The 57,671-nt window shown below is 52.8% G+C and carries 49 protein-coding genes, 1 tRNA gene and 1 pseudogene (2 of these 51 running past the window's edge); 38 read left to right on the forward strand and 13 right to left on the reverse strand.

Annotation, left to right across the window (positions count from 1 at the left end; all coding sequences use genetic code 11):
- Positions 1–1,560: the 5' portion of a DEAD/DEAH box helicase gene (locus H6G07_RS10720; RefSeq protein ID WP_073608292.1), read on the reverse strand. It extends 30 nt beyond the left edge of the window; only the first 1,560 of its 1,590 coding nucleotides appear in the window; its start codon is at positions 1,558–1,560; its stop codon lies beyond the left edge, outside the window.
- Between the two features lie 422 nt (positions 1,561–1,982).
- On the opposite strand from H6G07_RS10720, the gene H6G07_RS10725 reads away from it, so the two are divergent.
- From H6G07_RS10725 to H6G07_RS10780, 12 genes are all read left to right on the forward strand, one after another.
- Positions 1,983–2,750: an aldo/keto reductase gene (locus tag H6G07_RS10725; protein WP_338420690.1), complete on the forward strand. Its 768-nt coding sequence runs from the start codon at positions 1,983–1,985 to the stop codon at positions 2,748–2,750.
- Between the two features lie 192 nt (positions 2,751–2,942).
- Positions 2,943–3,230: a YkvA family protein gene (locus H6G07_RS10730; RefSeq protein WP_073608291.1), complete on the forward strand. Its 288-nt coding sequence runs from the start codon at positions 2,943–2,945 to the stop codon at positions 3,228–3,230.
- Positions 3,230–4,057, forward strand: coding sequence for a metal ABC transporter permease (locus H6G07_RS10735; RefSeq protein ID WP_073608290.1), 828 nt, complete (start codon positions 3,230–3,232; stop codon positions 4,055–4,057). The genes H6G07_RS10730 and H6G07_RS10735 overlap by 1 nt, the downstream gene beginning before the upstream one ends.
- A 369-nt stretch (positions 4,058–4,426) precedes the next feature.
- Positions 4,427–5,245 carry an ABC transporter permease gene (locus H6G07_RS10740; protein WP_073608289.1) on the forward strand — a complete coding sequence of 273 codons (819 nt, stop codon included), beginning with the start codon at positions 4,427–4,429 and terminating at the stop codon, positions 5,243–5,245.
- Positions 5,235–6,626 (forward strand): ABC transporter ATP-binding protein, encoded by a 1,392-nt coding sequence (locus H6G07_RS10745; RefSeq protein ID WP_073608288.1) that lies wholly within the window; start codon positions 5,235–5,237, stop codon positions 6,624–6,626. Before H6G07_RS10740 ends, H6G07_RS10745 begins: the two co-directional genes overlap by 11 nt.
- Positions 6,619–7,665 carry a class I SAM-dependent methyltransferase gene (locus H6G07_RS10750; RefSeq protein ID WP_171972999.1) on the forward strand — a complete coding sequence of 349 codons (1,047 nt, stop codon included), beginning with the start codon at positions 6,619–6,621 and terminating at the stop codon, positions 7,663–7,665. Before H6G07_RS10745 ends, H6G07_RS10750 begins: the two co-directional genes overlap by 8 nt.
- A 187-nt stretch (positions 7,666–7,852) precedes the next feature.
- On the forward strand, positions 7,853–9,241 hold the full coding sequence (locus tag H6G07_RS10755; protein ID WP_171972998.1) for a glycosyltransferase family 4 protein: 1,389 nt from the start codon (positions 7,853–7,855) through the stop codon (positions 9,239–9,241).
- Positions 9,238–10,155: a glycosyltransferase family 2 protein gene (locus tag H6G07_RS10760; protein WP_073608285.1), complete on the forward strand. Its 918-nt coding sequence runs from the start codon at positions 9,238–9,240 to the stop codon at positions 10,153–10,155. The genes H6G07_RS10755 and H6G07_RS10760 overlap by 4 nt, the downstream gene beginning before the upstream one ends.
- Positions 10,156–10,167: 12 nt before the next feature.
- A complete protein-coding gene (locus H6G07_RS10765; RefSeq protein ID WP_073608284.1) occupies positions 10,168–11,346 on the forward strand; it encodes a glycosyltransferase family 4 protein in 1,179 nt (392 codons plus the stop codon).
- Between the two features lie 173 nt (positions 11,347–11,519).
- A complete protein-coding gene (locus H6G07_RS10770; RefSeq protein ID WP_073608283.1) occupies positions 11,520–12,668 on the forward strand; it encodes a glycosyltransferase family 4 protein in 1,149 nt (382 codons plus the stop codon).
- 37 nt (positions 12,669–12,705) lie between these two features.
- Complete coding sequence (locus H6G07_RS10775; RefSeq protein WP_073608282.1) at positions 12,706–13,668, forward strand: GDP-mannose 4,6-dehydratase; 963 nt, start codon at positions 12,706–12,708, stop codon at positions 13,666–13,668.
- 51 nt (positions 13,669–13,719) lie between these two features.
- Positions 13,720–14,793, forward strand: coding sequence for a glycosyltransferase family 4 protein (locus tag H6G07_RS10780; RefSeq protein ID WP_073608281.1), 1,074 nt, complete (start codon positions 13,720–13,722; stop codon positions 14,791–14,793).
- Between the two features lie 60 nt (positions 14,794–14,853).
- Here H6G07_RS10780 and H6G07_RS10785 read toward each other — a convergent pair whose 3' ends face one another.
- The 3 genes from H6G07_RS10785 to H6G07_RS10795 all read right to left on the reverse strand — a co-directional run bounded on the left by H6G07_RS10785 (position 14,854) and on the right by H6G07_RS10795 (position 19,565).
- Positions 14,854–15,303 (reverse strand): phosphate-starvation-inducible PsiE family protein, encoded by a 450-nt coding sequence (locus tag H6G07_RS10785; protein WP_073608280.1) that lies wholly within the window; start codon positions 15,301–15,303, stop codon positions 14,854–14,856.
- Between the two features lie 13 nt (positions 15,304–15,316).
- Positions 15,317–17,551 (reverse strand): molybdopterin oxidoreductase family protein, encoded by a 2,235-nt coding sequence (locus H6G07_RS10790; RefSeq protein ID WP_073608279.1) that lies wholly within the window; start codon positions 17,549–17,551, stop codon positions 15,317–15,319.
- 418 nt (positions 17,552–17,969) lie between these two features.
- A complete protein-coding gene (locus tag H6G07_RS10795) occupies positions 17,970–19,565 on the reverse strand; it encodes a ferredoxin--nitrite reductase (RefSeq protein WP_073608278.1) in 1,596 nt (531 codons plus the stop codon).
- 316 nt (positions 19,566–19,881) lie between these two features.
- On the opposite strand from H6G07_RS10795, the gene H6G07_RS10800 reads away from it, so the two are divergent.
- From H6G07_RS10800 to H6G07_RS10885, 18 genes are all read left to right on the forward strand, one after another.
- Positions 19,882–20,988, forward strand: a complete 1,107-nt coding sequence (locus H6G07_RS10800; RefSeq protein ID WP_139297015.1) for a HEAT repeat domain-containing protein — start codon at positions 19,882–19,884, stop codon at positions 20,986–20,988.
- 383 nt (positions 20,989–21,371) lie between these two features.
- Positions 21,372–22,298 carry a LysR family transcriptional regulator gene (locus H6G07_RS10805; RefSeq protein WP_073608276.1) on the forward strand — a complete coding sequence of 309 codons (927 nt, stop codon included), beginning with the start codon at positions 21,372–21,374 and terminating at the stop codon, positions 22,296–22,298.
- Positions 22,299–22,345: 47 nt separating this feature from the next.
- Positions 22,346–23,428 carry an anthranilate phosphoribosyltransferase family protein gene (locus H6G07_RS10810; protein WP_073608275.1) on the forward strand — a complete coding sequence of 361 codons (1,083 nt, stop codon included), beginning with the start codon at positions 22,346–22,348 and terminating at the stop codon, positions 23,426–23,428.
- A gap of 278 nt (positions 23,429–23,706) precedes the next feature.
- On the forward strand, positions 23,707–24,495 hold the full coding sequence (gene xth / locus H6G07_RS10815) for an exodeoxyribonuclease III (protein WP_073608274.1): 789 nt from the start codon (positions 23,707–23,709) through the stop codon (positions 24,493–24,495).
- A gap of 221 nt (positions 24,496–24,716) precedes the next feature.
- Entirely contained in the window at positions 24,717–28,010 is a 3,294-nt protein-coding gene (locus H6G07_RS10820; protein WP_073608273.1) for a sll1366 family intein-prone helicase, read from the forward strand.
- A gap of 220 nt (positions 28,011–28,230) precedes the next feature.
- Complete coding sequence (locus H6G07_RS10825) at positions 28,231–28,806, forward strand: DUF2808 domain-containing protein (RefSeq protein ID WP_171972997.1); 576 nt, start codon at positions 28,231–28,233, stop codon at positions 28,804–28,806.
- Positions 28,807–28,869: 63 nt separating this feature from the next.
- Positions 28,870–29,007 carry a 50S ribosomal protein L34 gene (gene rpmH, locus H6G07_RS10830; protein ID WP_073608271.1) on the forward strand — a complete coding sequence of 46 codons (138 nt, stop codon included), beginning with the start codon at positions 28,870–28,872 and terminating at the stop codon, positions 29,005–29,007.
- Between the two features lie 100 nt (positions 29,008–29,107).
- A complete protein-coding gene (gene rnpA, locus H6G07_RS10835; RefSeq protein WP_073608270.1) occupies positions 29,108–29,485 on the forward strand; it encodes a ribonuclease P protein component in 378 nt (125 codons plus the stop codon).
- Complete coding sequence (locus H6G07_RS10840) at positions 29,472–29,867, forward strand: PH domain-containing protein (protein WP_073608269.1); 396 nt, start codon at positions 29,472–29,474, stop codon at positions 29,865–29,867. Before rnpA ends, H6G07_RS10840 begins: the two co-directional genes overlap by 14 nt.
- A 107-nt stretch (positions 29,868–29,974) precedes the next feature.
- Positions 29,975–31,120, forward strand: coding sequence for a membrane protein insertase YidC (yidC, locus tag H6G07_RS10845; protein ID WP_073608268.1), 1,146 nt, complete (start codon positions 29,975–29,977; stop codon positions 31,118–31,120).
- Positions 31,121–31,126: 6 nt separating this feature from the next.
- Positions 31,127–31,642: a Jag family protein gene (locus H6G07_RS10850; protein WP_073608267.1), complete on the forward strand. Its 516-nt coding sequence runs from the start codon at positions 31,127–31,129 to the stop codon at positions 31,640–31,642.
- A 39-nt stretch (positions 31,643–31,681) separates the two neighbouring features.
- Positions 31,682–32,194 (forward strand): YceD family protein, encoded by a 513-nt coding sequence (locus H6G07_RS10855; protein ID WP_073608266.1) that lies wholly within the window; start codon positions 31,682–31,684, stop codon positions 32,192–32,194.
- A 55-nt stretch (positions 32,195–32,249) separates the two neighbouring features.
- A complete protein-coding gene (locus H6G07_RS10860) occupies positions 32,250–32,522 on the forward strand; it encodes a ssr2422 family thylakoid membrane protein (RefSeq protein WP_073608265.1) in 273 nt (90 codons plus the stop codon).
- Positions 32,523–32,532: 10 nt separating this feature from the next.
- Positions 32,533–34,053, forward strand: coding sequence for a Ycf46 family AAA ATPase (locus tag H6G07_RS10865; RefSeq protein ID WP_073608264.1), 1,521 nt, complete (start codon positions 32,533–32,535; stop codon positions 34,051–34,053).
- A gap of 73 nt (positions 34,054–34,126) precedes the next feature.
- Positions 34,127–34,597: an SH3 domain-containing protein gene (locus H6G07_RS10870; protein ID WP_073608263.1), complete on the forward strand. Its 471-nt coding sequence runs from the start codon at positions 34,127–34,129 to the stop codon at positions 34,595–34,597.
- Positions 34,598–34,825: 228 nt separating this feature from the next.
- Positions 34,826–34,990 (forward strand): hypothetical protein, encoded by a 165-nt coding sequence (locus tag H6G07_RS10875; RefSeq protein WP_171972996.1) that lies wholly within the window; start codon positions 34,826–34,828, stop codon positions 34,988–34,990.
- 539 nt (positions 34,991–35,529) lie between these two features.
- Positions 35,530–36,312 (forward strand): hypothetical protein, encoded by a 783-nt coding sequence (locus H6G07_RS10880; RefSeq protein ID WP_073608421.1) that lies wholly within the window; start codon positions 35,530–35,532, stop codon positions 36,310–36,312.
- Positions 36,313–36,392: 80 nt separating this feature from the next.
- A complete protein-coding gene (locus H6G07_RS10885) occupies positions 36,393–37,277 on the forward strand; it encodes a DUF1350 family protein (protein ID WP_084173080.1) in 885 nt (294 codons plus the stop codon).
- A gap of 72 nt (positions 37,278–37,349) precedes the next feature.
- Here H6G07_RS10885 and H6G07_RS10890 read toward each other — a convergent pair whose 3' ends face one another.
- Positions 37,350–38,000: a TraX family protein gene (locus H6G07_RS10890; RefSeq protein WP_073608261.1), complete on the reverse strand. Its 651-nt coding sequence runs from the start codon at positions 37,998–38,000 to the stop codon at positions 37,350–37,352.
- 110 nt (positions 38,001–38,110) lie between these two features.
- Here H6G07_RS10890 and H6G07_RS10895 point away from each other — a divergent pair, with 110 nt between their 5' ends.
- Positions 38,111–38,782, forward strand: a complete 672-nt coding sequence (locus H6G07_RS10895) for a MarC family protein (RefSeq protein WP_139297014.1) — start codon at positions 38,111–38,113, stop codon at positions 38,780–38,782.
- 60 nt (positions 38,783–38,842) lie between these two features.
- Here the strand turns inward: H6G07_RS10895 and H6G07_RS10900 are convergent, their stop codons facing one another.
- Both H6G07_RS10900 and H6G07_RS10905 read right to left on the reverse strand, forming a co-directional pair.
- Positions 38,843–39,958: an S-layer homology domain-containing protein gene (locus tag H6G07_RS10900; RefSeq protein ID WP_073608260.1), complete on the reverse strand. Its 1,116-nt coding sequence runs from the start codon at positions 39,956–39,958 to the stop codon at positions 38,843–38,845.
- A 330-nt stretch (positions 39,959–40,288) separates the two neighbouring features.
- Positions 40,289–40,444, reverse strand: a complete 156-nt coding sequence (locus tag H6G07_RS10905) for a hypothetical protein (RefSeq protein ID WP_171972995.1) — start codon at positions 40,442–40,444, stop codon at positions 40,289–40,291.
- A gap of 347 nt (positions 40,445–40,791) precedes the next feature.
- On the opposite strand from H6G07_RS10905, the gene H6G07_RS10910 reads away from it, so the two are divergent.
- Positions 40,792–41,073: a Precorrin-3B methylase gene (locus H6G07_RS10910; protein ID WP_073608259.1), complete on the forward strand. Its 282-nt coding sequence runs from the start codon at positions 40,792–40,794 to the stop codon at positions 41,071–41,073.
- A gap of 32 nt (positions 41,074–41,105) precedes the next feature.
- Positions 41,106–41,178 (forward strand) — tRNA-Ala (locus tag H6G07_RS10915).
- Between the two features lie 1,080 nt (positions 41,179–42,258).
- Here the strand turns inward: H6G07_RS10915 and cas12k are convergent.
- The 3 genes from cas12k to H6G07_RS10930 all read right to left on the reverse strand — a co-directional run bounded on the left by cas12k (position 42,259) and on the right by H6G07_RS10930 (position 45,988).
- Positions 42,259–44,238 carry a type V CRISPR-associated protein Cas12k gene (gene cas12k / locus H6G07_RS10920; protein ID WP_073608258.1) on the reverse strand — a complete coding sequence of 660 codons (1,980 nt, stop codon included), beginning with the start codon at positions 44,236–44,238 and terminating at the stop codon, positions 42,259–42,261.
- Between the two features lie 947 nt (positions 44,239–45,185).
- On the reverse strand, positions 45,186–45,575 hold the full coding sequence (locus tag H6G07_RS10925) for a hypothetical protein (protein WP_073608257.1): 390 nt from the start codon (positions 45,573–45,575) through the stop codon (positions 45,186–45,188).
- Positions 45,576–45,661: 86 nt separating this feature from the next.
- Positions 45,662–45,988 (reverse strand): hypothetical protein, encoded by a 327-nt coding sequence (locus tag H6G07_RS10930; RefSeq protein ID WP_073608256.1) that lies wholly within the window; start codon positions 45,986–45,988, stop codon positions 45,662–45,664.
- A 1,248-nt stretch (positions 45,989–47,236) separates the two neighbouring features.
- Here H6G07_RS10930 and H6G07_RS10935 point away from each other — a divergent pair.
- From H6G07_RS10935 to H6G07_RS10955, 5 genes and pseudogenes are all read left to right on the forward strand, one after another.
- Positions 47,237–47,491 (forward strand): hypothetical protein, encoded by a 255-nt coding sequence (locus tag H6G07_RS10935; RefSeq protein ID WP_139297013.1) that lies wholly within the window; start codon positions 47,237–47,239, stop codon positions 47,489–47,491.
- A 220-nt stretch (positions 47,492–47,711) separates the two neighbouring features.
- Positions 47,712–50,720 (forward strand): NACHT domain-containing protein, encoded by a 3,009-nt coding sequence (locus tag H6G07_RS10940; protein ID WP_073608253.1) that lies wholly within the window; start codon positions 47,712–47,714, stop codon positions 50,718–50,720.
- Positions 50,721–51,193: 473 nt separating this feature from the next.
- Entirely contained in the window at positions 51,194–51,880 is a 687-nt protein-coding gene (locus tag H6G07_RS10945; RefSeq protein ID WP_171972994.1) for a hypothetical protein, read from the forward strand.
- A 474-nt stretch (positions 51,881–52,354) separates the two neighbouring features.
- Positions 52,355–53,281: an IS5 family transposase gene (locus tag H6G07_RS10950; protein WP_073608250.1), complete on the forward strand. Its 927-nt coding sequence runs from the start codon at positions 52,355–52,357 to the stop codon at positions 53,279–53,281.
- Positions 53,282–53,851: 570 nt separating this feature from the next.
- A pseudogene (locus tag H6G07_RS10955) lies at positions 53,852–54,644 on the forward strand (IS5 family transposase).
- A gap of 136 nt (positions 54,645–54,780) precedes the next feature.
- Here the strand turns inward: H6G07_RS10955 and H6G07_RS10960 are convergent.
- The 3 genes in view from H6G07_RS10960 to H6G07_RS10970 are tightly spaced (at most 13 nt apart) and all read right to left on the reverse strand, a layout consistent with a single transcriptional unit that may run on beyond the window.
- A complete protein-coding gene (locus H6G07_RS10960; RefSeq protein WP_073608249.1) occupies positions 54,781–55,884 on the reverse strand; it encodes a serine/threonine-protein kinase in 1,104 nt (367 codons plus the stop codon).
- Entirely contained in the window at positions 55,881–56,963 is a 1,083-nt protein-coding gene (locus H6G07_RS10965; protein ID WP_073608248.1) for a serine/threonine-protein kinase, read from the reverse strand. Before H6G07_RS10965 ends, H6G07_RS10960 begins: the two co-directional genes overlap by 4 nt.
- A 13-nt stretch (positions 56,964–56,976) precedes the next feature.
- Positions 56,977–57,671, reverse strand: partial view of a PP2C family protein-serine/threonine phosphatase gene (locus tag H6G07_RS10970; protein WP_073608247.1) — the 3' portion only. The gene runs 496 nt beyond the window's last position; 695 of the gene's 1,191 nt are visible here — the last part of the coding sequence; the start codon falls outside the window, past its right edge — the gene reads right to left on this strand; it ends in the stop codon at positions 56,977–56,979.

The following is a 57,671-nucleotide window of genomic DNA, read 5'->3' on the forward strand; positions in this document are numbered from 1 at the left end:
CTGATAACTGCCAGGGCCACACTCTTTTTCAAACTCGTTGACAATCCAGTCTTCCTTCTTATTGAGACGGCTTGCACTTTTTTGAAGATATTTAAAATACTCCAGCATTTGTTCCATAGTTGGATGCTTTCCAAACAGAGAACCTAAGTACCATTTCTCTTGAGGCCAGCGACCGCAATGTTCCCAGAATGATCGCTCAGCCCAGGTAGGTGCATTCCAATCCTTTCTATTCCTTCGACTATACATTCGGCGGCGATGGCCATGAAATAGATCCGTTAGTGTAGGTATGTCGTTGATCTGGTGGGCCTGTTCAGCGGAGTAAATCTCTACCATGTCCTCCAGGTTGAGAGGACGATCGGTGATCCACTGGTGGCCGCAGTCGGGGCATTTGGCAATAAACGACAGCACAATCCGGCCACACTGAGGACATGGTTTCGTTGGTGGAGGCCCTCCCCCTTCGCTATCTTCTTGCTTTTGTTGCGGCAGGTAGTAGTCCTTAATGTCTTCGGGAAAGCCCAGCCGCTCCAGATTCCCCGCCTGGTCGAGAATGATGCCGTACTGCTTGCCCGTCTGGGGCGAGATCCGCATCACTCGGCCAATCTGTTGCAGGTGCAGGGCGCTCGACTGGGTGGGTCGCAGCATCAGCCCCACCTCCACGCTGGGCTCGTCAAAGCCGATGCTGATCACATTGCAGGAGGTCAGCACCAGGATGTTTTCGTCTCGCAGGTCGCTGTACATGCGCTTGCGGTCTTTAATCGGAGTGCCGCCTTCTACCGTGTCAGCGGTAATGCCAGCGGCGTTAAAGGCATCGGCGACGTGGCGAGCGTGCTCGATATCCACACAGAAGGCGATCGTGCGCTTGCCGGGGCAGAGGCGCTGCCACTCGCGGACGATTTTTTCGATCAATTCGGGGCGATCGCAGGCATTCTTCAGCCCGACCTCGTCGTAGTCGCCCCGCACAGTCTTGACTTCCTTCAGGTTGACGACCCCGTCGGGGGGCATGCTGTAGTACTTCATGGGGGCCAAAAAGCCCCGCTGCTGTAGGTCGCTGGGCACGGGCGAGGCCACAAGAGTATCCATGACATCGCCTAGTTGCTCTTTACCCAGGCGCTTGGGGGTCGCAGTCATCACCAGGTGCACAGCATCGGGAAAGGTTTTGAGCACCTTCTTGCCCACCTGGCTAAACAGGGTAATGTGGCCCTCGTCGTAGAACACCACATCGGGTACCCACTGCTTCCACCACTGCCGCTTTGACATAGTTTGAATGCTGGCGATCTGAATGGGGGCGTCGCGGTTCTCTTCCCAACCCGCTTTAATAAAGCCGCAGTGCAGGCCAAAAGATTTCATCTTTTCGTAGGTCTGCCCCACCAACACATCAAGATGCACCAAAAACATTAGCCGCTTCCCTGCCCGCTCGGCATGAGCGCAGATCTGTCCGCTGATCACGGTTTTGCCTGCTCCAGTACCGGCGACGATCGCCACCCGCTTGTGCCCCTCGTTGAGCTTGCGGTAGAGATCGTTGATGAGGTCAATCTGGTAAGGGCGCAGTTGGGGGGGCATGGCGGAGTGGGCAGGTGAATAGATAGATGGGTAGATGGGTAGCGGATGGTGGTTCAAGGTGTACGGTTTACGGTGTAAGGCAGAGCCGTTCACTCTCTTCCCCTAACTCCCGATACCCAATACCTTATAGATAATAAACGGGTACTACCCTTTGTCCCCGCGATCAAGAGAGCCAGGGGCAATGGCGCTATCATGCAGGTAGCTAAATCCAGGGACGGGCGCTTGAGCATAGAAACTCGCAGGTTGGGCAACACCGATATTGAGATCACGCCGCTGATTTTTGGCACTTGGCAGGCGGGCAAGAGCGGCTGGGTCGGCATAGAAGACCAGGCTGTGATTGACGCGATGCAGGCCGCGCTGGATGCGGGGATAACCCCTTCGACACAGCGAAGGTCTACGGCAACGGCTATTCTGAGGAGCTGGTGGGCAAGGCGCTGGCAGATCGGCGCGACCAGGTTGTGTTGGCCACCAAGGTCTTCGCCAACCACCTCAAGGCCGACCAGGTGATCGAGGCCTGTGAGAAGTCTCTCCAGCGCATGCAAACCGATGTGATCGATCTTTATCAGATCCACTGGCCGTCGGGGGCGTTTAAGAGCGAGGTCGTGCCCATTAGCGAAACCATGGGAGCGCTGAACCAGTTGAAGGAACAGGGCAAAATTCGCGCGATCGGGGTGTCAAACTTTTCTAAGGCCCAGATCGAAGAGGCCACGCAGTTTGGCTGCATCGATAGCCTCCAACCGCCCTATTCCCTCTTTTGGCGCGGGGTAGAAACCGAGCTATTGCCCTACTGCGTGGAGCATAACCTGACCATCCTCTCCTACTCATCTCTGGCTCAGGGATTGCTCACCGGCAAGTTTGGCCCCGACCATCACTTTCCCAAAGAAGACATTCGCAGCAAAAACAAGCTATTTCAGCCGCCGATTTACGACAAAGCCCAGGCGGCCCTAGAGAAGCTGCGCCCCATTGCCGATCGCTACAACACCACTCTGGGAAATTTGGCCTTGGCCTGGCTGATTGCGCAGCCTCAGACTACAGCGATCGTGGGGGCGCGTAACACCGAGCAGGCCGTGGAGAATGCTAAGGCAGCGGCGATTTCGCTCTCTGCAGACGACCTAGCGGCGATCGACGGCATCAGCCGCACCGTAACCGATCACCTGTCCACCGACCCGGTGATATGGGCCTTTGGGTAAAATACTTCCTTTACATTGGTGCTCCCTGTGCCTATTATCCTTTGTCTTTCTTCAATAGCTGGCTATTCTTCTCCGGGTCAACTTTTTGGTTTCCCATGGCCAGCTTGCCCTCAGAAAACGCCGAGGCGATCGCCCAAGAGATTGTATTACAGTAGTCGGTGACGAGTCCTGAATCTTCTCTTCGTCTCCCCCATGAAAATTCCGTTCTTTAGTCGTCTCTACAGCGGCCTGCTAAAGCGTCCCCGCTACCGCTGGGTCGTCATGGGTGCCTCGCTCATCTACCTAGTGAGCCCTATCGACGTTTCCCCCGACTTTATTCCCGTAGCGGGCTGGATTGACGATGGTGTAGTCGCAACTCTGCTGGCCACCGGCATTACCCAGGTCTTGCTCGATCGCCGCCAGACCATGAAAGACCAGAAAACCCTGGCCAACCATACTACCGGCGTGATATCTCTACCTACCGACCCCAAAAAACCCTAATGAACTGGCTGCTCGACCCGCTTAGCTACGACTTTATGCGCCAGGCGCTGCTGGCCAGCCTGCTGGTGGGCATTCTTTGCCCAGTCGTCGGCACCTATCTGATCGTGCAGCGCATGGCCATGCTGGGGGATGTGGTAGCTCACGGAGTGCTGCCGGGATTGGCGATCGCCAGCTTTTTCAACCTCCCCATTTTGCTGGGGGCCTTTACCATGGGCCTGTTCAGCACCGCCGTCATCGCCTGGATTCGCAGTCAGTCGCGCATCAAGGTTGATACAGCGATGGCCATTACCTTTTCTACCTTCTTCTCCCTCGGCATTACCCTGCTAACGGTGTTTCGTAGTCGCGTCTCCCTAGAGCAGCTCTTGTTTGGCGACATTCTCAGCATTAATGCCAGCGATGTCTGGCAAATCGCCCTAATCGCTGGACTGGTGCTCACAGGAGTAGCCCTATTTTACAAAGAACTCCTGTTCCTCACCTTCGACCCGCTTGGTGCTGAAGCCCTAGGCCTACCCGTCAATGCCATCAACCTTGGCCTGATGGCTGGGATAACTCTAGCTATTATCGCCGGTATGAAAACCGTAGGCGTAATTTTGGTCGTGGCCCTCATGGTCGGCCCCGCCGCCACGGCCTACCTACTGGTCAAAGAACTCCACTGGATGATGATCCTAGGCGCGGCCCTGGGAGTACTCTTTGGGATCGTGGGCATGTACAGCAGCTACTATTTAGATATTCCGTCGGGGCCTGCGATCGGCCTTACGGTGTTTGTGGGGTTCTTGCTGGCTCTGCTGTTTAGCCCTCGTCAAGGCATTCTCACCCGGCGTTTTTAGAGAGAGTGGAGCCAGTAGGCCTCCTCTTCCCGTTCATGGTCAGCTACAATTACCATCTACCTTGTATTTTCTCATTTAGATGTAAACTCCCATAGCTGAACGCGGCGTCAAGTCCGTCAACTGAAACCCATGAGGGAAGGTATTTCGTTGATGCCAGAGTGCCATGCGATTAAGTCGGTCAACCAAAACCCTTGCTAAAGTCTGGTTGGTATTTATGCCCTACAGACACAGATCCACCAGCGAATGATTTGACCAAAGCGAGGGATGAGAGCGTGATTCAGTTCCTTCAGTTGATAACAAAAACCTCATCCAGGAAAATAAGGTTTTTGTTATATCACCCAAGTTCTTTAGAATGTTTGGTTTTGTTTGATGCAGCAGTTTAGCGCTACCCCCAATGAACTAATAGCAAGCTTTTGGCGTCACCGTGAACTCATTAGCTCCCTTGTTCAGCGCGATATCGTGGGTCGGTATCGTGGATCCGCATTGGGTATAATTTGGTCTTTTATCCACCCAATGTTTATGCTGGCTGTTTACACCTTTGTATTTAGTGTTGTCTTTCAGGCCAGATGGGGAAATGGTAGCGATTCTAAAGCTGAGTTTGCACTAGTTCTTTTTGCTGGTTTGATTGTCTTTAATCTGTTTGCTGAATGTGTGAATAGAGCATCTGGATTAATCACTTCTAATGTTAACTATGTAAAACGGGTTGTCTTTCCGTTGGAGATACTTCCCTGGGTAGCTTTAGGCTCAGCTCTTTTTCATGCTCTAATGAGCATCATTGTATGGTTAGTTTTCTATGTAGTGCTGTTCGGCTTACCAAATATTAGTATCATCTTACTGCCAGCGATAATTTTACCGCTCATCTTCTTGACTATGGGGCTGACTTGGTTTTTTGCCGCTCTGGGAGTCTATCTTCGCGATATCTCACAGGTAACTACAATTATGACCACAGTACTCATGTTTCTATCCCCTATTTTCTACCCTGCCTCAGCTCTGCCACAAAATTTCCAACCCATACTCCTTCTAAACCCACTTGCCCCTGCCCTTGAGCAATTTAGAGGAGTATTGATGTGGGGTGAAGTACCTAAGTTTCATATTTGGGGGTTGTACTTATCACTAACAGCCGCTGTAGCCTGGTTGGGCTTTGCTTGGTTTCAAAAAGTACGCAGAGGATTTTCGGATGTCCTCTGATGTAGCGATTAGCGTCAACAACCTCAGCAAATGCTATCAGATCTATGAGAAACCTCAAGATCGTTTATTTCAGATGCTTAGTAGAGGCAAAAAACAGTATTTCAAAGAGTTTTGGGCGCTCAAAGACATATCGTTTGAAATCCAAAAAGGTGAAACATTCGGCATAATTGGCCGCAACGGCAGCGGCAAAAGTACTCTTCTTCAGATACTCGCTGGAACCTTAGCTCAGACAAGTGGAGCTGTAACTGTAAACGGGCGAATTGCGGCTTTGTTAGAATTGGGTAGCGGCTTCAATCCTGATTTTACGGGTCGGGAGAATGTTTTTTTGAATGGCAGCATATTAGGTCTGACAAAGCAAGAAATAACTGATCGCTACGATAGAATTGTGGATTTTGCTGATATAGGAGAGTTCATTGATCAACCCGTCAAAACCTACTCCAGCGGTATGTTTGTTCGGCTTGCTTTTGCTGTCCAAGCTCATATTGATGCCAGCATTGTCATCATTGATGAAGCCCTAGCGGTGGGAGATGTATTTTTTAGGCAAAAGTGCTATGGTCGCTTAGAGGAATTGCGATCTTCTGGGGCCGCAATTCTCTTAGTTTCACACTCTATGCCAGACATTGAACAATATTGCAAACGAGCTATTCTGCTAGATAATGGGCATCAAAAGTTTATTGGAGAAGCACCAGAAGCAAGCAAACATTATTATTTATTACATCAAGAGAAGTATAAGTTAAATTCATCTTATTCAGAGAGTCTACCGCCGAGTGCTCCATTAAAGAAAAATAATAAAGATGTTCTTAATAGACCACCAATTGAAGCCTATATTGACCTAGCGAATAAATCACAGATTAGCAACGGACAAGCTCGATGTTCAGGGGTTGCTTTAACCAACACAAGTGGTGAAACTTGCAATAGCTTCCGGCAAGGCGAAACTCTTGTTCTACATTATGATTTCTTGCTAAAATCCTTTATCGAAGTTCCCATATGCGGTGCTGTTATTTCTAATGACAAGGGGATAATTGTCCACGGTAAAAATAACTGGGAAGCTGATGTAATGCTTGAAACGCCTCTATATCCAGGCGATACGTTTTCTTGTAAGCAGGAAATCGTCTTAGATATAGCTCCCGGAGATTATGTAATTGAAGTTGGCTTTGCCTCAATTTCTATGACTGACTTTGAGAAATTTTCTACCCTTTCAAACGAAGAGTTTAATGCCAGAGAAAATCGCATCTGCCATGTTCCTAAAGCCGCTCAATTCTCAGTAGGACTTGCAAGCAGAGGAAATACATACTTCTTAAAGCATCATGGGATTGCTGATTTGCCAAGTCAGCTCAAATTATCTGCTCTATCACATAACTCACAAACAAAAAATGGCTGATCCAGTAGTTTGTTGGTGTGGGAATGCTGATCTTTCACCATTCTCTTCTGAATACAGTGAATGCAAAAGTTGTGAAACACTCGTTTCTTTAACCCCATTGACTACCGCTCAATTAGCTGTCAATGATGATGATACAGATTTTTACGGAAAACAGTATTGGCTAAATCATCAAAGACAAGATTTAGGTTTTCCTGATATACGCTCTCGATCACGCAATGATTTGACGGAGCGTAACCTTCATTGGCTCAAAGTGCTACTGAAGTATTGCTTGCCTGCCGCGGATGTCCTAGAGATTGGGTGTGGCCATGGTAGCTTTGTAGCGCTTATGCAGCAAACAGGGTACAGGGCTTCTGGAGTTGAAATGAGCCCATGGGTAGTGTCTTTCGGTCATGAGGCTTTTCAGGTGCCTATCCATTTAGGTCCAGTAGAAAATCTTGACATTCCACTTAATAGTCTGGACGCAATAGTTTTAATGGACGTATTAGAGCATTTGCCTGATCCAGTATCAACTCTCCGCTGCTGTGCTGATTTTCTAAAACCAGAAGGCTTCTTACTCATTCAGACTCCAGAATTTCAAGAGAACATGAGCTATCAGCTTTTGAAGGAATCTCAGAGTCCATTCTTAAAGATGCTTCAAGCCGACGAGCACTTGCACCTGTTTAGCCAAAAGTCTGTGACTAAATGCTTAGAGCAAGTTAGTCTTAACCATATCTATTTTGAGCCTGCTATTTTTTCAGCATATGACATGTTTTTCATAGCTAGCAAGACGCACTTAAATGCATACAGCACTGACCAAATAGAGTCTACTTTGCTGGCTCATCCTCACAGTCGGTTAACGCTAGCTATGCTTGACTTGAGGGAGCGTGAGCTGGCTTTGGCTGAAGCATTGCAAGAATCGGAAAAGGATCGTGCTGAACGATTAAACCAAATCATTCTTTTGACACAGCAACTAAAGGAATCCGAAATCGATCGGGAAGCAAGACTGAATCAAATTAATACTCTAACTAAATGGCTCGAGGAGGAGCGTGGTGAGAGCTAGTCTAAGTATCTTTAAAGTTGTTTAACGGGAAAATCGTATTTCTTATGCCACCAAGGTATACCTGATACTTTAAAGGAAAGCGTTTTAGATGTGAACATATGCACCCCATCACAGCGGGGAGACTGTAACAGGCTGAACAACATTAACGGTATTAATAGTATTACTATATATGATCAAACCCTCTGTCATGAAAGTTGCTGTTGACTTAACACCTCTTCGCCCAGGCGGTGAAAATGGTGGAGCCAAAACTTTAGTATTAACTCTTCTGAAGGAATTTTCCTCAATTCAGTCGAGTCATTTTGAATATCTTTTAATTACTGAATCTTGGAATCATCAAGAGCTACTAGAGTTTCAAACAAGCAACATTACCTGCCTTCTAAAGTCAGATATCTTTTCTGCGCTCACAACAGAGCCTGCTCAGTCAAAGAAAAATCATAAAATCAATCTAATCCTTATCAAGTTATCATCATTCAAATCTAATTTGAAAAAGATTTTAAAGATACTATTAGATGGTTCTATTGTTGTTGGGAAACGTACCATAGGGATCCTTCCATTTGGGCTTTCAAGGTTTAGTTTTTCTCTTAAGCAACACCTGAGAAAGTTTCGAAATAGTCTGCCTAATCAAGAAGTAGTTGCTCCGCTATTTAAGCCAACAATTCTTCAAAATAATTATAATATTGATTTACTATTCTGTCCTTTCTCTGACCCAACGTTTGCCGAACCTGGATTGCCTCTTGTTGCGATCGCTTATGATTTTCAGCATTTAGATTTGCCCTTTCTTTTTAGTGATGATGAGCGATCTCATCGGACTCGGTTTCTCAAAGATCTTCTGCGCAAAGCCAGTCAGATTATTTGCATTTCTGAGTTTACTCGCCAGTCTTTCTTAACTCATTTGGATGGGGATCCTGAGAGACTAACGTCAATTCCCATCTGTATTCATGAGCGGCTAACCAAGATTTCAAATGATTTGGTTGAACCTACTCTCGACAAACTAGGTTTAGGAAGCCGACAATACTTATTTTTTCCTGCTAACTTCTGGCTTCATAAGAATCATCGTATGCTCCTAGCTGCATACTCTATTTACAAAAAGAGGTTTCCAAAGTCAACCGTGAATTTAGTATTTACCGGAGCATTGGAGGAACCTCAAAAAGAAGTTAAGAACCTAGTGTTTAGGCTAGGTTATGAGGATTGTGTTCATTTTCTGGGCTTTCTAAGTCAAGCAGAATTGATTGCCGTATGGCAGGGCTGTAAGGGTTTAATATTTCCCTCGCTTTATGAGGGGTTTGGCATTCCGATCCTAGAGGCTATGTGGTTTGATAAACCAATTGCCTGTAGTTCGATTGGAAGTTTGCCTGAAGTTGGTGGAGATGCCACTGTCTATTTTGATCCGCGTAAACCAGAAAGTATTGCTGATGCGATCGCAGCAGTCGCTCACAATGATGAGTTGACTACTCAGCTAAGACGCCGTGCTCGGCAGCAACTGCAGACATTTAGTCAACGCTCCATGACTGAACAATATTTAGATGTGTTTAGAGCTGCTGTGTCACATTCATCACCGCTCCGGAGATTGGAATGACTCTTACCTTTAGTGTAATTACCCCATCCTATAATCAGGGGCAGTTTATTGAACGGACAATTCAGAGTATTTTGTCTCAAACTGCTGTTGAATTTGACTATATGGTTTGTGACGGGGGTAGTAAAGATGAGACGATAAAAGTTTTAAAGAAATATCAAGCACATTTGCGTTGGGTTAGCGAGCCCGACGGTGGTCAAGCAGATGCTGTCAATAGAGGTATTCGCTCCACCCAAGGAGACATTATTGCTTGGATTAATTCTGATGATATTTATTATCCTGGCGCTTTTAAGAAAGTACAAAACGTATTTCTAAGTCATCCTGAGGTTAGCGTAGTTTATGGTAATGCTAACCACATTGATAGGGAAGATGGTTATATAGAACCTTACCCTACCGAGCCTTGGAACTATAATCGCTTAAAAGAAATATGCTTTCTATGTCAGCCTGCTGTTTTCTTCCGACGCCAGATGGTGAATGATTATGGCGATCTAGATGCCAGCCTTAAATTTTGTATGGATTATGAACTCTGGCTTCGGTATGGCAAACAGGGCAGTTTCTTTTATCTTCCAGACTTACTGGCTGGCTCACGATTTTATCAAGACACTAAAACTTTAGGCCAAAGGGTTGCTGTTCACTACGAAATCAATGAAATGCTAAAAGCTAAGTTACTTAGATCGCCAGAACGGTGGGTTTTAGCCTATGCTTCGGTTTTAGCAGAAGAAGAAGAGAAATCTCAAGGGCGCGACTCAAACAATCTATGGGTTCAAGTGCAGCGCGTTAACACATTTTTCTTTGAGGCTTTTCGTGGCTATCGTCGGTGGCGAAACTTTGCAGTTTCACCATCGACGGCTTGGCAAATATTACGCTGGACAGTAGCTGCTTATTATCGTTTTTTAAAAAGCAAAGTTCTTTTATAGTCTGGGCTCGTTATGAAAATAGGGTTTGACATCAGCCAAACTGGCAGTACAAGAACTGGCTGTGGTTTTTATGCTGATGCTTTGATCAGAGAAATGATAAGCCGACATCAAGAGGACACCTTCTATCTTTATAAAACCTTTGGCACTACCTATTGGGATCCTGAGTATCGAGAAAACATTTCTTCCTTAGATCTTAAAAATTGTATTTATCCGCTAAACTTTAAGCGGAAAGAGGATTCTTTTCGCTTCTGGGGCACTTCTCACGGAATTGACGAGGGTCAAGCTGGCTCACCTGAAATTATTCATGCCAATAATTTTTCGAGTCCCTGCCTGCAGCGAGCACGGTTAGTTTACACTGTTTATGATTTAAGTTTTATTGATTTGCCTGAATGTACTACTGAAGAAAATCGCCATATTTGTTTTAATGGAATGCTGGAAGCATCACTTTCAGCAGACATGGTGATTGCTATTTCTCGCTATAGTAAGAAAAGATTTTTGGAAAATTTTCCACATTTTCCTGAAGAGCGAGTAGTAGTGACTCATTTGGGCAACCGCTTATCGGTAGATGGCCTTGAAGAACGTCCGTCACAGCTCGGTACCAAAACAAATTTTTTCCTTTCTGTGGGAACTTTAGAACCCAGAAAAAATCTGCGGCGATTGCTTGCGGCCTATAAGCGCTATGCCAACCATTCGTCCCAGCCAAAACCGCTAGTTTTGGCTGGGACGAATGGTTGGCTAGAAGACGATTTGAATGATTACATTGCCAATCTTAAGTTACAAAACCAGGTATATGTCTTAGGTTATGTCAGCGATGCTGTTCTTCGATGGCTCTATCGGCGCTGCTGGGCATTTGTCTATCCCTCTCTTTATGAGGGCTTTGGCTTACCTGTATTAGAAGCCATGGGATTTGGCGCAGCGGTGATCACGTCAAATACGAGTAGCCTGCCTGAAGTTGGTGGAGATGCTGTTCTTTATGTCGATCCATCTAATGAAGATAGTATTGTGGCGGCACTCAAGCAAGTTGATGAGCCTATTTGCCGCAATGCTTGTCGAGATAAAAGCCTTCAGCAGGCCCAACTTTTCTCTTGGGAAAAGTCTGCGGCTGCTGTCTATGCTGCTTATGAGCAAGTATTAAAAATGCCGCGCTATAGTCGCCCTGCCGCAGACGGCGAGACAGATTGCTCACGGTAGCGTATGCCCTCAAGTGTATTTTAAGTGCCTGGGCAGAGGCAACTAGGAAAGACTGCTTACGACAAAGTTTTTTGGCGGAAGTAGAATTTGATAGCGTAGAGCTAAGCGGAGGGAGAAGTCGGTTATTTTTAGGCTTTAAAGTTAATCGTAATAGTTAAAGTTTTGACCTACATATGTTTAGGGTTGTTGTAGACGCTACTCCAGTTTTGCCCAAGCCCAGCGGGGTAGGGTTGTACGTACTGAACCTGCTGGGGTCGATGCGATCGCTGCAAGCATCTGAAAACTTTAGCCTCGGCGTCGCCTACCAACCCAGCCTGAAAAACTGGTTGCGCGGGAATTTAGCTCTGCCTGAGGCGCTGACAACCTACGACAACGTGACCGTCTTACCCTTGCCGGTACGCCTGCTCAACCTGCTGGCCCAGTTGCCTAAAAATCCAGTTTTGGGGCAGCTAGAGCATCGGTTTGGTCAGCCCGACATCTACCACGGCACTAACTATGCAGTCTATCCCTGTCGCCATAGCCAGCGAGTGATGACGATTTATGATCTGTCATTCCTGCGCTACCCCGAGTATGTGACTGCCGTGGTGCGCACCTATAGTCAGCGGGTGCAGCAGTGTTTAAGCTGGACCGATCTGGTGGTGACTATTTCTGAAAGCTCTAAGCGCGACATCGTGGAGTATATGGGGGTTTCGCCAGAGCGGATATGGGTAACGCCTTTGGCTAGCCGCTACGCCGATGACACCCAGGCGGTGAGTCGTGCCGTGAAAGCAGTTGATTTGGGCGATCGCCCCTATATTCTCTTTGTTAGCACCCTAGAACCTCGCAAGAATATAGTGCGCCTGATTCGGGCCTTTGACCAGCTTAAAAATAAGCATCGAATTGATCATCAACTGGTGCTGGTGGGCCAAAAGGGATGGCAGTTTGAGCCGATCTTTGAGGCGATCGCTGCCTCTCCCTGGCAGCATCACATTCGCCATCTCGACTATCTCTCTGATGCTGAAGTAGCTTACTGCTACAAAAATGCCGATGTGTTTGCCTACCCCTCTCTCTACGAGGGTTTTGGTCTGCCGGTGCTGGAGGCCATGACCCTAGGCTGTCCGGTGGTTACTGCCAATACGTCGTCTTTACCGGAGGTGGCTGGTGATGCGGCGCTGTTGGTAGACCCCACTAGCGTGGAAGACTTGGCTGAAGCGCTATGGCAGGTGATTGGCGATCGCCCTCTACGCCAGGCCTTGATTGCCAAAGGCTATCATCAGGCCGCTCAGTTTTCCTGGACTCGTACGGCTAAATTAACGCTGGCGGCCTATCGTTCACTACTATAGATAAGCCCAGCCCTAGGGATCTTAGCGAGCAGTTTCAATGGCAAAGAAAGCGTTGATTACGGGCCTCACCGGCCAAGACGGATCGTACCTGGCTGAGCTTTTGCTGTCGCAGGGGTATGAGGTCTGTGGCATGGTCAGGCGCTCTAGTTCCAGCAGTTTTGAGCGCATCAGCCATTTTTCAAATCAGATTGAAGTCATATCTGGCGATCTGCTAGACCAGTTCTCTCTAATTGACGCCATCGAGCAGACGCAGCCCGATGAGATTTACAACTTGGCCTCTCAGAGCTATGTGCCTTTGTCTTGGACACAGCCTGCCCTAACCGCTGAGTACACAGCCCTTGGGGTATCTCGCCTGCTAGAGGCGATTCGGCGCTGCAAGCGCAGCACTCGCTTTTACCAGGCATCGAGCAGTGAGGTGTTTGGCCAGCCCGATGAGTCTCCCCAGACCGAACGCACCGCCTTTCGACCCCGCAATCCTTACGGGGTGGCCAAAGCTTACGCCCACTGGATGACAGTCAATTATCGCCAAAAGTACGATCTGTACGCCTGCTGCGGCATTACCTACACCCATGAGTCGCCGCGGCGGGGGGCTGAATTTGTCTTTCGTAAAATTACGCGGGGGGCGGTGCAGATTAAACTCGGCCTGGCTAAGGAACTGCGGCTGGGAAATTTAGATGCTCGACGAGACTGGTGCCATGCTCAGGATGTGGTGACGGCGATGTGGCTGATGCTGCAGCAGGAGAGCCCCGATGACTATATCATCGCTAGCGGTGAGACCCATTCTGTACGTGAGCTGGTGGATTGTGCATTTAGCTACCTGGGTCTGGACTACCAGCAGTATGTCAGCGTCGATCCGGCATTTTATCGCCCCGATGAGGATGTGCAACTGGTAGGGGCGATCGACAAGATTCAAACTCAGCTCAATTGGCAACCCCAGTATTCGTTTCAGCGCTTAGTTGAATCGATGGTTGACCACGATTTGAAAACGCTGAATGGGTAAGCACTGGCTAGCCGACCGCAGGGACGAAATACACAACCGAACGACTCTGGCATGACTGAGGCTGCCCTGCTGATTAACCTGGCGTTTATTCCTACCAAACCAACGGGGCTTGGGGTCTATGCGCTCAATCTGATTCGGCATCTTCCCAAGGAAGATAGCTGCATACTAAGCGATCGCGCGATCGCCGAATATCGCCATCTCCCCTCCCCTCCAGGGGCGACCACGGATTCAGGCAAGCAGGGCCATGCTCGACGGCTGTGGTGGACACAGTTTCAGGTGCCGAAGCTGTATCGGCAGCTTGGGGCAAAACTGCTATTTTCGCCCATTCCCGAAACACCGCTCTGGTCATCGTGCCGAACGGTGGTGACAGTGCACGACCTAATTCCCCTGCACTTTCCCCAAAAGGGGTCGCCGCTGACGCTGTATTTTCGACACTATCTGCCCCAGGTGATTCGCCAGGCTGAGCACATCATTTGCGACTCTGAGTCAACCCTGCGCGATATTCACCGCTTTTTTGGTTCACCGCCGGGGGCCACGACAGTCATTCCGCTGGCCTACGATGCTGATCATTATCGCTGGCTAGATTTGCCGCGCCAGCCCTATTTTCTCTATGTGGGTAGCCACTACACCTACAAGAACTTGGGCCGTCTGATTGAGGCTTTTGCACAAACCAGGTTACCCGACTTTAAGCTGTTGATTGCTGGAGTGCCTGACCCCCGCTATACGCCAGCGCTGCAAGCTCAGGTGGAGGCGATGGGGCTGGGCAATCGCGTCCAGTTTTTGGCCTATGTGCCCTACGATGAGCTGCCTCGGTTGATCAACCAGGCGATCGCGCTGGTGTTTCCCAGTCTGTGGGAAGGGTTTGGCCTGCCCGTTCTAGAGGCGATGGCCTGCGGTACCCCTGTCATTACGTCTAACGTTTCTTCGCTGCCTGAAGTGGCTGGGGATGCGGCACTGTCAATCGACCCCTACAACGTCGGTGAGCTAGCCGAGGCGATGACCGCTGTGGCCAGTGACCCCACACTTTGGGCGACGCTTCACCAAGCGGGGCTGGCGCGAGTCAAGGCCTTTAGCTGGGAGCAGACTGGACGACGGACTAGCGAAATTCTTCAGCGCTATTTGTGAGTAAGTTTTGAGTATTTAATTTTGAATGATTAGAACTCAAAACTCAACATTAAAAACTAATTAACGGTGGCTGCTGCGCACGATCCAGTAGCTGATGGCGAGGGCAAAGACGGCGATCGCCAGCCCGATCAGCGTCGTACCCGACACCTTGTCCAGATCAAGAATAATGAACTTTCGGCCCACCGCCGTCAGGGCCGTGGCGATCACCAGCTCGACCTGCACTACGTGCTTTTGGATGTAGGCGGTGATATTTTCTAAAATTTCCAGGGCGATCAGCACCGTTAAAAAGAGACCGAAAATATCGATCACGGTCTGGCCCAAAAACTCGCCAGGAGCAGTGGTGAAAATGGCATGGATGAGCACCACGACCAGGTCAAATACGATCGCCAAAATAACGACGACCATACCCAGGGAAAGCACCTTCGAGATGCTGCCTTCAAACTGGTGCAGGCGGCCTAAAAAAACGTCGTTTTCGAGTTGCTTGATCAGCCGTTTGGCCCAGTTTGCCATCGATGCTAACTGCTCAGGAGGTGGGTGCTGCTGAGAGAATAGACGATTCTGTAGTCTCGGGTAAAGCTTCTGCGGCGACGGTTGCCGCCTCGGGGGGCTTCAGCGGCACGACTTGCACCGCACAGGCTTTGAGTTCGGGCTGGCCTGAGGTCGGGCAGGCGACCGGGTGGGTGAGGGCATTGCACTCGGCATTGTCGGCCCACAGACTGCCCCAGTGCATGGGCACAAACAGGGTGCCCCGGCGAATGTTTTGGGTCACCAGCAGGGGCAGGCGAACAGTGCCTCGGGGCGATCGCACCTCCACCCATTCCCCCCCCTGCACCTGGAGCTGCTGGGCATCGCGGGGGTTGATCTCGAGGAACGGAGCCGGGTGCATTTTCTGAATTTTTTCGATGCGCCCGGTGCGGGTTTGGGTGTGCCAGTGACCGTAAAGCCGCCCAGTGGTCAGCACAAAGGGAAACTGGTCGTCGGGGGGCTCGGCCAGGCCATTGGAGTGAAAGGCGGCGAAGCGAGCCCGGCGATCGGCAGTGTTAAACATACCTCGGGTGTAGAGGCGCTTGTCGTGGCGGGTGGCAGCGGTGGCGGTGGTTTCAGGGTCGGGACAGGGCCACTGAATGGGGCCAAGCGCTCGCAGGCGATCGTGGCTGAGGCCGGTGATGTCGCAGGGCTGCCCTCGGGTGATCTGGGCAAACTCGCGGTAGACCTCGGCGCTGGTGACAAACTCAAACTGGTGGGCAAAGCCCAAGCGACGGCCCACCTCGGCAAAAATTTCCCAGTCGGGGCGGGCCTCGCCGGGGGGCGAGCGAAAGGCAGGACAGAGAGTGACTACCCGCTCCGAGTTAGTCATAGTGCCGGTTTTTTCGCCCCACTGGGCAGCGGGCAGCAGCAGGTGGGCAAACTCGGCGGTCTCAGTAGGATAGTAGGCGTCTTGGTAGACGGTGAAGGGCGACTGGCGCAGCGCGGCCTTGGTGCGGTTGAGGTCGGGCAGGCTGACCGCTGGGTTGGTGGCGGCGATCCACAGCAGGCCCACCTGTTGGTGCTCTAGGGCCAGCATCATTTCGCCCACGGCTAGGCCCGGTGTTGCAGAAATCTGCCCGGCGGGCAATCCCCAGAACTGTTCCACCTGGTGGCGGTGGTCGGCGTTTTTCACCAGACGATAGCCCGGCAGAATGTGGGATAGCCCCCCGGCCTCGCGCCCGCCCATGGCGTTAGGCTGGCCGGTGAGGGAAAACGGCCCCGCCCCCGGTCGGCCAATGTTGCCGGTCATTAGGTGAAGGTTGATCAGCGACCTGACCTTTGCCGTTCCCTCCGACGACTGGTTGAGCCCCATCGACCACAGCGACAGCACCGCCTTGGCCTCGGCCCAGGCGCGGGCGGCAGTTTCTAGATCGGCGACGGTAATGCCGCAGCGATCGGCCACAATGGTCGGCTCGTAGTGGCGTAGCACCTCGGTGTAGGCGGCAAAGCCCTGGGTGCAGCCGTCAATAAACTCGGGATCAAGGCTGCCCCAGCGCAGCAGCAGGTGGCCAATGCCGTTGAGCAGGGTTATGTCGCTGCCGGGGCGAATCGCCAGGTGCAGGTCGGCGGCCTTAGCGGTGTCGGTGCGGCGAGGGTCAACCACGATTAGTTTGACGTGGCCGTGGCGCTTGTGGTGCTTGCGCAGGCGATTAAAGACAATGGGGTGGCACTCGGCGGCGTTGGTGCCGATTAGAAAGGCGCAGTCGGTGGCCTCTAGATCGGCGTAGCAGCAGGGCGGGCCGTCGCTGCCAAAGCTCTGGATGTAGCCCGCCACCGCCGACGACATGCACAGCCGCGAGTTGGCGTCGAAGTTGTTAGTACCCAGACAGCCCTTCACCAGCTTCTGGGCCACGTAGTAGTCTTCGGTTTGAAACTGGCCCGAGCCGTAGACGCAGATGCCGTCTGGCCCCATTTCCTGGCGCACGGTTTGAATGCGGTTGACGATCGCATCGAGCGCCACCTCCCACGACACCCGCTGGAAAGGCTCGTCAAGGGAGGCCCGCATCATTGGGTACTTGAGCCGATCGCGATCGAGGGACTCGGCCACGGTGGCCCCCTTGACGCACACCATACCCTGGCTGGAGGGATGGGCGCGATCGCCCCGCGTTTGCCACAGTGGATTTCCCTGGGCGTCGCGGATAGTGGGCTTGTTGGGCTGAGCCGGAGGTAGGACTTCCAGGCCGCAACCCACGCCGCAGTAGGGACACAAGGTTTTAGCCGGATCGGTCATAAGCTCAACGGGTAAACAGCAATAGAAATGGCTCAGAGGAATGGTAAAGGCGTGGTTGGAAATCCCCTATGCCCCTTTGAAAAGCCGGGTGGTTGAGAGCTGATCCCTAGAAGCCTGAGGTACTGAGATAGCTAATGATGGATTTATCAATGGAGTTATCTCACTCTCCTGAAGAACGCTGTAGAGCTTTCAAAGAAGCGCATTTCACTCTTTTAAGGGAGCTAACGAGGGCATCTCCTACCGCAAATATCTGGAGGGATCAATTCAAATCTCAAGCACACCTCACACCAAAAACCTTTCAAAAACACAAAGTTGTGAAAACCTAATATTCGCTATCGCCACCGGGCGATGGACTGTGCTACGTTTGCCTCAAATGCAAACTGTGTGTCCTGGGGCCGTTGGCCCACAGGACATTTTTTTAGTCCGCCGTCACCATTAGACCGTTGTGGGTTTCAGCAGCATTTTTGGGCTGGGCACCGAAGTTGTCGATCAGCAGCGATCGCAGCACTCCGTGCAGCTCATCACAGGGAATGCCCTGCTGCACCTTTTCACCCAGGTGAGCTTCCTTACCCACCTTGCCGCCCATAAAAATGTCCACCCCTTCCACGGTTTTGCCGTCCTTGCGCACCTTGGTGCCCATTAGACCAATGTCGGCCACCTGGGGCTGACCGCAGGAGTTGGGGCAGCCCGTCCAGTGAATTCGCACCGGCTGCGACAGGGTGAGTTCTGCGTCTAGGGCCTCGGCCAGGGCGACGGCGCGCTGCTTGGTTTCCACCAGGGCAAAGTTGCAGAACTGTGACCCGGTACAGGAAACCAGCGATCGCGTCAGGGCCGAGGGGGCGATCGAGAATTTCTCCAGCAGCGGCTCTTGCCGCAGCACCGCCAGCCGCGAGTCGGGCACGTTAGGAATAATCACGTTCTGCTCCACCGTCAGGCGCAGTTCGCCGCTGCCATAGACCTCCGCTAGCCGGGCCAGGTCAAACAGATCAGCCGCCTGCAAGCGCCCCACCGGGATGTGCAGCCCCACGTAGTTGAGCCCCACCTGCTTTTGGGGGTAGACGCCAATGTGGTCGCGCTTGTCCCAGTCCATTTCATCCTTGGGCGCAGCCGACAGCAGCGGCTGACCGTAGGCCACTTCCACCGCCGCCCGAAATTGATCCATCCCCCATTCGTCAATTAGCCACATCAGGCGGGCTTTTTGCCGGTTTACTCGGGGGCCGTGATCGCGGTACACCTCGAGAATGGCGCGGCACAGCTCCACAACGCTGTCGTCGTCAGAGGGCACCCAGGCATTGAGCGGAATGGCGGCCTCACAGCGGCGGGCGGAGAAAAATCCCCCCACTACGACGTTAAAGCCCAGCACGCCCTCTCGGTAGGCGGGCACAAAGGCAATGTCGTTAATCTCTGCGTGGATAGAGTTGTCGCGCCCGCCTTCAATGGCAATGTTGAATTTGCGAGGCAGGTTGCTAAAGGCCGCATTGCCTTCGCCATTGGCGGTGATCATATCTTGAACTTTGCGCACCAGCCCCTGGGTGTCGATCAGCTCGTCAGCGTCAAGGCCAGCCACGGGCGACCCGGTGATGTTGCGCACGTTGTCCATGCCCGACTGAATGGAGGTCAGGCCCGCCGCGTGCATACGGCGAAAAATATCGGGGATGTCTTCAAGCAGAATGCCCCGTAGCTGAAGGTTTTGGCGGGTGGTGATGTCGGCGCTGCCGTCTTCGCCATAGCGCTGGATAATTTCTGCCAGGGTGCGAGCCTTATAGCCGTTGAGCAACCCGTTGGGCAGCCGCAGCCGCAGCATAAACTTGCCGGGCGTCACCGGGCGAAAGAAAATGCCCAGCCACTTGAGCCGATGGGTGAGGTCGGTGTCGTCCACGGCTTCCCACCCTAGCTGGGCAAATTGCTCCAGCTCGTGCTTGACTAGCAGACCGTCTTTGTCGGCCTTAAACTGTTCAAACTTGTTGAGTTTGGCAGTGGCCGCTGTGCTGGCCGTGTTGATAGAAGTGGTCACTGGTACACCGTTGTAGCAAGACGTTTACCGACGTATTCCCTACCTGAGGCTCCAACTGGTGAAAGTCTCCCAGTCTCCCCCGGACGCTACTGCCTCAATCGCTACAGAACGATCGGGATCAGCCTAGGGTTAGGTGTGGCTAGCCTAGAACCGCTCTAAACAGGCTTTTGTATAGACTCATACGTTTTTGCCAGCACCATGCAGGCTCCGCAAGAGGCGGCTGCGCGAACTGCATAGTCAGCCCTTGGGAAACTCAGGTTCAGGCCCTATGGTGTAGGAGACCGCTGCCCGTCCCAGAGCCAATCAGGAGCGCCCCGTGTCCTCTTTTGATCCGTTTGCGGTGTCATCATCTTCCTTGGAGGCAGTTCGAACTGCGGTGGCCAGGCTGGGTGCCGGAGACTTTCACGATCGCTGGGAGCAGTCGCGCCAGGTCGCCGATCTAGGTGATGCGGCCTTAGACGATCTGCTGGCCATGCTTCAAGACAGCGAGTGCGATTGGGAAGCCCGCTGGTTTGCGGCCCGCGCCCTGGGAGAGTTTGATCGCCCCGAGGTGATCGCTGCCCTGGTCAACACCTTTGCCACCACCACCGACGAAGACCTGCGCCAGGCGATGGCGGCGGCCCTGACCCAGATTGGCCCTGGGGCGATCGCCGCCCTGGGCGAGCAGCTAGCGCAACCCGCCCTGCGGCCCGTAGCGGTGCAGGCTCTAGCCCGCATTCATCACCCCGCCACGATTCCCTGGCTGAAGCTGGCGATGACCGATGGGCGATCGCCCGTGCGGGCCACCGCCCTTGATGCCCTCAGCGCCTTTGCTGACCCCACCCTGTTGCCCGTGGTGCAGCAAAGCCTAGGGGATTCAGCGGCAGCGGTGCGGGCGGCAGCAGTGCGGGGGCTGCTGGGACTGCGACTGTGCCTGCCCACTCAACAGCTGATCGACGCCCTGACGCCGCTGCTTAGAGACACCGATGAGCGGGTGGCCCAGCAGGCCGCCTATGCCCTGGGGCGGCTGTCGAGTGCGGCGGCGGCAACGCCTCTGCTACAGCTGCTGCAAACCCCCGGCACCCCTGAAGCCCTCCAAGTTTTTACCGTGCAGGCCTTGAGCTGGCAGAATACCCCCACGGCCCTAGACGGCCTCATTCAAGCCTGGGATCAGTTGGAGCCTCCCGCTCAACTGGCCGTGGTGCAGGGAATGGCCGCTGTGGCCCCCGCCCATCGTTCCCAGGCCACCTCGGCTTTGGCGAACTGGTTACAGCAGACCACCGCCGAGAACAGCACCCTGCGTCGCCACCTGGTATTGGCCCTGGGGCAGATGGGCGATCCAAGGCTGGAGCGTGAGCTGCGATCGCTGCTGCACGACCCAGACCCTGGGGTGCAGCTCCACGCTGAGGCCGCCCTACGTCAGCTCCAGACCCAATCGGTCTAAGCGCTGCCGGTAGACTGCAAAGCCAAACGTTAGTGGGGGTTTAGGGTCTAAGGTGTAGGGTCTGAGGTTCACGACCGGCCTTGAACCCTATACCCCATGCCCAACCCTCTAAGTTGCTAGCGCTGAGTCATATCTAAACTTGGCTCAATACTCGCCCGCTGCTGGGGAAGACTGAGGCATGAAGCGTTGGTCAGGCAAGGGCTGAAGTGAGCTATCTGGCTTGCAGTTTGCCGCTTTTCGCCAAGAACACCGATGGCCTAAACCAGGTATCGCTACTTTTGATACCAAGTGGGGGGGTGCGATCTGCTAATCAAGACAGGGGCGGCCTGACGAAACCCCGTTGAGTCGTTTTTGTCTAACAGCGGTGTGGATACCTGTCAAGAATGCGTATAGAGCAGCTCCAGGCATTTTTATCAGTGGCTGAAACCGGCAGCTTTCAGGCGGCGGCGCAGCAGTGCGCGGTGACTCAGTCTACCGTCAGTCGCCAGGTGCAAGCCCTGGAGGCCGAGCTGGATGCGCCCCTGTTTCACCGGGGTGCCCAGGCCAAACTCACGGTGGCCGGAGAGCGCTTGCTGCCTAAGGCGCGGCGCATTTACCAAGACTGGATGCAGGTTTCTAAAGATATTGCTGACCTGATGGCCGGTAAGCAGCCCGAGCTCTGCGTGGCGGCGATTCAGTCGGTGTGTGCCACGGTGCTGCCGCCAGTGCTCCAGCAATTTTGCTCAGAGTATCCTCAAGTGCAGCTGCGGGTGACGGCCCTGGGCAGCGATCGCTCCCTCAAGGTACTGCGCGACGGCCTAGTTGATCTGGCCATTGTGATGGATAATCCGCGCCTCACCACCCAGCCCGAAATGGTAGTTACCCCCCTGTTTACTGAAACGATTGAGGTGCTGATGGCGGGCAACCACGACCTAGCCCGCCAGCCTGCGATTTCCTGGGAGATGCTGGCCCGGTATCCGCAGATTATCTTTAAAGATGGCTACGGTATGGCGCGACTGGTGCAGCAGCAGTTTCAAGACCGAGGCGAGGTGTTTAACCCGGCGATGGAGCTCAACACCCTTGACGCCTTTCGGGGGGTGATTCGCCAGGGCAACTTTATCGCTCTGTTGCCCCAGTCGGCTCTGGCCGACTGCCACGACGACCCTACCCTGGCGGTACGCCCTACCGAAGCGCCGGTGCTGACCCGCTCGGTGGTGCTGGTGACTACCCGCGATCGCCTGGTGATTCCTCCCATTCAGCGGTTTCACGATCTGGTGCAGAGTCTGGCTACCCCCATTCGCCTTAGACCCGCAGCGGTGTCTTACAGTTAGGTAATCATCCTTTACGAACCCCTCCCCCCCAAGGGTCAGCAGCCTCTATGAGCCATGAGTTTCGGGATTTGCTCAAGCAAGTTGGCAGCGGTAGCCACACCTCTAGGGCGCTGACTCGGGCCGAAGCCGAAGCCGCCACCCGCCTGATGCTGACCCAAACGGCTACCCCGGCCCAGATCGGCGCGTTTATGATTGCCCACCGCATCAAGCGCCCCACCGTCGATGAGCTGGCAGGCACTCTAGATGCCTACGAAAAACTGGGGCCAACGATGCCCGCGATCGCCCCCGATAGCGCCTACAGCCGCCGCGCCCTGGTACTGAGCTGCCCCTACGACGGGCGATCGCGCACCGCCCCTGTCACCCCCATCACCGCCCTGGTGCTGGCCGCCGCTGGAGTGCCGGTGATGATGCATGGAGGCGATCGCATGCCCACTAAAGAAGGCATTCCGTTAATTGAACTCTGGGGACAGCTAGGCATGGATCTGCGCCCCCACAGCCTTGAGCAGGCCCACACCCTGCTTAACCGCACCGGCATCGGCTTTATCTATTTGCCCCAACACTTTCCGCTGGCCCAAGGATTGGTGCCCTACCGCGAGCAAATTGGCAAACGCCCCCCCTTCGCCACAGTCGAGCTGCTGTGGTCGCCCTACGCTGGCCCCCACACCCTAGCCATGGGGTTTGTTCACCCGCCCACTGAAGAGTTCGCCAAGGGCACTTTTGCTCTGCGCGGCCAAACTGACTGGATTACGGTTAAGGGGCTAGAGGGCAGCTGTGATTTGGCGCGGGGCAGAACGGCGATCGTCGGAGTCAACCACCCCGGACAGACCGAACGTCTGCTGCTGCACCCCCGCGACTACGGGTTTGAGAGCGACGATGTAGAACTGGGGGATGAGGGAACGCTGGGCGATCGCCTGCTGGATGTTCTCTCGGGTAACCCTTCAGAGCTAGCCAAAACCGCCCTGTGGAATGCCGGGTTTTACCTTTGGCAGGGGGGAGCAGCAGACTCATTAGAGGCGGGGCTAGCCCAAGCCCACGACATCATCGCCACAGGCGACGCAATGGCCAAGCTAAATGAGTTGCGGCTCCAAGCCGCCAGCTTGAATCAACCGCTGGCCTACAGCCGCAGTTAGTTCAGCAGGGTAGGCATCGCCCATCGCCGAAGGTGCGGCTATTCAACGCCGTGGCTACCACCGAACTGGGGGCTTGGAGTCGGGCTATCGGGGTGCCCGTATGCTCATTAAATCGCTTACCGCAGTCGTTGCAGCAATATCACTGGAGCAGTACACTGTCTAAGATCGAAATTTGAATGAACGAACTCGATCTATATTTCCGTAATCTAAACGACCTGGCAAAGTGAGAATAGAAAGCCGTTGTTTGTGCAACTCCATACCTAGCTAAGCGCAAAGATTTGAAGATTACCACCTGGAACGTCAACTCAATTCGATCGCGCCTCGACCACGCGACCCAGTGGCTACAAGCCAACCCAGTGGATGTGCTGTGCCTGCAAGAGACCAAGGTCATCAACGAGACGTTCCCGACCGCAGCCTTTTCAGAGCTAGGCTATACCGCTTATATCCATGGCCAAAAGTCCTATAACGGGGTAGCCTTGCTCAGTCGTCAGCCCTTAGAGAAGGTGCAATACGGCTTTGCTCCAGTGCTGGGGGAAGACCGCGTCGGCGACCTAGATGACCAAAAGCGGGTGATCGCCGGGCTGTGGGGCAACATCTATATAGTGAATCTCTACGTGCCCAACGGCAGTTCTATTGGCAGCGAAAAGTACGAGTACAAGCTGCGCTGGCTAGCCTGCCTAAAAGACTATTTAGCTACCCTGCTCACCGAGTATCCCAACTTGAACGTCTGCGGTGACTTCAACATTGCCCTCGAAGACAAAGATATCTATAACCCCGAAGGCAAAGAGAAACACATTATGTCTTCGCCCACTGAGCGAGCGGCGCTTATGGAGGTAATGGCGGTAGGGCTTAAGGATGGCTTTCGCCTATTTAACGATGAGGGAGGTCACTTTAGCTGGTGGGACTACCGCACCGCCGCGTTTCAGCGAAACATGGGCTGGCGCATTGACCACCACTATCTGTCGGCGGGGTTGAGCGCTCGCGCCCTCAACTGCACCATTGACCTTGAACCTCGCCGTTGGGAAAAACCCAGCGACCACACCCCAGTCACCATGGAATATGCCTAAAGGTTCTAGAGGCTGCTCAGTCAGGGCTAGCCTGAGAGAGTAAGATAGGCAAATTAAGCAGGTTTTCTGCACACCAGGCGTAACCGAGGACGGGGCTTTGGGGATGGGCTTACCCGCCGGGGTACTCACTGGCGTTTTACCCACAGCAGGGGGGTAAATGGCCCTATCCACCTGCTCCCAACCCATGCCAAACTTTTGAGCGAGTCGTAGATACAGGGCTAATGGCAATACTACACGTCAGTTGGGTTCCCCAGGCGCAGCAGTTCTTTCTCTGGGCCGAGGCCTGGCAGCCCTTGCCGCCGGATGGGCTCGCCCCCTGGGACGGTCTGCACCCCCACCCCTATTCCCTGGCTCAAACCGACCTAGCCCAGGTGCTCACTACCATGCAAAAGCAACTGGTGGGCCGCTCTGCTACTGGGGAGCTATTTCCAGCGGCGTTGACCAAGGCGGCGGGCACTGGCAAAAGCACCAAAAAAGCACCGGAGGGCAGCGGTCGACGAGGAACGTCACGCAGTCCAAAAACAGCGACGCGCACCATCGGCCCAATCTGGGGAGAGCTGACCCTGCCGCTGCCCGCCCAGATTACGCCATCGGCCCTCATGCCAGTCCATTCAGCCCGAGTCGATGCCCAGACCGACGCTTCGGCCCAGGCCAACACAGTGCTCCACCCCTGGCGAGTGCAGGGCTGGCACCTAGGCATAGCCGACTTTTTGCCCATGCTGCTGGCTCTGCCCCTGGGGCAGCAAACGCTCACTGGCCCCGGCGAGATTGGGGCCGACCTGCGCTACTGGGGTCATATTGCTCGCTGGGGACTCAACCTGCTGGCTCGGGGCAAGTTTCTGCCGGGCCTAGAGCTCACCAGCCAAACCCTGGCAGCGGGCTGGCATCCCCTGCTCGACAGCGCCCCCGACCAAGAGCGACTGCGCAATTTCGCGCGGGCCATGCCCCTGATCGGTCGTACTCATTTGCCGCCCATTGCCAAGGGCGAATTCCCCTTGGGCTGTGGGGTTCCCCTCCTCGACCCTCAGCCGCAGCTACTCACCTTTTTAGCCGCCTTGGTTGACCACCAGGTGCGCCAGGCTGCCCAGGCACAGCCCCTCAACGGTTTAGCCAATCTCAGCAAGGAGCTACCGCTTCAGCCCTGGCTCCAGGCGCTAAGTCAGCCAGGGGGAACCCTAGAGGCCAGCGCCGCCGCCAGCGCCCGTCTGCAAGAGGCCCTCACCACCTGGACTACGCCCCTACAGACCCTAGCAGAAGACCCCGCCACCCAGTTTCGCCTGCGGCTAGTGCTACAGCCACCCCCACAGCTCGAACAGCCCTGGCAGCTTCTGTACCAGCTTCAGTCAGCCGCTAACCCCGACTGGCAGCTGGGGGCCGATCTGATCTGGCAGCATCCCGTAGACGAGCTGCACCACCAGGGAGCCACCCTCAAATCACCCCAAGAGACTCTGCTAGGAGCCCTAGGACGCGCCGCCCGGCTATACGAACCAATTCGGGAAAGTCTGCGTCAGCAGCATCCAGCCCACTGCGATCTCGATCCAATTCAGGCATACCAGTTCATTAAGGCCTCGGCCTGGCAGCTGCAAGACAACGGCGTTGAGGTACAGCTTCCCCCTGGTCTGGCTCAAACCGCCGAAGACGGTTCTGGTCGCCTGGGTCTCAAGGTGCAGGCAGAGGTGCCGCCCCAAAACCAGCGACAGCGGCTCGGCCTCAAGAGCCTGCTCAACTTTCGTTGGGAGCTGTCGATCGCCGGGGAAACCCTCTCTGCCGCTGAGTTTGAGCAGTTGATCAACCAGGGCTCACCGCTGGTCGAAATCAACGGACGCTGGGTTGAGCTTAAGCCCCAGGATGTGAAGGCAGCCAGGCAGTTCTTGGCAGGGCAAAAGACCGCCACACCCTTGTCGGTAGAAGACGCCCTGCGGATTAGCACGGGCGATACCCAGCTGATCGACCGGCTGCCGGTGGTCAGCTTTGAGGCCACCGGGGCGCTGCAAACCCTGATCGAAACCCTCACCACCGGCAACCAAACCCTCGAAGAAATGGAGGCCCCCAGCGGCTTTAAAGGCAAGCTGCGACCCTACCAGGCGCGCGGGGTGTCGTGGCTAGCCTTTCTGGAACAGTGGGGTTTAGGAGCCTGCCTGGCCGACGATATGGGTCTGGGCAAGACCATCCAGCTAATTGCCTTTTTGCTCTACCTGCAAGACAACGGCTGGCTTGAGACTCCGGTGCTGCTGGTCTGCCCTACCTCGGTGCTGGGCAACTGGGAAAAAGAGGTGAAGCGGTTTGCGCCGCAGCTCAAGGTGCTGCTACACCACGGCGATCGCCGCCCCAAGGGAGCCAGCTTTGCCAAAGCCGTGCAGGGCAAGCATCTGGTGATCACCAGCTACGCGCTGATTTACCGCGATCTCAAACCGCTCCAATCGGTGAGCTGGCCCTGCCTGGTGCTCGATGAAGCTCAGAACATCAAAAACTCCGACGCCAAGCAGTCTAAAGCGGCACGCCAGATCGAGGCTCAGTTTCGCGTTGCCCTCACCGGCACCCCGGTAGAAAACCGCCTGGGCGAGTTGTGGTCGATCATGGATTTTCTCAACCCCGGCTACCTAGGGCCAAAGAATTTCTTTCAGCGGCGCTTTGCCACCCCCATCGAGCGCTACGGCGACACCGCCTCGCTGCGGGCGCTCAAAGGGCTAGTGCAGCCGTTTATTTTGCGCCGCCTCAAGACCGATCGCAGCATCATTCAAGACCTGCCCGAAAAGCAGGAGATGAGCGTCTACTGCGGCCTCTCAGCCGAGCAGGCCAACCTCTACCAGCAGACCGTCGATGCGGCCCTCGAAACCCTCGACGACGCCACCGGGGTGCAGCGCAAGGGGCAGATTCTCGCCCTCTTGACCCGGCTAAAGCAGATCTGCAACCACCCAGCCCAGTTTTTGCAGGAGCCCAGCCTGGGGCTTAAAGGGCGCTCAGGCAAGCTCCAGCGGCTCGACGAGATGCTGGAAGAAGTGATTGCCGAGGGCGATCGCGCCCTGATCTTTACCCAGTTTGCCGAGTGGGGCAAGCTACTCCAGCGACACCTCCAGTCTTATCTGGGTCAAGAAGCGCTATTCCTTTACGGCAGCACCACCAAAAATCAACGAGAGGCCATGGTCGAGCGGTTTCAGAACGACCCTGCCGCACCGCGCTTATTCATCCTGTCGCTGAAGGCGGGTGGGGTGGGCCTCAACCTCACCCGCGCCAACCACGTGTTCCACTACGATCGCTGGTGGAACCCGGCGATCGAAAACCAGGCCACTGACCGCGCCTTTCGCATTGGCCAAACCCGCAACGTGCAGGTGCACAAATTTGTCACCACCGGCACCCTCGAAGAGCGCATCCACGAGATGATTGAAAGCAAAAAAGCCCTCTCCGAGCAGGTAGTGAGCGCGGGCGAAGGCTGGCTCACCGAGTTCGACACCGACCAGCTGCGCAACCTACTGCTGCTCGATCGCAATGCCATCATCGACGACGACGGCGAGTAGCCCCAACGCCACGCCCTGAGGCACAGAGGCACAGAGGCTAAATGGTAGGATGGGGCAGATTTAGGAGCTAATTCCTTAGGAATTCCCTGATATTAGGAGCCCGGTTGCACCACTGGCACAGAACGGAGTGCGCCCTTGAGCCGCTAGAGCTATTGTGATGGGTGGCCTAGATTGGTTGCCCCAAGCTACCCGGCCAGACAGTTTTCATTGGAGGTATACCATGACATCCCTTAAGAAATTGCTTAAGTTGGCCGCCCTGGGGTTGGTCGCTGTGGCCACAGCGGTCGGCCTCAGCACCGCGCTGCCCCAGCCGACTCAGGCTCAGACCGGCTTGACCATCTTTGGCGGCGTTGAGGTTGAGTATCGCCTCAGATACCTGATCGATTTCAACTATCCCTTCAGCACCGACTCCCGCTATTACCTCAACATCATGCGCACCAAGCTGCCGCGCGATGTAATTTCCCTAGAAATTGACTATCCCGATAGCTTTACCGAAGCGGGCGGTCGATTTAACGCCGACGCCATCGAGCTACGCAAGGGTGACTGGCGCGGTGGTGAAGTTATTCCAGTCAAAGCAATCGATTGGATTCAGGAAGAGAACCGCATTGAAATCATCCCTGAGCAGCCGATTGAGGCCAACACCGACCTAGTGGTGGTGCTCTCCGACGTGCGCAACCCCCGCCGCTACGGCTACCACTACTTCAACCTGAGAATGATGTACCAGGGTGATGTGGTCAACCAGTACGCCGGCACCTGGCCGATGGAAATTGCTTCTGACAACGACCACAGCCGCTAGGGACCAGCGGGTGCTATTATATGAGACCGTGACTTTTTAGCAGAAACAGGCAGAGACTAAGCCATGAGCAAGCGCACCCTAGAGGGCACCAACCGAAAGCAAAAGCGAACCTCCGGGTTTCGCGCTCGTATGCGCTCCTACACCGGCCAGGAGGTGATTAAAGCTCGCCGCCGCAAGGGCCGGGCTAAGCTCGCAGTCTAGCGTGGGCTGGGGTTTAACCCCCTTCACCGTTCGTAGATCATTGCATAGCCCTGGGGCTACTTTAAGCTCCAGGGCTATTGTTGCGCGTTGAGGATCGGTAGTGCTACCCAAACACCATCGGCTGCGGCGATCGCGAGATTTTTCCCAAGTCTACCGGCAGGGCAGAAGAGCAGCCTCTGCTCACCTATTGTTGCGGGCGTGGTCGATCCCCTCTGGGGCCAAGGCCGCGATACCCAACGACCCTGCACCACGAATCGGCATTGTGGTGAGCCTCAAAGTGCACAAGCGCGCTGTGGTGCGCAACCGCCTTAAGCGGCGAGTGCGCGCTGCCCTGCGCACCCTACTGCCCCGTCTGCGTCCTGCTCAGTGGATCGTCATTAGCCTGAAGCCCGAGGCGGCTGAGTGCGAATATGGCGAATTTTTGCGAGAATTGGAGCAGTTGTTTACCAAGCTAGAGGTATTCCATGGGCATTCGTGAGGATGTGTTCTACGAGGGCGGCCCCCACATTGGCGATTTGATTTTCAATATTTTGTTGGGTTTTACAATTATCTGCCTTCCCCTCACGGTTGGAGCCATTACCCGCGCCCTCTGGCTGCGCTACCGCATTACCAGTCGGCGGCTGTCGGTGACCGGCGGCTGGATGGGGCGCGAGCGCACTGACCTGATTTACAACGAAATTAGTAAAATTGTCACGGTGCCCCGAGGGCTGGGCCTCTGGGGCGATATGGTTGTCACCCTCAAAGATGGCAGCCGCCTAGAACTGCGCTCTATGCCGCGTTTTCGCGAGGTGTACGACTACATCAACGAGCGCATCTCTCCAGCAGCCCAAGCCGTTAGCGGCACCCCTAGCAAAAGCTAACTTACGGCAATCCCAACCCGTTGGGGCGGCTTGCCTCCCCAACGATGGGGTAGATTAGGTAACTGAGCAGTTAACGTCGTATCCCCTGTAGCAGGGTTCAGGTGCCCATGGATTTTGGAATTGGATTTCTGACTAACAACATCATGTTGCCGATCCTAGATTTTTTCTATGGAATCGTGCCCAGCTACGGGTTAGCCATTGTGGCCCTCACCCTGGTAATTCGCTTTGCCCTGTACCCCCTCAACGCCGGCTCCATTCGCAACATGCGGCGCATGAAGGTGGCTCAGCCCCTGATGCAAAAGCGCGTTAAAGAGATCCAAGAGCGCTATAAAGACAACCCCACGAAACTGCAAGAGGAGATGAGCGGGGTTTACAAGGAGTTTGGCAATCCCCTAGCGGGCTGCTTTCCAGTGCTGCTACAAATGCCCATTCTCTTTGCCCTGTTTGCTACCCTGCGGGGATCGCCGTTCTCTGATATCAACTACGACGTCAACGTTCAGGTCTTTCCCCAAGAAAAGATTGAGCAGATTCAGCCCCAGGTGTTTACCACGCCCCCCAAGGCCATCTACGTGTCTGACGGCTCCCACTTCCCTATCTCAGCGGTGATGCCCGGTGGCAATAAGCTCGTCGTGGGCGAAAAGACCGATGTGCGCCTGCAAACTGCTGAAGGCGAAAGCATTGAAGCGCTGGCTTCCCAGTACAACGAAGACGTAGATAGCTTCCAGCCCAAGTGGGAAGTTACCAAGGGTGAGGATGTGGTTGCGATCGATGCCGAAGGCCACATCACCGCGTTGGCCCCCGGTGAAGCGACCGTGCGGGTGCAGGCTCCCGGTCTGGCCGCCAACAAAGGATTTTTGTTTATCAAAGCCCTGGGTCGGATTGGTGTGACCGGTGAAGACGGTGCCATTCACTGGGACATTCTGATTATGATTCTGGGCTTCGGGGCCAGCCTTTATCTCAACCAGGTGCTCTCAGGTCAGGGCTCTACCACTAGTGACAATCCTCAGCAGGCCGCCGTCAACAAGTTCACGCCGATCATTTTCTCCGGCATGTTCCTGTTCTTTCCCCTGCCCGCTGGGGTGCTGATGTACATGCTGATCGCCAACATCTTCCAGACCCTGCAAACGTTTATTCTCTCGCGGGAGCCTCTGCCTGAGAATCTGCAAAAAATCGTCGATGCCGAAACCAAGGTTGAGGAAAATCGGCAAACCCTGCCCTTTGAACCCGGTCGTAGCAAGAAGAAAAAGGCATAGCCCATCATGGTCACTGATGCTGCCACCGCTGGCGTCAACTGGTTAACCACCCTGCTCACCATGCAGGGGTTGACTACTACTGTCACCGCCCACCCGGTCGAAGACGAGTCTGGGGAGAGCTGCTGGCTCACCATTGCTGAAGATCCTTTGTCGCCTGAGCAGGTGCAGGCGTTGATCGGTGACGGCGGCACGGTGCTTGACTCAATTCAATATTTGGCCAACACCACCCTCAATTTGGGCAAAGAGCAAGCGGAGCAGCAGGCCTTTACTATCGAGCTAGCAGGCTACCGAGCTAAGCGGCTTGAAGAACTTAAGGCCATGGCGGCTGTGGCCGCTGAGCGTGTGCTCGCCAGCGGTGAAAAGTATGAAATGCAGGGACTTTCATCCGCCGAGCGGCGGCAAATGCACCACTTCTTAGCCGCTCAGGACGGACTTTCTACCTTTAGTCGCGGTCGTGAGCCCGATCGCCGCCTAGTGGTCTGTCTAGCTGGGCAGCAGGACGACGAGGCTACAGACGGCTAGGTCGCCCAGAGATAGCGCGAGCCATGGGAGGCAAAAACAATGGAGAAAGTTTATATTCCTAACCTGCTACAGCGGACTGAGAAGACTCTCACCGTTGAGGTTGACCAACACCTGGGGGAGCTGGAAACCCTAACCCCCGTGCGGGGCGAGATGATGATTACCCACCAGGGCACCTACCTGGAGGTCAAGGCTAGAGCCGATACGATTGTGACGCTGACCTGCGATCGCTGCCTGCAGGCCTACAATCACCGCGTAGCGTTGTCGGCCCAGGAGATGATTTGGCTTGAGAATGAGCCCGACCCCGCTACCCTACCGCTAGAACGGGAGGTGGCGGTGGAGGATCTGTTTGAGACCCTACCCCCCAACGGCCACTTCTACCCCGAAACCTGGCTCTATGAGCAGATCTGCCTGGCGCTGCCCATGCCCCAGATCTGCGACGAAGATTGCCCTGGCATTGATCTAGGTGGCAAAGGGGCGAAGGCTGAACCCCTCGATCATCGCTGGGCAGCCTTGAGCCAGCTTCAGCAGCAGTTGCAATTGCCCGATGCCTAGACCTGTGGCCTTGGCTGGATCGGTCATAATAGCCCTATAGACTTGCTCCCCCCTTATGACCACCAGCAACGATCGTCTCGACCGCATTGAGGCTCTAGTCGATAAAACCACTCAAACGGTGCAGCAAAACGCTAATGCCATCGATCAAAACGCCAAGGCGATTGATAAGCTAACGGACGACATCGGGCGTTTTAACGAACGCCTAGACACTTACGAGCAGGGCATGCGCTGGGTAGTGCAATTGGCCTTTGCCCTGCTAATTTCGGCGACGGTGGCCCTGATTATCAATGCGGCGGCTTTTTTGGTGAAGTTGCTGTTGCCGTCTTAGGCGTTTTGACATGGGTTTTACTGATGAACTGGGCCTGCTAATTCGCGCCCGCTACCCGATTATCTACATCGCCACCGCCGAGGAAGAGCGGGCCGAGGCCGATATTGCCGCCTGCGCCACGGCCCAGGGCAACCGCGCCCTCTACACCTGGGATTTTGTCGATGGCTACCAGGGCAACCTCAACGACGCGGGCTTTGGCAAGCGCAATCCCCTGCAAGCGCTAGAGCTGGTAGAAAAGCTGCCCGCCACGGCTCCAGCCATCTTTGTGCTGCGCGACTTTCACCGCTTTCTAGACGACGTGGCGATCTCTCGCAAGCTGCGCAACTTAGCCCGCCGCCTTAAGGCCCAACCCAAGACCCTGATCATTCTCTCAGCTCAGCTCACCATTCCTGACGAGCTGAGCGAGACCGTGACGGTGCTGGAGTTTACCCTGCCCGATGCCGCCGCCATTCGGCACGAGGTGCAGCAGCTTTTAGGCTCGACCGGAACCAATCTGCCAATGGCTACCCTGGAGGAGGTAGTGCGCACCTGTCAGGGGCTGTCGCTGGAGCGGATTCGGCGGGTGCTGGCGCGGGCGATCGCTGCCCACGGAGCCTTTGACCCCAACGACCTCGACCTGATTCTCGACGAAAAGCGCCAGAGCATTCGCCAGACCCAAATTCTTGACTACTACCCGGCCAGGGAGCAGATCTCTGACATCGGCGGCCTCGACAACCTCAAAGACTGGCTACTCAAACGGGGAACTGCCTTCTCCGAAAAAGCGCGCCAGTACGGCTTGCCCCATCCGCGCGGGCTGCTGCTGCTGGGCATTCAGGGTACGGGCAAGTCGCTGACCGCTAAGGCGATCGCCCATCACTGGCACCTGCCCCTGCTGCGGCTGGATGTGGGGCGCTTGTTTGGCGGCTTGGTGGGCGAGTCAGAAGCCCGCACCCGCCAGATGATTCAACTGGCAGAAGCTCTGGCCCCCTGTGTGCTGTGGATTGACGAAATCGACAAAGCCTTTGCGGGCATGGATGGTCGGGGCGACTCGGGCACCGCCAGTCGGGTCTTCGGCACCTTCATTACTTGGATGGCGGAGAAAACCTCCCCGGTGTTCGTGGTGGCCACCGCCAACAACATTCAGGCCCTGCCGCCGGAGATGCTGCGCCGGGGACGCTTCGACGAAATTTTCTTTGTCGGGTTGCCCAGCCAGGGCGATCGCCAGGCCATTTTTGAAGTCCACCTTTCGCGCCTGCGGCCTCACACCCTCAAAACCTTCGACACCGCCCGACTGGCCTACGAAACCCCAGACTTCTCAGGGGCTGAGATCGAGCAGGCGATCGTCGAGGCGATGCACCTGGGCTTTAGCCAAAACCGCGACTTTACCACCGACGACATTCTCACCGCCGCCAGCGAAATGGTTCCCCTGGCCCGCACCGCCCAGGAACAGATTGAGGCGCTGCAAGCCTGGGCGGCGGCGGGTAAAGCGCGGATGGCCTCCCGCAGCGGTCTCGACTCGCGGTTTCGCCCGACCTTACCTGATGCCGATTAGCGCCCCGATGCCGATTGGCGAGAGGTGCTGTACCATGGGCAAACTGTAGACCTACATCGGCCCGCTACCGTCCATGAAAGGATTTTTTCTTGGCCTGTCAAAGTTGATTTTGGGGGTTGCGATCGCCCTCATCCTGCTATCGATGGCAGGGGTGGCCACCGCCCGCTACTTCATGGGTCGCCTGTCGGTGCTGCCGCCCAAACCCCTCTACGGCGACGAAATGCCTGTCCCCGAGCCTGAAGCAGCCCCTGAAACAGCGGCTGAACCCGCCGTCGAGCCACCCCCTGAGCCCGCCCCAGCGGAGACTCCCCCAGCCGAGCCAGCCCTTGAACCCGGTGACTACAACGCGACCGTGACTCAGCCCATTGGCCTGGTGATGCGCGAAGGCCCAGGCGTAGAGTTTCCTCAGGTGGGAGGCGTGGACGTGAACGAAGCGGTGGTGGTGCTCGAAGAACCCACTGACCAGGATTGGGTCAAGGTGCGCGTGGTGGCCAACGGCCAGGAAGGCTGGGTCAAGGCGGGCAATACCCGCCGCGTTGAGTAATCTCAGCCCCCAACAAAGCATGGTTTAGCCAGGGGGGTGGGTTTCTCTATGGGAAGAATGTTAACTAATCTAACCAAGCCTTAAGCTTGATATCAGTTCCCCCAGGCGGTTTTGTTTGATCCTAGTCAGGGTGATAGCGTGAGGTCTGAACAGTCCTAGGGTCGGGTACATAGTTTTCACACAAGACTGTTGCCCCTTCTTCTGCGTCATACCCCACTTTAAGAACCCATGCACAACCTACAAAAAGACTGGATTGGCTCCGTTGCGATCGCAGCCCTTGGGGCTGGCGTCATTACAACCTTTGCGGTTGCCCAGGGGCAAAACCCGCTGGTGGGCCTGGCGATTACCGTGTTTGCGGCTGTTTCGGCAGTGGCGATCGATCACTTTTTGTAGGCTCTAACTTAAACTACTGCTTCACTTTGAATTGATACCCCCGGATGGTCGGCAGCGCAACTGCTGATTGTCCGGGGGTATTGCTGTATGGTGCCGTAGCAAAAATAGGTTGCGTTGCGATCGGGCATCGGTAACTACATTGCGCCGTCAGTATTGCGCCCACAGTAACGCCGTTTAGCGCCGTCGTGGAACGCATTAGGGATTGATACCCAATCCGAGTCACATAACCCCGCTGCCCAAAAGGCCAAACCGTAGGGGCAAACGGTTGTTTGCCTAGCTGAGTCGGGGTTAGCCAAAAAGGATTTGGGATGAGGAGATTACGCCCTGGGTGACCAATGGGTATCCGGTTTCTGCTCAAACGCCCCATGCCCAGGGTCTACTTGAAAGGGCAAGAGTACCCGCATGGGTCATTCTCACCGGCTAGATGCATGGACTTGAATAGTCATGTCTAGGGAAGCTTGAGGAGCCTCAGGAAATGAGGTCAACCGTCAGGTCTTCACCAAGATGTCGATGACAACTCTAGTCAGTGAGAGATGACCATGTTACTTTCCACCTTTGAACTGCTGCTAAAGCCGATTACGCCTACCGCCGGTACTGTCACTGGGTCCGATCGCAGTATTCTGCAAGGCTACTTCCTCAACGTAGCCAACCCCAACAACACGTCCCTCCGGCTGCGGCTGCGGTTTAATGCCCAAAGTCCTGGCCTCGATCGCACAAAACTCCTGGTGGCTAGAGACACCCTGGGAACCAACGATTTTGCCACCCTCACCCCAGGCAGCACCTACGATTTTCGGCTAAATGCTGGCGATACCGGCCTGGTGATTTTACAGCCCGACATCAGAACGCTGAACCCGGCTAACGTAGCTGACCAAATCGAAGTGCGGGGCTATGTGGAAATCTTTGCGGTTTCCACCTTCCCCTTCCCCGGCAGTGCCCGCACTTTCCCGCTGCTGGTCACCCCCGAGCACCGGGGCACCTTCCTCCCCTCCCCCGGCACCAGCGGCGACTTTGACCAACTGATCACCGCCCTACCCACCTCGTCAGGTAGTGCCCTGCTCAACGTGGATACGGTGCTTGATCCGATTTTTCAAGGTCCACTGGTGCCTGTGCCTCCGTTTCCTCAGCCCATCCCAGTTCCCGGTCCCATCGACCCGATTGGGCCAGTGGCGGGGGGCATCAACCCTGAGGTAGTTTCCCAGCTTGAGAACATCCAGCAAGTCTTGGGATTTATGGCCCAGCGGCTAGACGACTTGAGCCAGCCGGTTACCAACGGGTTGCCGTCCGTAGTCACCAACGGTGCCCAGCGCCAGCCCGTTGCCTAGATCGGCTATTACCTGTGTCTGCCTGCCCTCCGGGGCAGGCAGGCCAAACTTCCCCCCCAACCCCTACTGCGGTTAACCCTATGCCAGCTATGCCAGACGTTGACTTACCCCAGTTCCGATTTAAACCGCTGACAACCAGTTGGGCCGCCATACATCCCCAGCCCCAGGGCGTCATTTTCTTTATCGGCGGGGCTTTTTTCGGCACCTTTCCAACCGTCTTTTACCGTTACTTGCTCCGCAGCCTTTACCAGGAGGGCTATACCCTGGTGGCTCTGCCCTTTCGGTTTTCCTTTCGGCACTGGTCGGTGGCGGTGAGCTTAGCAAATAGTAAACCTCAAATTCGCCAAGAATTGACGGCATTGGCCAAGCAGCAAGGCTATAGCTATAGCCTGTATGGCGAGGATCCTAACTCACCGGCATTTAACTATTTGTGGATAGGTCACAGTCTAGGCTGCAAATACATTGCGCTGCTGGAGCTATTAACCGATCGCGCCAAACAAGATCAGGCCGTACTGAATGGCTGCATTGAATCTAGTCAGTCTCAGCACCTGGCCGAAGCCTTGGATGATGTTTCCCTAAAACAGATCTCCCTGCTAAATCAGCCGTCAATTCTGCTCGATCCGGTTGTTTCTGACCTGGACAGTGCGGTGCCCATTAAATCGCTGAGAGCGCTGGTGGAACGGTTTATTCGCGTAGAGCCATCGATTGAGCAAACCTATTGTCTGATCAGTCGCTCTCGGCTCTTTGCCCTCACCTCGGTAATTGCCTTTACCAGCCAGTTGGCCAAGGAAACCGTCAGCACCCTAGAAGAATTGCTGACGCTACAACTGTCGAGTTTTAAGACCTTGCCTTTGGGCAACCATTTGGCGGTGCTTGGGTTTAAAGAAGGGAACTTTGAGCTGGTTGAGGCGGTGCTACATGCGATTGACAAGGCAAAAGCCCGGTTGCCTGAGCCCCCTCGTTGAGCTTGCTAAAAAACTGTGTAAATCAGCAGCGCCCACAAATTGCTCTGGCCTGGGAGTGGTAGCGGCTGCCGGTTAGTTTAGCCCCTGCCAAATCAACCACAGCAGGGCCAGGTGGCCGGGGTAAAAAGCATAGAACCATCGCGCCTTCGGCCCCCGCTCTCCATTGGCCAGCCAAAAGATCAGGGGAACGGCGATCGCCGGTAGCTGAAACGGCCCCTCTAACCAAGCCCAAAATAAGTGAAACCCCACCCAGGCCAACCCCCATAGCACCGTGGGGCGGTAGTAGCGGGTAAGCGCCACTAGCCCAATGCCGTAGCTGCTGTAGCCCATGGCCAGCAGCTCGCTCAGCCCCGCCGCCCCAATCCAGATGGGTAGCTGAAAGCGGGGGAACCCCCGCGCTAACCGCAGGCAGATCAATCCCAAAAGCAGCTCGAACAAAATGTTGGGTCGGGCAGTATCAAAGGTGAGTTGGTAGATCGGCTGGGACACCAGGCCTAGCAGCGCCAACCGCAGACCGTAGCGGCCCACGTGCTTAGTGTGAGCCTCGCCCTGCACCAACAGCCAAATAAACAGCGGAAAGCTGATCCGCCCAACAATGCGAAAGGCGATCGCCTCAGGGAAAAACACCACACCGATATGATCCACCAGCATGGTCACTGCCGCTAAAACCTTGATTTGGTAGCTGGTGAATCCCTGAGGTAAAGCGCTGGGTCTGGACTGCAAGAGCTGAAACCTGTCTGAACTGGTGATCTATATCTTTGGTCTAACACAGGGTGAAGCGACCGTTTGCGCCGAACAGCGGTAGATTTGAGGCAGTCTTCTAAGCGCTCCCCATGCCGATCATTCTGCCGCTGTTTGCCAAAGCCTTTTTGACTCTATTTGTGGTGATTGACCCGGTGGGGCTAGCGCCGTTGTATCTGGCGTTGGTGAGCGATCGCACCGAAACCGAGCAAACTCAGATTGCCACACGGGCAGTGGCCGTGTCGGCGGGTATTCTACTCGCGTTTGGCCTTACCGGAGCCTACGTGCTGCACAATCTGGGCATTAGCCTGCAAGCCTTTCAAATTGCGGCAGGGTTTTTGCTATTTAAGATCGCCCTCGACATGATCTTTGTGCATCAAGAGCGCGAAACAGAAGCCGAGGTGCAGGAAGCGGGCACCAAGCAAGATGTCAGCGTGTTTCCATTGGCAATTCCGCTAATTGCGGGGCCGGGCAGTTTGGCCAGCATTTTGGTGCTGTCGCGGGAGTCAACCAACTATTACCTGGGGTTGAGCGTGGTGCTGGCGGCAGCGGCGGTGGTGTTGCTGCTGTGCTGCCTGTTTTTGCTGCTGTCGCGTCCGCTGGCTAAGGTGCTGGGGCAAATTGGCATCAACGTGGTTACCCGCGTGCTGGGGGTGCTGCTGGCCGCCCTGGCCGTGCAGTATATGCTCGATGGCTTACTCAGCCTGCTCCAGCTGCCCCCCGCCCAAGCCTTTGGCCTGGACACCCCCACCCCAGATTCTTAGGCGCAAAAAAAGACGCCCCGCAGGGCGTCTTGTAACACTCATCAGGACAGATAGCGCAGATTAGCGATTGCCGCCGGGGGTGCGGCCACCCTCGTCATTGCTGCCGCCGTGGGGACGGGAGTTGCCAGGGTCGCACCCTTCGGCACCATTGCCGATGCCCTGGTTGCAGTTCTGCCTACGATCATCGTCATCATCATCATCATCGTCGTCGTCATCATCGTCCACATTCACCTCGCCAGTTTCGGTGGTGGTTTCGGTGGTGGTGTTGGTGATGGTTTCAGTCAGATTGGAAAAGTTGCTGCTGTTGACGATGTAAGCCGACTCGATGGTTTCGACTTTGCCCATGTAGGCTAGGGCCTGATAGACAAAGCTACAGGCTTCAGAGCGAGAAACCACCCCAAATAGGTTTAGCTCGGTAATGGTGGGATAGTTCACCAAAATGCCGCGCTCGACCAGGGCCGCGATCACAACGCGATACTCACTGGGGATTTGATTGGCATCGCTGAAGATGCTCAACAGGCTATCGACCGACTGCCCCGAGGTGACTTGGGTGATGTTCAGCCCCCGGGCCAGCATCACCAGCATGTCGAGACGGGTCATGGTGCCGTTGGTGTCAAACATCCCGTTGGAGACCTCTAAAAAGCCCATAGAGTAGGCTTTTTGGATGGCGCTGTAGGCCCAGTAGCTGCGGTTGACGTTGCGCAGGGTGACGGTTTGGCGCGAAGCAGGCATGTCAAAGGCCTGAGCAATCATTGCCGCGTACTGAGCTTTAGTGAGATTGTTGCTCGGCAGGAAATTGCCGTTAGGGAATCCGCTGACGACTTTAATGGCCGAGAGGCGATAGACAAAGTCGCTTGCCCAGTAGTTGGTGGAAATATCGCTAAAGCTGACTTGGTTGACGGTGGTGGTCGTCGTGGTCGTCGTACGACGCTGGTAGATGACTTCGCCCGATTCTACGTCGTCATCGTCATCGTCATCATCGTTGTCGTCGTCGTCTTTGGTGTGGGCCGCATCAAGGGCCTGGTCGAGCAGGGCTTCATCTTTGAGCCAGTTGAAATTTTGAATGGGGCCTTCAGCAGCTAGGGCGATCGCCGCCCCACTGCCGACAGTCAAGGTCGCCAAAATCGCCGAAAGCGGTGCTAATCGCAGTAGCTTAGCCCAGTTAGTTTGAGTCATTCTCGTTCATTCCCCGTAGAGTCTTTGAAGTGTAATGGTGATGAGGTAGATAGACACTTCCGTAGTGCGGCCTAAATTAGCCGACTTCCGTAGTCTGCCCAACCCATCGGTCGAAACCACAATGCTCCTCATTGCTGAGCTTCCATGACGCGCCCGAAACCCTGAGGTTGCAGGGCCAGAGGCACTTTACAGAAATCCTATGCGACCTTTACAATTCTTTGATAAGTAGCGGATTTTTGCCTTTATCAGAGGCTTTTCCACTACTTGATTGAGAATGCTCTTGTCAACTAATTTTTTCCTTGATTTATTGTGGCGATCGCCGGTTTGATCTTAGTTGTTCCAGGTAAAGGTACCAGCGACGGCAAAACTCGGCATTCCATGGGCGGTTTTGGCGAGTTCACAAGCATCGCCAGCTAACACACGAAACAGGCGGCTGAACAGGCGATCGCCCAGAATCCCCTCATCGCTCAGCTTTACGCAAAACATTTTGGTTTGAGCATAGAGGCTTAGCGCTCCGTAGCGCTGGTTCGGTAAGAGGGAATGGTTCGAAGTGGATCGTTTTTCCAATGCGCAGTCTAGGGGCCATGGAGCACGGGGACTCTATTTTGGCGACGATACCTGTGCCTCAGCAACGGCCCTGGCCTTGATCCAGTTACGGATTTGTCCGTCCGTTAGCTTTTCCATGTATTTATAGGGCAACGCGTAGCTCAGAGATCATGTCTGAAGGGGTAATGCAGACTAGAGGTGGCAACTTTCATCAACGGCGTTAAGCTAAGCGAGTAGGGTCACAACGTTCTAGCCAGAGGGATTGACCGCCTAAAAGGATCGCGCCCATGCCTCCAAAATCTCCCCTTGAAGGAAAAGCCTTAGTTAAGGAAGTGTGTCGCCGCATCCGGCTGGCCCGCAGCTACTGGGATGCTCACAACAATGCTGCTTGCCGGGGCGAGCGAGAAAAGGCGCTAGCCCTCTACAACACGCTGACCAAAGAGCAAAAAGACCAGATCCCCCAGACCCTGCGGGTGTGGCTGCGCTACCGCAGCGAGAAGTATTTTGGTGCCCACCAGACCCAGCCGGGGAATAAAGGGCGATCTGCTAAGGGCCGGGGTAAGAAGTGAACAGGGGTTTTGGTAGAATACTGGCAAGTTCAGGGGAATTAGCTCAGTTGGTAGAGCGCTGCGATCGCACCGCAGAGGTCAGGAGTTCGAATCTCCTATTCTCCATTCTCAAATACGCTGTACGTTCGCACATTAAATGTCGCGATTCGCAGATTAGTGTCGTTTTTCGCACATTCATGTCGTTTTAGGTTGAATAAGAGATTGACATTGGTGAATATGCTACTCGCAAGTTAGATGTCGTAAATACTCAATTCCGGGTTTCCTCCGCTGGTGCAATCGCAGCGCTCCTTTCAACCCTCCCAAAGGCTCTTGAATGTAGGCTCTGTCTAACTGAAAAACTTCCCTCATTCGCCCATGGCTGGGAGGGCTGATGCGACTGGCTCAAGTCCCATCCACTAATCTGAATCAGGTCATCTTTCAACCCGCCCATGGCTGGGAGGGCTGATGCGACCCAAGTCAGGGTGAAGAGTGGCAGCCTAGCCCACCTACTTTCAACCCGCCCATGGCTGGGAGGGCTGATGCGACCAGGCACTGGGGTCAGGCTAGCAGTATGCTTGGCTAGCTTTCAACCCGCCCATGGCTGGGAGGGCTGATGCGACTCCGCAGCGTAAAATCATTAGTGTAAGCAGGTTCTAGACCTTAGTTTGACGAACCTACTCGCTATGGCTTTACTCTGACGGGGTTGGAGACGGCTAGATTTCGCTAGTAATCTCTCAAAAACAGCTCAGGCAAGCCTTTTAGGACTTTGGCAAACCCCCTGGGCATTTTACCCTTGCTTAGGTTTGCCAAAAAAAGTTGGGGGAGGGTTCCTCCTTGATCGGAGGCGATTCGGTAGCCACCTATCCAGTTGCTCCACAACACAAAGGCTGTAAAGGTTCCTGTACCCTCACAATGTGAAGGCTTGACTTCCTTTGCCGAGTGCGCACCTACGCTATATTACAAAGAGAGAACTCAAGTAAAAATAGCGAACCACCTTTTGTCAGCTTGCTGAACTCAGGCGGCGACTTCAGAGCTTGTTCAAAGAACAAATTCATTGGAAGCAGACAGCTACCAGGGCCGGAAAGAAAAGCTGTCGTACAACAGCCAAACTGACCCTTATTTTTCACAGTTCAGCGGCTCAAAAGCATGAACTGCGGCGCTAAAGCTTTATCATATTCTCTTTTCAAGGTACAAGGGTATAACAACCTATTTTGACGCAGACTGGCGGCGATAATAAGCTGAAAAGACCACATCCCGAGCTGTAGCCTGGGGGCTATCCGCAACTAGCCCTGGCACAACCTCAACTGGGATGCCGAGTTTGGCAGCTCGGTTTTTTATCAACTCCGCCAACTGGTTGTAGCTCCAGTGATGCAGGCGGATGCTTGCCGTTCGGGCATAACGTTTTTGAGCGGCGACGGAACCAACAATTTTGCTGGCCGCTTTCGCTCGCAGTTGAGCTTCAAGCTTATCCCTCAACCCTTTGGTATCTGGGAGCACGATGCTTGATACTCGAAATTGGATGGCAATATCAACGACCCGCTTTGCCAGAACTTGATTAAGGTAGGCTCCAAGGTTGGCCTCCTTATAAGGAGCATAGTGATCTTTTTTGAGGGCTTTGTGACGCTCATGGTCATGGCTTTGCTGCTGGGCCATTTGCTGCTGGGGAAGATGAGACTGATCAGTTTTGGGATCAGTCGTTGACAGAAGCTGGCGTGAAGAGTGATATTTGACAACCTCTTGAGACTGCACATCGACTACCGCTACCGTGACAGGATGCTTGAGGTTGAAACTAACCCCTAAAATTATCTGAGGCTGGCCTTGGTAGGGGGTTCGACTAGGTAAATGAATAGGATGCTGGGCAGAGCGCTGAAGACGATCAAGGCTCCCCTGTTGTCTAGCAGCCTGCACGGGCGTGGCATGGCGAGTCTGCTCAGATGATTGAGCGCTAGCGAGTTTCTTCTGCCGTTTCTCCTCGATACCCTCTTGGGTTAGAAGCTTGGTATCAATCTGACAGTGCAGGTAGAGGGAATGATCACTCCAAGGTTCTCCTGTTGCTCTATGCCTAGATTGCTGTACGGGCTTCCACAAGATGCTGGCAGTACGCAGCAAAAGCAGGCTGCCGGAAATAGGACCTTTGCCCCGGTTGTAAATATCCCAGTCCTGAACAAAGCGTTGAAAGTAATGATGCTGCCTAGCATCGCACTGTACCTTAAGTACATGCTTAGCCAATCCGTTGAGCTTGACGCAGATCTGCTGTTTGGGTTTCTGAGACTTGCCCCTAGGCACCTCCTCCACAAACCAAGTCAGGTTAAGATTGCCGCTATACAAAACAGGGTAAGGCAGGGGATTGGGTTCTCTCAGGAGTTGAGACTTCCACTGGGCAAACTCTTCTGTGCTGGTGGGTATTTGATAAGTTAGCAGTTCTAGGGCATTCAAAAAGTTCTCATCTGTTAGATCGCGCCCTTTTGGTAAACGGCTTGCAAGTTCTCTTTCTATACGACTGACTCCAGTCTGTTTGGCCAGCAGCATACGCTGATAGCGTTCGGGCTGCTCCGCTTGCTCTGGCACTGTACAGCCATTTTTGAGTAGACGAACAATAGCACAGCGATCCAGTGTTTCGGGTGATTCGTTGTACAGCTGAAAGAGTCGGTCGACCAATCGCCGCCGGGATACAATTTTGTCGCTTTGCTTTCGCTGTTTTTTGTTACCTCGTCTAGCTGGTTGTGGAGTAGGCTGTTTAGCCTGAATTTGATCTGTTGCTGTCTGCAAAATGGCCCTAGCCCTTTCTTGAAACGATTCCCAAGAGACACCACACAGCTTCAACATTTCGGTATCACTTTGAAGAATTTCCAGCCAGCGTCTCATTCCGTATAACCGGCGCAGGCGGGAAGCTTGTAAGGCGAACCACGCATCGTAGGTATAGGCCACCATAGTGCTGGCCGAACTGTAGAAACGGCCTGGCTGACCAGCAAATCGTTCATCTTTTCTGAAGGATGCGCAGAGATCGCGAATTGCCTTAGCAGGAATCTTACTAGCTTGCCTCCAGTTCTCGAAATCGGGCTGAAGCGGGATAATACGCATTAATTCTGAAACCAATGGCGTGTTGGAATGCGCCATCAAGTTCCAAAGATGTTGCCGAGTAGCAACTGAAGCCGTCAACCTACACTGGATTGTAATAATACTCATGAAACCTTATCTCAAAAAAGATTGCCTCAATAGCGCTTTGTATTGAATAGATGCTGTTCCCTTTGAAACCCAGAAAGCCCAACTTTTCACTGAAAATTAGAGGACAGATACTCAAAGACAAATACTCCTGGGCATTGTCAAGGACTTTGTAAAAAGCATTTTGCCGCTAGGTTTCGACGATGGGTTCAAAGCCAAAGACATTAGTCTTGCCATGTCCTATGCCAACTGATCTGTATTCATCAGTACCTTAAAAAGCTTCTGAGAGGGTAATGGTCTAGACCATTTAAATTTGATTGTCTCAATTAAGGCTCAAAAAACCTGCCGATCAAACGCCTTGTCATAAATCTAAATGCCGTTTTAAAAGACAATTTTCATCCCATAAATAATTAAATCTAATCTTCAAATTTATTGATTCAGGATATTTCTCTTTTGGTTTACTAGTACCAATACTTTGAATAGATTTCGAAAACCAACGGTAAACTAAGGGTTTTAGGTCTCTTCTGCAGCAGCTCGGTTAACAAGAAGCCAAAGGCTTCAGCGCTTGCCCCAAAAAATGTCCAAACTACTGAGGCAAATGAGGGAATAGATATTCAATTTCCTACCATGATCCGACGGTTAGCGTGAAACATTACTTAATATTTCTCCTGGGCTGTCCAATCTTGACAATCACAAGCAGAACTTGTACTGACAAGAGCTTTTCAGATCTTTTGCTTAGAATTCAGCAGTGATGCAAAATTGCTGCATACGCTCTTTGTAGATTCGAGCGACGAAATATTTCACTTTTTACGCGCACCGATTTTCGCAAAAAATAGAGTTGCCTCGGCAATAGGCTTCAAAAAGGTCATCTGTCTTCACTCGATATCTTCGGTCTGGACTCACTTTGACCCCGACTTAGAGGCTTGAATCAGGATTGGCGAGAAGTTCAATGAATTAAGTAAGGAGAGGTATTACTCTTCCTCGGCATCTGTTGGCTCTTCTATCATTCTTCGATACTCTTTCCGAGGATTAGCAACTTCGACTCCTTGTGTTATCTGCATCTCTAAATATGTATCGCTTGGCTCTATAGATAGGTCTGCTTGATCGCTCTCCTCCACAGCCAGTTCATCTGGATCAAAGCCAAGCATTATAAGCATCAATTCGACTGAGGCTCCGAGGCAAGCTCCTAGAAGAAAAAACAGTTTTGCGGTTTCTTCACGGGTAAATAACGCCGAATTACTTAGAAATTGTTCAAGCGCACTTTCCGGCAAATTAAATTCTTTACAGAGTCTTTCTTTTGTATAGCCATTGCTCTGTAAACCCTCTTCTATGTAATCTTGCAGAGGTTTTCTAGGACTCATATAGTTGTACTTCCGACCTTGGACATAGCATTAAAGCCACCCTCGGTTGGAAAGGTGGACAGCGCTCCATACCTGTAGCCTATAGACTACATATCTTTGGCGCTGTCGTCAACAGCTTTCTCCTTCAATTTTTCCGCCATCCAGACAAGATCTACCAAGGTCAAGTATTTCTCGACCAGTTCAGGAGTTCGTTCCCTATCACTTAACCAGATGTTTGTGGATGTTGTCTGGTAGCCTGTTAGCTCGGACAGCAAGGCCTTTGATGCCTCTCGATAGCCTCGCTGATCTATAGCTACTCCCTTCTTGTCTAGGGTCCACCTAGCGCAGAAGTCAGCGGCTGAGGTCTTCTTGAACATTCCGCCCTCATCACTCATCGCCGCAAGGATAAGGTGTAGCGGGATATCTAAATCCATCAGCGGCTAGTTTCTCGAGAGGGCGATGCTGCTTACAGCAATCAATTTATAGCCTATTGACTACGAGTCGGGATTGAGGCAGATGAGCAGGTGTTGGGGCTGCCCTTAGTCCAATAAGCGTTGCCCCGCGAGCCAACTGGGGCAAGACCACTCTGACTCCCATAGGATGTTGTGCTCACTGTCATAGCAGTTCAAGCCAAGTTTGCTCCAATACTGCCGAAGCCTGAAACTTTGTAAGTCTGCCTCTTCCTGAGATTCAGTTCTAGGAAAGGGCATGGGCCTACAAAACACTAGCCCTTCCATAATTGTGTGCTGTATGTATGTGGCTACTGCCTTAAGGACAGGCACTTTGCCTCGCCAACAGGGTCTGATCTCAACCTTGCTAAGGTACAAGCAACCTTTGCACAGAGCAAATTCAATGTCTTCAGAGTTCTGCTCTTGTAGCCAGCTAACTGCTAAGGAAAGGTCTTGGTCTACCTCATCTGCATAGATAAGCAGCCCACTAACATGGTTGAAAAGCTCATAACCAACAATTTCCCCTACTGGAAGGCGAGTTTCATTTTCGCATGCCTCGTCATAACTACTTCCAAAGATGATGGCCCGTATCTCATGAACGAGGGAGCGTTCTTCCAATCTATTAATATTGGTCTTACTACAAATTTCAACATGAAAATCTTCCATATCAGCGCTGTAAAGTTGACGTTACTGAGAAGAATTGTTGGAGAAATGAGCCATAGCCCCTAAAGACGCTGAGGTTAGTTGATTGCAATATTGCTTAGCCGCAGCTGTCTACAGAAAGGTGCCTATTGTCGCTTACCACTGATGGGCTTTGTGGAATCATCTGGTTTCTGGACGAATTATAGCCTATCAGCTACAGTTTTTATGCCCATCTTCAACCGCTTTGTCTTTCATCTTCCCGGCTGCCCAGGCGAAATATACCAGGGTTAGATGCTTCTTAGCCAGCTCTGGGATCCATTCTCTGTCACTCAACCAGGTGTTTATAGACTCTGATAGCCCGTAAGCTCTGCTAGAAGAACCTTTGATGCCTCGCGAAAATCTCTCTGGTCTGGCGTAAGTTCTTTCTTGTCAAGCGTCTAATGGGTGCAGAAGTCAGCGGCTGAGGTCTTTTTGAACGGGACGTTCTCATTACTTATCGCCGCAAGAATAAGGTGTAGCGGGATTTCTAAGTCCATCTGTAGCTCATCCATTACCAGCTTCGGCCATGAACAGGTTTTCCATTCATAGCCTATGAGCTACGGAAATAATCCAGGTCGCTGCTTATCCCACTTCCGCTGCCTCGGGTTTGGCTACCTCTTCGGCAAAAAGGATGAGCTTGCCTATGGCAGCCTCAATCCTTTTCAGAAGGGTCTGTTGGTGGGTCACAAGAAAGCCTTTAAGGTTGTCTGTATGGAGGTATTTCGGGGGAATAGCGTGGGACTGAGGAATGTCGTCCATGCTCTCATCGTCGAGCTGAACATGCTTGTGGGTCTGAAGTTGCTGTAGATAGGCGCTGGGCGCTCTACCACCGACTACTGTCACACTGAGGACAAGGAACCGCTTCTAAAGCTATCGTCAGCACTAGGTAACGTCACTGTTACCTTAGATCAACTTCAATATGTCTAGAACACTACTCCTTTCAGGACTTTTCTGCACCACTAAAGGAGAATGGCATTGAATTAAGGTTAGTGGGCCGAGCTCACCTACACTCTCTGTCTGGAAATCCATGGTATTAGACATTCTGACTGCAATCGGGTTGAAGGAAACAGGTAAGTACGTCGCTAAAGATGTGTTGGCGCCTCTCCTGCAAAGCAGTCTAGAAGATTATGCCAAGGATTTTTTTAAGAGTCGTATTGCGGATGCAGCAGGTTTAGCAAGCCAAGCGCCCGTGCAGAAAGCGCTAGGTGAGGCGCTGAAGGCGTTTGTGGAACTTGTGGAAGAGGAGCTGGAGTTTCAGGGCTGCTCTGGGGTAGAGATTCGTGACTTTTATGAGGTTCCGCTGCGGGAGTTCATGAAGGATAAGGACGCGAAGGCGACGTTGGGACAAGCCTTCGAGCCGGATTGCCGCAGCATAGATGCTGAGGTGCTGACGCTGCGGTGGAAAGCGCTAGATTTGCGACCCTTGCCAGAGGAGTTTGATTGGCTGCAAATTGGCAAGCAGTACGTGCGAGCCGTAAAGGGCATTTTGCGGAGTTCGAATGAACTGCGGGATTTGCTGAAGCTGCACAATCAGGAAGCCATGCGCCGAGGCATCGAAGAACTGGTGGGCATCCCGCCGGATTTTGATTTGCAGAAGTATCAGGAGACCCTGCGGGAGCAGTACGGCAACCTGAAGCTGGAGTCGCTGGATACATCTGCCTGTGCCTACAACAACCTGGAACTGTGGCACATGTTCATTCCCCAGAATGTGCGGGCGTGCCAGAAGTTTAACCCCAAGGTGTATGAGATTCCGAAGGAAAAGTTTAAGGAGCTCCAGCAGCGGGGGGAACTGGATGCGGAAGCGCTGGAGGCGGCACAAATCGAAGCCTATCGCCGGATCTATATGGAGCAGCCTATCCAGAATGTGCTGGAGGTGTTGGGGCGAATCGCAGTGGTGAGGCAGCAGAGCCGCCCGGTGGCGGACCATGTGGTGGTACTGGGCGATCCGGGGTCGGGGAAATCGATGCTGTTGCAGTATGTGGCATTGCAATGGGCAGAGCAACCGATTCGTGACCTGAAGGAACTGGCCCAGCGACCGCTGCCGCTGCTGATTGAATTGCGGAAGTATGCGCGAGACCGGAATGACAAAAAATGCAACAGCATGGTGGAGTACCTGCACCAGGGCGATATTGCCTGTCGGCTGAATCAGCAGCGACTCCATGAGGTGCTGCTGGCGGGGGATGCTATTGCCCTGTTTGATGGCATTGATGAGGTGTTTGACCCGCATCTGCGGGGTGTCGTAGTGACGGATATTCACCGCTTTACCAACGACTACCCCCAGGTGCAGGTGGTGGTGACCTCGCGGTGGCTGGGGTATAAGGCGCAGACGCTACGAGATGTGGGGTTTCAGCACTACATGCTGCAAGACCTGACAGATGAGCAGATTGCCGAGTTTATTGCGCGGTGGCATGACCAGACGTTTCCGGAAGGGGCGGATAAAGTGCGCAAGCGGGAGCGGTTGCACAAAGCAATTCGAGAATCGAAGTCGATTCGGGAGCTGGCGGGGAACCCGCTGCTGCTGACGATGATGGCGATTTTGAACCGCAGCCAAGAGTTACCAAGAAATCGTCTAGAACTATACGACCAGGCATCGCAAGTATTGCTGCACCAGTGGGATGTGGAGCGGAATTTGATTGAGCAGAAGCTAGACCCGATGACGATCAATTATCAGGATAAGCAGGCCATGCTGCGGAAGGTGGCGTTTCACATGCAGTCAAGCAAAGCGGGGCTAGCGGGAAACATCATTAGCGGCCAGGAGCTGGAAGCGATTTTGACAGACTATTTGAAATCTATTGATGTCGATCAGCCTCGTGATATAGCACGGCGTATGATTCAGCAGCTACGGACACGGAATTTTATTTTGTGTGACCTGGGAGCTGATAACTATGCTTTTGTACACCGAACGTTTTTAGATTTTTTTGCCGCACGGGCCTTTGTCTGGAAATTTAAGGAAACCCATGCGATCACCTTTGAAGAATTGAGAGATTGTACATTTGGTTCCCACTGGTACGATGAAACCTGGCATGAGGTTCTATGTTTGATCTGTGGAATGCTTGATTATTCTTTCTCAGATATGCTAATAGCTTACCTGATGAATGAGAAGTTTAGCGAGCATTCAAAGCATTTACTTTTAGCTGCTAATTGCCTAAAAGAAGTGAAGCATCACTATAAGGCTTGTACGACTTCTACAAAGCTGTTGTCGGAACTTAAATCTGTATATGAAGGAATAAACCTTAGAATCACTCGTCGTGAGTATACGGCTGAGGAATTTATGAAAGAGAGGTATCATGATACCGAGTTAATTTCTTCCTTGATTAAGACAATTGCTGAGGTTTGGAACGAATCTTCCAATGTCTTGGAATGGTTGATGAACCAGGCAAGAACTCAGGATTCCGACTTCATACGTACTCATATACTTCAATGCGTTCAAGCAAATTGGAGACCTTCACCGGAGTTATTTAGCTTCTTCGCCGAACGAGCACTTGAGGATCAGAGCCGACATATTATGGCCCCAATTAGCAATCCTTCCCTCATGGCAGCAGCAATTTTAGCCGAATATTATCCTCATCACAACGACACTACAGAAATAATATTGAAAAAGCTTAAGGAAGATGTCGACGAATCCGCGAGAGGTAGTCTGTTAAGCTACCTGCTGAAAATTTGGGGAAAAGGTAATAAGTCGTTTGAATTTCTTTGTGACTATGTAACAAGTCATACTTTGCATAGTCGAGTAATATCGTCATCACATAGTTCAAAAACTACTGCACTTTCTTTACTTGCTGAGCACTATGCTGAGCGCTCTAAGACTATAGACCTTCTGCAAGACTGTGTTCTCAATGATCCTTTTGAACGTCGAATGCATGATTTTCAAAGGAACCCTCGCCAAAATTCCCTAGAAATTTTACTGAAGCATTATCCTGGCCATCCCAAAACTTTGGAACTGCTGCAAAATTGCGTCCAAAACGACAACGACGAGCAGCTAAGGGAATGGGCCGAAAAGCAGCTTGCCAAGGCAGTTGGTTCCGCTCAACGATAATGACCTTATCAAAGTTTTCCGACAGTACCCGAGCGGTTAGAAGCCCAGCGATACTTCCTCCAATAACGACAGCCCGCGCTGGAGGGGTGCCATTACTCATAGCCAAAAGCCTTTTTCGTTGGTGGATTCTTGATTAGAATATCAAGCCCATCCTAAAAGTGGTGGAGAAAACTCGTTTGAGTCTCATGATAGGTAATTTAGACGGTCACCTTAAAACTGAAAGCCATTGCCTTCATTCAATGCTTTGAGAAATCCCCAAGCTCAGGAATCGCTGCATACAGTTTCTCGACTCCATGCGAGAGGTAAGTTCGACTTTTTACGCGCACCGATTTTTTCGAAAAAAGGGAGTGCCTATAATTGGGGTAGATGGGGCAGCTTTGTGAAAGTGAGTAAAGCTAAAATCCGAAAGCGCCAGGCGAATAAAACGGTAGGTAGTTGGAAATTGACCCGTCGTCAGCAGCTATCATCCTGTGGTGAAAAGAGTGCAAAAGGAGGAGAGTGAGTTTGTGGTGATGCCCAGTAGAGTTAGGCCCATTGAAGAAGCGCTGCTAGGTCACAAGCGCTACATCGAGCTGCACCAGCAAGGCTGGAACAATGGGGAGATCGCTGACGTGATGGATGTGTCCCGCGAGCGAGTGCGGCAGGTATTGAGTTTCTACGGCCTGAAAAGCGTGAAAAGTGCGTCCCGTACAGTCGCTGACAAGCAGCTCGTTGACGCGATTTGTCGTTTGTATGACTATAAAGACCTGAGAGAGATTGCCAGGAGTATGCGAGTGGCAGCATCTGCCCTAGAAGAGGCTGTTCGGCAGCGAGACCCGTTAGCGCTTACACTCCAAGCCGAGCAGCGAGCTGAAAAGCACAAGGCGGCCCTAGAGCAACGCCTACAGGAGAAACTCGACTACTGGAAGTCGGTCAGTCCGGTTGGTCTGCTAACAGTAACGTCGATGTGGCGAGATGAGTCTGGGGAGTTTCGCGCTGGTGCTCGATGTGAGTGTGGCCGTGAGACCAGTGTGTGCCTGGCATTCCTGCGAAAGGGGCGAGTGTTTTCTTGCGGTAGGTCAGGGTGCCACGGACAAGTCAGGGCCTCGGCTGGTGCATTTAAGGCTAAAGCGCATCAAGCTGCTAAAAATGAGCCAAAACGCCGCGCCGGGAGAGTGTGATCAGGAGCAGCCAGTGCGCTTATGACCAGCATTTTTCGAGTCAATGGACAATTTAGAACGTGGATCGAAGATTTTGGGCTGTGTCTCTTGAGGGCTTCACACCGTGATGAAGACAACAGGCAGTCATAATGTCTCGTCCTTAGAGCGATGAAGGGACCAGAAGTCTTCCTCAAGCTTGATTCCAATTCGCCGTCCATCGTTCATTTTCAGAGTCATTTCCTGTAACCCCTTGCTATCCAGATAGCGAGCGAGGATCAGCAGCACGTCTACAAGCTCATCTTGAGCGGGCCGTTTCGATTCTGTAGGTTGGTTCTTCCGCTTCCTGGTCATAGCAAAAAGGACTCCAAGTGTACGGTCGACTAAACAGCTGAATAACTGTAGTTTCGTAGTTCAAAGGGGCGTTGTTGCATAAAAGGGAGGGTTACGAACGGGGTAAAGGCTTAAGGTTTAAGTACTACCCAAAACCTGACGCCGATGCAATACCGAGTCCGTAACTGGTCTGAGTATAACGCTGGCTTGAAGCAGCGCGGACGCCTCACCTTTTGGTTGGGCGAGGACGCCCTAAAGCAGTGGCTGGTGACCACGCCCACAGGACAGCGAGGGGCATCGCTAACCTACAGCGATGGGGCGATTGCGACGGTTGCAACGCTCAAACGCCTATTTCACCTGGCCGGTCGCCAAGCGCAGGGCTTGGTCGAATCGTTGTTTCAGTTGATGCACATTTCCCTGCCAGTGCCCGACCACAGCACGGTATCGCGACGGTTGGGAGCCTTATCGGTGGTCATGCCGGTTCGGCCAGCCACTGGGGCTCGCCATATCGTGGTGGATTCCACGGGCATCAAAGTCTATGGGGAAGGGGAATGGAAAGCCCGACAGCATGGTGTGAGCAAGCGGCGCACGTGGCGCAAACTTCATCTCGGTGTCGATGAGGCGACCGGGGAGATCTTGGTCGCCGAGGTCACCACCAATGATTATCACGACAGCGAGATCCTCCCTAGTTTGCTCGGTGGCATTGACGGTGAGGTGGCCCAAGTCTCCGGCGATGGGGCTTACGACACCTTTGCTTGCCATGAGGCGATTGCCCAGCGTGCCGCTGTGGCAACGATTCCACCGCGTCACGATGCACGCCCCTCTCAGCGCAAGGACGATAAGTCAAGCCACCTAAGAGACCAGATTTTGCAGCGCATTGACGAGGTAGGACGCTCGGCTTGGAAGCAGGAAAGTGGCTACCATCGCCGGTCACTGGCTGAAACCACCATGTTTCGCCTCAAGGTCACCTTTGGCGGACGAGTGCGCTCTCGGACATTTGATAATCAGGCTGTCGAACTCTTCTTGCAGTGTGCGGCGCTCAATTGCATGATTCAACTGGCCAAACCCGATAGCTATCCAGTTGAGGCTTAGTTCACCGACCTGATCAAAGAACGAGTGACGCTTGACCTATTCATGCAACAAAGCCGTTCAAAGGTACCCCATAGAAAATTGCAAAAATGTCTGGGGGACAACGCTGCTTAGTACAGGGGATAGCGTGGCCTTCATTATTGCCCAATGGCTGCTCTCAGAACTGCCAACATCGACTCCTGACCCAGACACTCCAGACGCTCTACAGCATCTGCTGAGGGTCAACTCCGTGGCGTTCTGCCTGCCATATCCTTTACCTGGCCTGCCGGACCAGAGTTTTATCTGTCCCGGCTACTGTGGCAGATGTTTGGAGTCCCTGAATTTACTGAAATAGAGCAATCAGCAGATATTCGAACGGCTTTGACCAGGAAGTGGCAACCCGTAGCTTAGTTAGACAGCTATAGCTAAGTACTGTAGATCGCGGCTTATCCCATTGATGCTGCCTTGGGTACAGCCACTCTTCGAGGAATTTTCTATAGGTTTTCCTTAGAGGGCGTTTGAGAAGTTGACTGGCAGTAAAAAAGCTCACACGGTCTAGGCTGAGATTACTAAGACTACAGCCCCGTGAGAGCGATGAGTAAAGCCTACACCAGCGATCTGACCCGTGACCAGTTTGAGTTGATTGAGCCCCTTGTTGCCAGCGGCACAGACAGGAGGGCGGCCGCGAAGCTTGTGTCTGTGGGCGGTGCTCAATGCTATTTTCTATCTGGTCACTCAGGGATGTAGTTGGCGGGACTTACCCGGTGACTTTCCGACTTGGCAAACGGTGTACACCTACTACCGTAACTGGGTTAAAGACGGCACTTGGGAGGCTCTCCATGAGCGTCTGCGAGGGTGGACACGCGCGGCGGCTGACCGTCCCGAGAGCCCGTCGGAAGTTATTTCGGACAGCCAAAGCGTTGCCACCGCACCGATGGTGCATCGCTCAGTGGGCTATGACGCAGCCAAAGCGACTAAAGGGCGAAAGCGGCATCTGGTCGTCAATACCCTGGGTCTGATGATGGCGGTTGTGGTCACTGCCGCTAGCGTTCCCGAGAGAGCCGGAGGTCAGCAGGCACTGCAAAAGCTCCATCAGATGGGGGAACGGGTAGCGAGAGTCTATCTGGTCTGGGCCGACGGCGGTTATAGCGGCCCCAACTTTCTGCAATGGGCGATGGATACCTTGGGTTGGATCGTCCAGATCGTCTTGCGACCTCAAGAATCAAGGGGCTTCGTCTTGCTTAAAAAACGCTGGGTAGTCGAGCGCACCTTTGGCTGGTGGCGCTGGTCTCGTCGCCTGGTTCAAGACTATGAGCAGTTGCCTGAAAATGCTGAGGCCATGCTCCAGATTGCCATGATTCGCATCATGCTGAGGCGCTTGGCCTAATTCGCTACACCTCGACCCCTTTTCAAATGCCCTCTTAAAAGCTTTCTATCACAAGGCTTCTAAGCCTTATGGTTTAAATCAATATAGGCTTAGACAACTTGTTGATAGTAAAATTCTCATAAAACGCTACGCGACCTTACTTCAACAGAACCACCGGATGGGCTCTGAATCGGGGATTTCCAGGGAACGCAGAATAACAGACCCGACTACCGACAGTGGGTTTACTAGGGCCATAAACACTGTCGGAGTGAAAAAAGATTTCCTGATTCGTTTCAGAATCATAGAGAAAACCTATGGAACCTCGAATTCTATGAACTTGTCCAATTCTTCTTTCAAACGTATTATAACAAATGTCCTCACAAATTTTAACTAAACTATCAGAAGAAGGTCTATCTTTAGGTGACTTAGAAAGACAAAAAAGAATGAGGTCATATAATATTTTGCATAATGGAACAAACTGATTATTGGAATTAAGAGAATTACGAAATTCAGAATCATCAAATGGAGGAAGTTCAAGTTTGTCAATTCTACGAACTGCTTGTAAGCCAGTTCCAAAGGGCTTTTCCCCTATCAATAGCTCATACATCATTGCGCCTAGAGACCATATATCAGCCTCTACCCCTACACTCCTAGGAGAATCAATCATTTCAGGAGCCATATAAGGCAAAGCACCAACTGCAGTTTGAGAGCCAGTAATTGATTCTTCTCCAAATTCCTCCATTCCTTCTACAGCTGAGATGATTTCTTCCTCTGCTAGCTTTGCAATTCCAAAGTCTGTAATTTTAATCTCTAACAAGTTAAAATTTCCAACTACCATTACATTCTTAGGCTTTAAGTCACGATGCACAACACCAACATGATGTGACGCGCAAATACCTTTAGCAATATGATGAAAGATTTTGGCAACCAAGTAAGGGTCGATGACCTCAAGGTCTGTTAATAAGGCTTTTTGAAGGTCAAAACCATCAATATATTCTTCAACAAGGTATAAGCCAGAATCTTCCTCTAAATAGTCAAGTGTTTTTGCAACATTAGGATGATTAATTCGAGCACTTACAACAGCACTGCGTTGAAATCGCTTCTGGGCAGAAGAATTTTTAGGGGTTTTCAAAGCTACTTGCCTATTCATAAGGCTATCTTGAGCAAGATAAACCTCTTGCATCCCGCCTTCCCCCACAAAATTTTCTATAAGGTAGCGATCTGCAATTAGATCGCCAGTATTATGGATTTTGCCACTCATATAACAACTTCAGGATGGGAAATATCTACGGTGAAAAACTCTCTACTTGGGCTCTTCTCATCGCCCAAGGTAATAACGCAAGAACCAGGTAACAAATCCCCTTTCTTACAAGTAGTATTGTTAATAAAAACACTACCAGAAACGTTCAGCACTTTAAAGTCCAGTCCATTGTAAACAATCTCTATCTGCCCAAAATTCGTATAGCTAAGCCGTACAGCCTGGTTTTTCTCTTCTAATGAATAGGTTCTTTGGGGAGTAGCAATTATTGCTCTATGCCTATTTGAAAGAAGATACTTCTTTACTGTATCTCTAATAGTTTGCACTTTAGGTCGATTATCAGGCACTTCATCAAGAGTCAAATCCAGAAGATCAATCACTGGATCAGGAACTGCAAAGTGGATAACTTCTCTAAAACTAGGAACATGCGAAAGATCAGGAGGAATCTGAAGCATTCCTTCTGGTAAGTCTTTCTGAAACAAAGATAAAATAGTTATTCCAAAAGCATAAACATCCACGGCCTCAGTAAAGAAAACGTGGCCTCGAGTACACAGTTCTGGAGCGGCAAAACAGGGAGTTCCTTTAAAGCCCTGAGTATGGGAATTCAAGCCCTGGATTCTAGTCAAGCCAAAATCGAAAATCTTTAATAGACCTTCTTGGTCATATTTCATATTAGTGGGCTTGATGTCTCGATGAACCAAGCCCTGTTCATGTATATCACTCAATCCAGAAGAGATTTGAAAAATAATCTTCAGAAAATCACCAGCGTTCAACTCCTTAGAGTCGATACATGTCAAATCTACGCCTTGCAAATACTCTTCAACAATCCCTATCACTCTTTCGCTTTGGGAAGAGCCGACAACGATGTCGTAAATTTGAACAACATGGTTAGATCGAATCTTTTGAAGAGCTTTTATCTCGTCTTGGACTCTAGAAAACTCTGAACCAGTTGACAAGACTTTAATAGCAACTTTTCTTTCGAGAACTAAGTCAATACAAGGCAGAACACTACTCATTCCACCTTTCAGGATGGTTCCATCAGGACGATATCTATCAGGTAAAGAGAGTCCATCTATGTCCATAATAAGCCTGAAATTACTCAGAACCTGATCCTTCTGATGGATCAGGCACATCAACATTTATTTCGGGAATATAAATATCTACTATTGATATATTGTCTGCTTCAGCAGGACTCTCCCCGGCTTTGAGTCGCTTCTTTGACCGCCTAGGCTTTGTTATTTTTTGCTCACCCTCGTCTTTTCTTATTTTATCCTCTACAAAAGAGTCTTTAACAGATTCATCTGTACTAATTCGCTCATTACGTGTTCTATATTTTGTATCAGAACTCGATTCAGTGAAGCTGTTAGCTAGCACCCTACTAGGACTTGTAATCCAGATCTGAAGGTTTTTCGTGGACGTCCAAACTTCGAGCACATTAAGGAATTCTTTACCCTTGCTTGACATAGTTGAAGATAAGTCACCTTTGATCGATAAGCTTGTAGCGTTATCATGACCTCCAATCCACTCTGAATGAGTGATTAGCCTAAAAACAATATCCCCAACACTTTGAGAGTTTGTAATTAGTTGCTTCAGAGTTTCTGGAGGCATAGAATGGATCCCATCTGAAGTTAAAATGATGGGCTTAATATCATTAATCGGACTAATATTAAAGATATGTGGTTCCAGCCCTTCGCCCATACCGATATATTGAAGCAAGCTTCTGAATTCTGGCAGAGATAATTGAGCTGTTTTGTTTTTTTCTTCGAGCTGCCCTTTCAAGGTATCATCAA

The organism is Phormidium tenue FACHB-1052 (assembly GCF_014696675.1).
GTDB classification, from domain to species: domain Bacteria; phylum Cyanobacteriota; class Cyanobacteriia; order Phormidesmidales; family Phormidesmidaceae; genus Nodosilinea; species Nodosilinea tenuis_A.

Bases quoted from the DNA above. Each gene is read 5' to 3' on its own strand.
- H6G07_RS10730 (WP_073608291.1), top strand. From the start codon at position 2,943: ATGAAAATTCCGTTCTTTAGTCGTCTCTACAGCGGCCTGCTAAAGCGT.
- H6G07_RS10735 (WP_073608290.1), top strand. From the start codon at position 3,230: ATGAACTGGCTGCTCGACCCGCTTAGCTACGACTTTATGCGCCAGGCG.
- H6G07_RS10740 (WP_073608289.1), top strand. From the start codon at position 4,427: ATGCAGCAGTTTAGCGCTACCCCCAATGAACTAATAGCAAGCTTTTGG.
- H6G07_RS10745 (WP_073608288.1), top strand. From the start codon at position 5,235: ATGTCCTCTGATGTAGCGATTAGCGTCAACAACCTCAGCAAATGCTAT.
- H6G07_RS10750 (WP_171972999.1), top strand. From the start codon at position 6,619: ATGGCTGATCCAGTAGTTTGTTGGTGTGGGAATGCTGATCTTTCACCA.
- H6G07_RS10755 (WP_171972998.1), top strand. From the start codon at position 7,853: ATGAAAGTTGCTGTTGACTTAACACCTCTTCGCCCAGGCGGTGAAAAT.
- H6G07_RS10760 (WP_073608285.1), top strand. From the start codon at position 9,238: ATGACTCTTACCTTTAGTGTAATTACCCCATCCTATAATCAGGGGCAG.
- H6G07_RS10765 (WP_073608284.1), top strand. From the start codon at position 10,168: ATGAAAATAGGGTTTGACATCAGCCAAACTGGCAGTACAAGAACTGGC.
- H6G07_RS10770 (WP_073608283.1), top strand. From the start codon at position 11,520: ATGTTTAGGGTTGTTGTAGACGCTACTCCAGTTTTGCCCAAGCCCAGC.
- H6G07_RS10775 (WP_073608282.1), top strand. From the start codon at position 12,706: ATGGCAAAGAAAGCGTTGATTACGGGCCTCACCGGCCAAGACGGATCG.
- H6G07_RS10780 (WP_073608281.1), top strand. From the start codon at position 13,720: ATGACTGAGGCTGCCCTGCTGATTAACCTGGCGTTTATTCCTACCAAA.
- H6G07_RS10785 (WP_073608280.1), bottom strand. From the start codon at position 15,303: ATGGCAAACTGGGCCAAACGGCTGATCAAGCAACTCGAAAACGACGTT.
- H6G07_RS10790 (WP_073608279.1), bottom strand. From the start codon at position 17,551: ATGACCGATCCGGCTAAAACCTTGTGTCCCTACTGCGGCGTGGGTTGC.
- H6G07_RS10805 (WP_073608276.1), top strand. From the start codon at position 21,372: ATGCGTATAGAGCAGCTCCAGGCATTTTTATCAGTGGCTGAAACCGGC.
- H6G07_RS10810 (WP_073608275.1), top strand. From the start codon at position 22,346: ATGAGCCATGAGTTTCGGGATTTGCTCAAGCAAGTTGGCAGCGGTAGC.
- H6G07_RS10820 (WP_073608273.1), top strand. From the start codon at position 24,717: ATGGCAATACTACACGTCAGTTGGGTTCCCCAGGCGCAGCAGTTCTTT.
- H6G07_RS10825 (WP_171972997.1), top strand. From the start codon at position 28,231: ATGACATCCCTTAAGAAATTGCTTAAGTTGGCCGCCCTGGGGTTGGTC.
- rpmH (WP_073608271.1), top strand. From the start codon at position 28,870: ATGAGCAAGCGCACCCTAGAGGGCACCAACCGAAAGCAAAAGCGAACC.
- H6G07_RS10840 (WP_073608269.1), top strand. From the start codon at position 29,472: ATGGGCATTCGTGAGGATGTGTTCTACGAGGGCGGCCCCCACATTGGC.
- yidC (WP_073608268.1), top strand. From the start codon at position 29,975: ATGGATTTTGGAATTGGATTTCTGACTAACAACATCATGTTGCCGATC.
- H6G07_RS10850 (WP_073608267.1), top strand. From the start codon at position 31,127: ATGGTCACTGATGCTGCCACCGCTGGCGTCAACTGGTTAACCACCCTG.
- H6G07_RS10855 (WP_073608266.1), top strand. From the start codon at position 31,682: ATGGAGAAAGTTTATATTCCTAACCTGCTACAGCGGACTGAGAAGACT.
- H6G07_RS10860 (WP_073608265.1), top strand. From the start codon at position 32,250: ATGACCACCAGCAACGATCGTCTCGACCGCATTGAGGCTCTAGTCGAT.
- H6G07_RS10865 (WP_073608264.1), top strand. From the start codon at position 32,533: ATGGGTTTTACTGATGAACTGGGCCTGCTAATTCGCGCCCGCTACCCG.
- H6G07_RS10870 (WP_073608263.1), top strand. From the start codon at position 34,127: ATGAAAGGATTTTTTCTTGGCCTGTCAAAGTTGATTTTGGGGGTTGCG.
- H6G07_RS10875 (WP_171972996.1), top strand. From the start codon at position 34,826: ATGCACAACCTACAAAAAGACTGGATTGGCTCCGTTGCGATCGCAGCC.
- H6G07_RS10880 (WP_073608421.1), top strand. From the start codon at position 35,530: ATGTTACTTTCCACCTTTGAACTGCTGCTAAAGCCGATTACGCCTACC.
- H6G07_RS10885 (WP_084173080.1), top strand. From the start codon at position 36,393: ATGCCAGCTATGCCAGACGTTGACTTACCCCAGTTCCGATTTAAACCG.
- H6G07_RS10895 (WP_139297014.1), top strand. From the start codon at position 38,111: ATGCCGATCATTCTGCCGCTGTTTGCCAAAGCCTTTTTGACTCTATTT.
- H6G07_RS10900 (WP_073608260.1), bottom strand. From the start codon at position 39,958: ATGACTCAAACTAACTGGGCTAAGCTACTGCGATTAGCACCGCTTTCG.
- H6G07_RS10905 (WP_171972995.1), bottom strand. From the start codon at position 40,444: ATGTTTTGCGTAAAGCTGAGCGATGAGGGGATTCTGGGCGATCGCCTG.
- H6G07_RS10910 (WP_073608259.1), top strand. From the start codon at position 40,792: ATGCCTCCAAAATCTCCCCTTGAAGGAAAAGCCTTAGTTAAGGAAGTG.
- cas12k (WP_073608258.1), bottom strand. From the start codon at position 44,238: ATGAGTATTATTACAATCCAGTGTAGGTTGACGGCTTCAGTTGCTACT.
- H6G07_RS10925 (WP_073608257.1), bottom strand. From the start codon at position 45,575: ATGAGTCCTAGAAAACCTCTGCAAGATTACATAGAAGAGGGTTTACAG.
- H6G07_RS10930 (WP_073608256.1), bottom strand. From the start codon at position 45,988: ATGGATTTAGATATCCCGCTACACCTTATCCTTGCGGCGATGAGTGAT.
- H6G07_RS10935 (WP_139297013.1), top strand. From the start codon at position 47,237: ATGAGCTACGGAAATAATCCAGGTCGCTGCTTATCCCACTTCCGCTGC.
- H6G07_RS10940 (WP_073608253.1), top strand. From the start codon at position 47,712: ATGGTATTAGACATTCTGACTGCAATCGGGTTGAAGGAAACAGGTAAG.
- H6G07_RS10950 (WP_073608250.1), top strand. From the start codon at position 52,355: ATGCAATACCGAGTCCGTAACTGGTCTGAGTATAACGCTGGCTTGAAG.
- H6G07_RS10960 (WP_073608249.1), bottom strand. From the start codon at position 55,884: ATGAGTGGCAAAATCCATAATACTGGCGATCTAATTGCAGATCGCTAC.
- H6G07_RS10965 (WP_073608248.1), bottom strand. From the start codon at position 56,963: ATGGACATAGATGGACTCTCTTTACCTGATAGATATCGTCCTGATGGA.